Here is a 57,051-nt window from a genome sequence, read left to right as displayed (position 1 = left end):
TGCGGGTCGAATATTGGGACGGCAAGGGTTTTGTGACCAATACGGATGACAGCTTATCGACATTTGACGGAGATAATTACTGTAAGCAGATCATTGCCCAATCTGATTCCACGGTGACAGACAGTACGTCCCGGACGTCAGGGCAAGGAACCGTTACTGCCGGAGAGATAAGCTCCGGTGAGTTTGTGGCACAGCCGCACACTAAAACGAATTACCGAGAGCAAGTTGAGCTCTGGCAGCGGCTGACATCGACCATACCCGCCAAACTCAAGGCGGATGATTGTTCCGGCAACCACTCTAATCAGCCCTGGTTGCAGTACAACTGGCGTCAATTTGGTGATGAAAGCCCATCCGCCGTTGTGACCTTTGGTGTTTACCGAGGCAACGATCGCATCATTTATCGTGGAGAAAAGGGGATGAATCAGCTGCTCAACTAAATAAAATGCGGATCTGTGGCAGGTTTGACAAAGCTTACCTTGTCTCGATCCGTGCCCCTTGATACATTTAGCGCAATTTAACGAATTTTGTAAGCTTGCAGGAATTAGCCGAAGACTATGTTTAAAAAACTTCGTGGCATGTTTTCTAATGACCTGTCTATTGACCTGGGTACTGCCAACACCCTTATTTATGTCAAAGGACAGGGCATCGTACTCGATGAACCATCAGTAGTAGCTATTCGTCAGGACCGCGCTGGCGCAACCAAAAGTGTTGCAGCCGTAGGTCACGACGCCAAACAAATGCTTGGTCGTACACCAGGCAATATCGCTGCTATCCGTCCAATGAAAGACGGCGTAATTGCCGATTTTTACGTGACCGAGAAAATGCTTCAGCATTTTATCAAGCAGGTCCACGACAACAGCATTCTACGCCCTAGCCCACGCGTACTGGTTGCTGTTCCTTGTGGTTCTACTCAGGTGGAGCGTCGAGCTATCCGTGAATCTGCACAAGGTGCGGGTGCCCGCGAAGTGTACCTGATTGACGAGCCGATGGCGGCAGCAATCGGTGCCGGTATGCCGGTATCGGAAGCGACCGGTTCGATGGTGATCGATATCGGTGGTGGTACTACCGAAGTTGCCGTTATCTCTCTAAACGGCGTGGTTTACTCCTCGTCGGTACGTATCGGCGGTGACCGCTTTGATGAGGCGGTAATCAACTACGTTCGTCGTAACTACGGCAGCCTGATTGGTGAAGCGACGGCCGAGCGTATCAAGCATGAAATCGGTTCGGCATACCCGGGCGATGAAGTACGCGAAATTGAAGTGCGTGGTCGTAACCTGGCTGAAGGTGTACCTCGCAGCTTTACTCTTAACTCCAACGAAATTCTAGAAGCCCTGCAGGAGCCTCTGACAGGTATCGTGTCGGCAGTGATGGTAGCGCTTGAACAGTGTCCGCCAGAGCTGGCATCAGATATCTCAGAGCGCGGCATGGTGCTAACCGGTGGCGGTGCGCTATTGCGCGATCTTGATCGCCTGCTGACCGAAGAAACCGGGATCCCAGTTGTTGTTGCCGAAGATCCGCTAACTTGTGTTGCACGTGGCGGTGGTAAGGCACTGGAAATGATCGACATGCACGGCGGCGATCTCTTCAGCGAAGAATAATGCCATCTTCGGCAATAGACAGAACAGGTTATAGCGTTAGATGAAACCTATATTTGGCAGAGGGCCTTCTCTGCAGTTACGCCTGTTTCTTGCCATATTACTGTCGGTTGGCCTGATGCTGGCCGACAGCCGCCTAGATGCCTTCGCCAATGTACGTTATTTGCTGAACTCAGTGATTTCACCACTCCAGTATGCAGCTAACTTACCTCGTGATTTGTTAGATGGTATGTCAGGTCAGTTGAGCTCCCATCAGCGTTTGTTGGCAGAGAATAAAGCACTTAAGCGTGATTTACTGGTTAAGCAGAGTGATGTGCTGCTGCTGGACCAGTTAAAGCAGGAAAACCAGCGTTTACGCGAGCTGTTGGGCTCACCTTTCGTCCGCGACGAGAAGAAACTGATCGCGGAGGTGATGGCGGTGGATTCCGATCCCTACAGTCACCAGGTGATGATTGACAAGGGGCGGGTTGACGGTGTCTATGAAGGCCAGCCGGTGATCAATGAAAAAGGGATCGTCGGCCAGGTGTCCTATGTCGGAGCCCACAACAGCCGGGTGCTGTTGTTGATCGATCCGACGCATGCGATCCCGATCCAGGTTGTGCGTAACGACATCCGGGTAATTGCCTCGGGCAGCGGCCAGATCGACCAAGTCCAGCTTGAGCATGTACCGAGCAGTACCGATATCGAAGTTGGGGACTTGCTGGTGACATCCGGCCTGGGCGGTCGGTACCCGGAAGGTTATCCGGTTGGACATGTCACCGAGTTTTCGTTTGATAACAAGCGCCCGTTTGCCCAGATAAAGGCAAAACCGACGGTACAGTTCGATCGCCTGCGTTATTTGTTGCTGGTATGGCCGACACCGCGGGAAACGCTGATGGTAGGAGATCTCAATAGTGGCGAATAGTCGACCAAGTGGGCGCTTGCTGATTTGGCTATCTTTTATCGTGGCACTGATCCTACAGGCCGCGCCATGGCCCGGCGAGCTGGAGCTGTTCAGGCCTTCATGGGTGCTGCTGGTGGCCTTTTACTGGGTACTGGCACTGCCGCACCGGGTCAATGTCGGTACGGCATTGCTGTTGGGGCTGCTGTGGGACTTGATGCTGGGCTCGACGCTCGGAGTACGGGGCCTGATGATGTCGGTGCTGTGCTATGTCGTTGCCCTGAATTTCCAGGTACTGCGCAACCTGTCGCTGTGGCAGCAGGCTATTCTGGTTGCCTTGCTGACACTGGCCGGCAAACTGGTCGAGTTCTGGGCGGAATATCTGGTCTCGGTGATCACCTTCGAGCCGGAACGGCTCTGGGCCGTGCTGCTGAACTTCCTGCTATGGCCATGGCTGTTTTTGCTGCTACGGCGGATGCGTCGTAAGTTCTCAATTCGTTAAATTACTTTCCCAACTAGGTCTGTTCGGTGTTAGGTTGTAAAGCATGACATCGAATGGATCTTTTTGATATTTATATAAATGGTATCGTCATGTCTGCATTGCAACTGTATCTGGCTTCGGGATCTCCCCGGCGAAAAGAACTACTGGCTCAGCTGGGTTATACCTTTGAACGGGTTGTCGTAGACGTTGAGGAATGTCACCAGCCGGGCGAGGCACCGGCTGATTATGTCCAGCGCCTATCGCTGGAGAAGGCACAGGCCGGGGTGATAGAAACCGATGGCCAGACGCCGGTGCTGGGTTCAGATACTATTGTTGTAGTAGATGATGCAATTCTGGAAAAGCCGAAAGACTTTGCCGATGCCAGGCGCATGCTGACCCTGCTGTCCGGCAGGCAGCACCAGGTGATGACGGCCGTTACCCTGGCCACGGCAGCGCGTAGCAAAACCTGCCTTGTAACCACGAACGTTTGGTTCAAGACTTTGTCAGAAAAAGAAATAGAAGCATATTGGCAAAGCGGCGAGCCGCAAGATAAAGCAGGTAGCTATGGCATTCAGGGGATCGGCGGCAAGTTTATTGAGCGTATCGATGGTAGTTATTATGCTGTGGTGGGGTTACCGTTAATGGAAACCGACATCATGGTTCAGGACTTTTTAAGTTTATCAATTTAGAGGCAACCATGAGCACAGAGCTGCTGATTAATGTGACGCCAAGTGAGACGCGCGTTGCAATGATTGAAGGAGGGACCCTTCAGGAAGTACATATAGAACGAGAGTCAAAACGCGGAATTGTCGGCAACATTTACAAAGGTCGCGTAAGCCGGGTATTACCGGGTATGCAGGCGGCATTTGTTGATATCGGACTGGAGAAAGCGGCATTCCTGCATGCCTCAGATATTGTGCCTCATACTGAATGTGTGGCCGAGAACGAAAAGCAGCAGTTTCAGGTTCGGGATATCTCCGAGCTGGTCCGTCAGGGACAGGACCTGGTGGTTCAGGTGGTCAAGGATCCCCTGGGAACCAAGGGGGCTCGTCTCACAACAGACGTGACGCTGCCTTCGCGTTATCTGGTATTCATGCCAGGCGCTGGCCATGTCGGTGTCTCTCAGCGTATCGAAAGCGAAAGTGAGCGAGAGCGCCTGAAGAAGGTCGTCAACAAGCACTGTGACGAGCTGGGTGGCTTTATTATTCGTACCGCTGCCGAAGGGGCAACGGCGGAAGAGCTTGCCCAGGATGCCGCCTTCCTGAAACATTTGTGGCGTAAAGTACTGGAGCGCCGGGCCAAGCACAAGCCCAAGTCGATGCTGTATGGCGAACTCGGCTTGGCACAGCGGATCCTTCGTGACTTCGTCGGCACCGAGCTGGATTGCATCAAGGTTGACTCACGCCTCGGTTATGAAAAGCTGAAAGAATTTACCGATGAATTCGTGCCGGAGCTGAGCGATAAGCTTGAATATTACGCTGGCGAGCAGCCTATATTTGATCTATATGATACGGAAAGTGAAATTCAGCGCTCGTTGGATCGCAAGGTTGAGCTGAAGTCGGGCGGCTACCTGATTATTGATCAGACTGAAGCGATGACGACGGTCGATATCAACACCGGGGCCTTTGTCGGTCGCCGTAACTTGGAAGAAACCATCTTCAATACCAATATTGAGGCCACCAAGGCGATCGCCCGTCAGCTTAGGTTACGCAACCTGGGCGGGATCATTATTATCGATTTCATTGATATGGCACTGGAAGATCACCAGCGTCGTGTCTTGCTGGCACTGGAGCAGGCGCTTTCTTACGATCGGGTAAAAACCAATATCAACGGCTTTACCCAGCTGGGTCTGGTCGAGATGACCCGTAAGCGGACTCGCGAAAGTATCGAGCATGTGCTGTGCGGCACCTGCCCGACCTGTGAAGGCCGAGGCACGGTCAAAACTGTTGAAAGTGTCTGCTACGAGATCCTGCGTGAAATTACCCGGGTCAACCGAGCTTATGACGCCGACCGTTTTGTGGTTTATGTCGCGCCTGCGGTTGCCGAAGTCTTGGCGGGAGATGAATACCATGCTCTGGCTGAGCTGGAAGTGTTTATTGGCAAGCAGGTGAAAATCAAAGCTGAGCCATTATATATCCAGGAACAATTTGACGTTGTAATGATGTAATTACGAATGCGAGGCTATTGAGTGACAACAGTTCCAGTTCGTCTGGCACGTGGATTAATGTGGCTGGTACTGACAGTGTTGGTACTGGCCGCTATTGCGATTAGTGGTCTGCGTTTTTTTCTTCCCCAGCTAAACGAATATCGCGAACCTATCCGCCAGTGGGCATCTGAACAGGCGGAAATGCGCCTGGAGGTGGCCCATGTAGAAGGGCGGTGGCAAAACCTTGGCCCTTCTCTGGTGTTGAAGGGGGTGAGTGTTGACGCAAGTGATGACCCGGGCTCCATTGTTCGGGTCGGTGATGTTGAAATGGAGTTTGATATGCTCCGTTCGGCGTTCGAGATGCGGCCTGTGTTTAAAAATGTGCGTATTGATCAGCTCAGCCTGGATCTGACACGCTTTTCCAGTTCTATGTTTGGCCGGGATACCTCGTCACAGCCAGCCGCCGACACGACCAGTCAAGCCGCAACGATCAAACAGCTAGAAGAGCTGTTTTTTGTCCAGCTGGGCAAGTTTTCGCTGCGCAATGCCGATATCACTTTGCTCTCTCCTGCCGGGGATACAAAGCGTATTGATATCAGCGAGCTGAAGTGGGACGGTACTGGCGGCCAGCACCTGGCTGAAGGGGTGATCAGTATTGCCGATACCCACTTTAGCCAGATGCGAGTGATTGCTAACTTATCTGCCAGGCGCTCCCTGCCTGAGCTGTCGGGCAGTATTTATATCCAGTCCCAGAACCTGTCGATCACGCCGTGGCTTAACAAGCGTATGTTGGGTGGCATTGATATTACCGGCAGTAATATCAATGCCGAGTTGTGGCTGAATTTGCAAGACGGCAAGGTATTGAACAGCCTGGCAAGGCTGGATAACAGCTACCTGCGCTGGCGTGAGGGCGATGAAAAACATGAGTTCAGGATTTCTAAGGGCCGGGTAGGATTATCCCCGGTTGCTCTGGCCGAGGGAAAAACCGGCTGGCGTATTGACAGCGATCAGATGCTTCTGCAAACCGACAATCGGCTGTGGCCAGCCTTTGATATCGCGGCGCAGTGGGAGCCTGAGCGCTGGCAAGTTGCATTGACCAGTCTGCCTCTTGACCAGCTGCTGCCGTTTGTCAGCTTCCTGCCGGAAGACAATACAGCTGGTGAGATACTCGCCAAGCTAAAGCCGTCCGGTCAGTTGGATGATATCCGAATCGCTGCTGACGGCGATCAGCCACCGCGCTTTTCGGCCGATCTTAAAGCGTTTGGTATGAAGCAGTGGGAACTGCTGCCTGGCATGAACAAGCTTGATGCCAGGCTATCAGGCAGCCTGGCCAGCGGAAAAGCCGTGCTGGCGCTCAATGATGATGTGCTGCCTTATGGAGAAGTGTTTCAGGCCCCGTTAAATATCACTACAAGTGAAGTGACCGCTTACTGGCAGGTCGGCGATGACGGCTGGCGCTTGTGGAGTGACGCCCTGTCTGTATCGACGCCGCATTTAACTGCCGATGGCCAGTTCCGCCTGGACTTTCCTGCTGAGGCACCTGCCTGGTTGTCATTTTACGGTGAAGCGACAGCCCATGATGCTGGTGAAACGTGGCGGTATTTGCCGACGCTGGCATTGGGGCGGGAACTGACAGATTACCTGTCGACGGCTATTCGTGGTGGTAAGGCAGAGCGAGCCCAGCTGCTATGGTACGGTGAGCTCAATGACTTCCCCTACAGCAAAGGCGAGGGGGTTTTTCAGGCCAAGGTAGCTTTGCGTAAGGGCCGCTTTAGTTTTGATACGGCATGGCCTGAGCTGACTGAACTGAAGCTGGATCTGCTGTTTGAAAATGATTTTATGTACCTCGATGCCAGCCATGCGAAAACCATGGGAGCGACGGCATCCAAGGTCACCGGTGAAGCCGAGCTTAGCGAAGATGGCCATCTCAAGTTGGCTATTGGTGTGGATGCCGATGGTCAGCAGGTGCGTGATTATATGCTGGCGACACCGCTGGTTGACTCGGTCGGGGCGGCGTTGACGACGGTCCAGGTCAGTGGTCCGGTAAGCTCGCAGTTTAAACTGGATATTCCTTTTGACGGCAGTGATGTACGAGCATGGGGCTCGGCGAGCCTGAAAGATAACCAGGTTGCCATGGACGCCCCGCCACTTCAGTTGGATAAGGTCAGTGGCAGCCTGAGTTTTGATAATGATGTCATCAAGGCCGATGATATCCAGGGCATGTTACTCGCCCAGCCTGTTGTTTTCGGTTTTGATGGCAAGAGCGTGGACACGGGGTATCAGGTGGGTGTTAAGCTGGATGGGGACTGGGATGTCGCTACCCTGCAACAACAGGTTGATGATCCTCTGCTGGCCCGCGTGAGCGGCCATAGCCGTTGGAACGCCAAGGTAGGCGTTAATTTGCACGATACTGGGTTTGACTACAATGTTGACTTGCTGGCCGGGCTGGCTGGCGTTAACAGCAAGCTGCCGTATCCGCTGCAGGTGTCGCCGGGGACTAAGCAGCAGGCAACACTGGCTGTATACGGTAATGCAGAATCGTTGACTGGTAATATCGTTGTGCCTGATGCCACTTACCAGGCGACAATCAATTTAGTGCCTGAGCGCTTGAAGATAGAGGCCAGCGAGCTGTTGGTCGGGAAAGGAAAATTACGCTCTCTCGCGCGGGGGAGCCACTCGCTTCGGATTCGCAGTGACTACCTGGACGGTGACCGTTGGGTCGATCTTATTGGAGAGGTTGATGATAAGACGGCACAAATGGCCCAGGCCGGACAGCCGACAGTCATGCCGGAGATCCCCAACCCAACCCGGGTAAATGCGCGCGTTAAGAAGCTGAAATTGGCGACGTTAAACTGGAATGAGGTTGACCTTGCGATGCGCAGGCAGCCTGCACAGTGGCATATTATTCTGGGTAGCCGGGAAATGACCGGCGAGGCGTTCTGGCCTGATGGTGCACCGTTGAGGGTGACGCTGGAGAAAATGCACTTGAACCTGCCAGGGTTGGATGATGTTGAGGAGCTCCCGCGTAGCAAGTACAAGCCGCAGCAGGATATCCCGCCGGCGACCGATTTTGACCGCTCTATGATGGCGAACATGCCGGAGATTGATCTTACGCTTCAGGATGCCTGGCTACAGGGATACCGGCTTGGCAAGGTCACCGGGAAGTTGCGCCGGGAAGGCACTATGCTGGAGCTACAGAACCTGCTGATTGATTCAGGCACGACCTCGCTGAGTCTGGACGGGCACTGGATGCTGGACCATGATCAGAACGAAACCCATATTGCTTTCGACATTGAAGGTGACAATAGCTCAGACTTGATGGGGCGGTTTGGTGTTTCCGGCGGGATCCAGGGGGCGAAGTTCAGTAGCTATGCCTCTATTCAGTGGCAGGGCGCACCATGGGCGATGCACCGTGAAACCTTGACCGGAGAAATGAAATCAGAAACCGGCAAGGGAGTGATCAGTGATGTCGGCGGTGCCGGGCGCTTGCTTGGCCTGTTCAGCTTAGATTCGATCGTGAGAAAAATGCAGCTCGATTTCTCGGGGGTGTTTGACGACGGGTTGGCCTTCAACTACATCAGGGGCTCTGGCAGGATTGAAAATGGTCAGTTCGAGAGTGATGATATAAAAATGCAGGCACTGGCGGGTGATATGTATATTACCGGAAGTGCTAACCTTGTTAATGAAACGGTCGATGCGAAAGTGAAGTTCCTTCCTGACTTTACGTCTGGAATACCGGTGCTGACGGCTTTTGCGGTGGCGCCGCAAACTGCTATTTTTGTGTTTGCCATTTCAACGGCGTTATCGCCGGTGCTGGATGTCTTCACCCAGATTAACTATGCGGTCACAGGGCCGATTGATTCACCGACGGTCACCGAGAAGTCTCGTTTTACCGGGGAATACACCGTGCCGGAAAAGCTGAAGGAACAACAGAATCAGTCAAAATAACAATGGAATAGTGGTCTTTGTCGGAAAAGGAAGCAAATGATGGCAAAAGTGGGCGTTGTACAAATGAATTCAGGCGCGGATCCTGAAGCCAATTTGCGGCAGCTGAAGAAAAAGCTTAAAGGGTTGCAGCTACAAGGGGCAAAGTTGGTCGTAACCCCGGAGAACTGTCTGGTCTTTGGTTCCCGTGAGGACTATCAACGCCATGCCGAACTTCTGGGCGAGGGGCCTTTGCAGGAAGCCCTGTCGGCGATGACCCGGCAGCTCGGGATCTGGTTGCTGATAGGCTCAATGCCGATCCGGCAAACTGACGGGGCCATCACCACCACCGCGTTGCTGTTTGATGACGAGGGGCAGTGTCAGGCATCTTATGATAAGTTGCACATGTTTGATGTCGAGGTTGAAGATCAACATCATAGCTACCGCGAGTCTGATACGTTCCAGCCGGGACGAGAAATCAAAGTTGTGCCGACGCCTTTTGGAAATATTGGATTATCAATCTGTTATGATATTCGCTTTCCGCAGCTATATACCGCTTTGAGAGAGCAGGGGGCCGATATCATTGTGGTCCCTGCCGCGTTTACCAAGGTGACCGGCAAGGCGCATTGGGATGTACTATTACGTGCTCGAGCTGTGGAGACGCAGTGCTGGATTGTCGCAGCAGCCCAGTGGGGCGAGCACAATGAAGGCCGGGAAACCTGGGGTCATTCGATGATTATTGATCCGTGGGGGCAGGTAGTCGCCTGTCAACAACAGGGAACCGGTGTATTGACAGCCGATCTGGATTTAAATTTAAGCCAGACCATCAGAACAAATATGCCAGTGCTGAAGCATGCTCGCCTGGGCGTGCATCAGCGATAGGTATCTTAGAAGAGCAAAGTAAATGACTCTGGAAACAGTAGAAAATACCATGCTGACTCAGTCAGGCCTGGGACGTGATGAATTAAGCCAAACGCTGGGGCTGATTGCAGCTCGGGACGTAGACTATGCTGACATTTACTTTCAGTCCTGTTGGCATGAATCGCTTGTGCTGGAAGACAGCATCATCAAAGATGGTTCATTCAACATTGACCGTGGCGTAGGGGTTCGAGCCGTTGCTGGCGAGAAGACCGGCTTTGCCTATTCTGATCAGATCAACCAGCTGGCACTGAACCAGAGTGCCAAAGCTGCCCGGGGCATTGTCCGCGCGGGCGGGAATGGCAAAACTCAGGCCTTTAGCCCTGTTAGCGCCTCCGGAATATATGCGCCGGTTAATCCGTTGGGTAGTTTTGACAAGCACCAGAAGATAGCCTTGCTTGAAGAGATTGACCGTTATATTCGAACCAAAGAGCCTCTGGTCAAGGAAGTGTCCGTCAGTATCAATGGCGTCTATGAGCAGGTCTTGGTCGCTGCATTGGACGGTACCTATGCGGCGGATATTCGCCCGCTGGTTCGTTTATCCATTAGCATCCTGATTGAGAAGGGTGACAAGCGTGAGCACGGCAGTGCCGGGGGCGGTGGCCGCTATGGTTATGAATACTTCCTCAGTGAAGAAAATGGTAAATCCATTGCACTGAACTATGCCGATGAGGCGATTCGTCAGGCGCTGGTCAACATCGATGCTGACGCCGCACCTGCAGGCACCATGCCGGTAGTACTTGGTGCAGGCTGGCCTGGCGTACTGTTGCATGAAGCGGTGGGTCATGGCCTGGAAGGTGACTTTAACCGTAAAGGCTCGTCCATGTTTGCCGGCCATATGGGCGAGCAGGTGACCTCGCCGCTGTGCACCATCGTCGATGACGGCACGCTGGTGGATCGCCGGGGTTCGATTAACATCGATGATGAAGGCACACCGGGCCAGTACAATGTACTGGTAGAAAACGGCAAGCTGAAAGGCTATATGCAGGATAAGCTCAATGCGCGTCTGATGGGCGTTGCGCCGACGGGGAACGGCCGTCGTGAGTCCTATGCCCATCTGCCGATGCCCCGTATGACCAATACCTATATGCTGCCGGGTCAGCATACGCCGGAAGAGATCATTGCCAGCGTCAAGCAGGGGATCTATGCCCCTAACTTCGGCGGCGGCCAGGTAGATATTACCTCGGGCAAGTTTGTCTTCTCGGCCTCGGAAGCCTACCTGATAGAGAACGGTAAGGTGACACGCCCAATCAAGGGAGCGACCCTGATTGGCAGTGGTATTGAAGCCATGCAGCAGGTCTCTATGGTCGGTAATGATTTGGATATCGACCGCGGTGTCGGCGTTTGCGGCAAAGCGGGCCAGAGTGTGCCGGTCGGTGTCGGTCAGCCGACGCTGAAGGTGGACTCCATGACTGTTGGTGGTACGCAGTAACGCTGCAGCGGGAAAGGAAATATAAAAATGCCAGCACGGAAGTGCTGGCATTTTTCATGGTACCGGTTTGAACTGTGGTGTTGCTAGTCTTCCAGGTACAGCGTTTTGAGGTACTGGAAGATTTCACGGTATGCCTTGGCCGGCTTGTTTTGCGCTTTCTCTTTGTTCGCCTGACGAACAAGTTGGCGCAGGCGCTGGCGATCGGCATCAGGATGGTCAACCATGATGGCATTGATCATGCTGTCGCCGTTCTCGATCAGCTTGTCGCGTTTTTGCTCCAGCTTTTTCAGGGCAACCGTTGCCTGCGAGTGCTTGTTGCGCAGCATGTCCAATGCTGCCTGGATAGGCTCGACATCGACCTGACGCATCAGCTTGCCAATTCGCTGTAACTGACGGCGGCGGGCTTCGTTTTTGAAGCGCTGCGCATCTTTGACAGCTTCCAGGAGATCTTCGTCCAGCGGAATTTTCGCCAGTGCATTGGGTTTAAGCTCGACAAGCTCCTCCCCGACTTTTTGCAGGGCTTCCATGTCGCGTTTCATCTCGGACTTGCTTACCCAGATGATTTCTTCTTCCTCTTCCCAAGGGGCTTTTTGGTTTTTACGGCTCATAATAGGCTCACTAAAGAAGGTAATGGCTCTATTTTATCAGTTTAAACATGATTTGGGGCGCAAATTCCTTACAGGCGGTGTTATCCTATATGTAATACTAAATAGGGCACTTATCAGCGTTTGCTGTTGTGCTGCTGATTATTTTCATGATCTTCATTTCATTAAGCCACATAAGCGTGCTTAAAGTAACGCCATGAAATGGTTGTCATTCTCTGAGTAAGTAAAGATATGGACGTAAGAGAACAGGTTGCGCAGCAGCGTGTAGAACTTGAAGCGGCGGTTGCCAAAGCGTTGGAGTTGGCAGGCAAACAAGCTGATGCTGCCGAGGTTGCTATTAACAAAACGACGGGTATCAGTGTGTCGACACGCATGTGTGACGTCGAAAATGTGGAGTTTAATAGTGACGGGGCATTGGGGATCACCGTCTATCGCGGTCAGCGTAAAGGCAGTGCCTCAACCTCGGATCTCAGCGAGAGTGCGATAGCCCAAACTGTTGCAGCAGCGCTTGATATCGCTCGTTACACGTCTGAAGACCCGTTTGCGGGACCGGGCCCGAAAGAGCTGATGGCCAAGGACATTCCCGATCTTGACCTGTTCCATCCTGACGAGCCGGAGCCCGATCATGCTGCGGCTATTGCGATTCAGGCCGAGCAGGCGGCGCTTGATTATGATCCCCGTATCAAACAGAGTGACGGTGCAAGCTATGACAGCCATTACGGTGTTCGTGTCTATGGCAATAGCCACGGCATGCTGGCCAGCTATGCCTCAAGCCGTCACAGCACCAGTTGCTGCGTGATTGCCGAAGGCAAGAATGGCGAGATGGAGCGAGATTACAGTTATACCACGGCCCGTCGTGCCTCTGACCTGTGGCTGCCTGAGCGGGTTGGTCAACATGCCGCAGAACGTACGGTAGGACGGATAGACCCGCAGAAGCTGTCGACGCGCGAGGCGCCGGTGATGTTCGCGGCCGATATCGCGACCGGTCTATTTGGCCATCTGGTAATGGCGATCAGCGGTTCGAACCTGTATCGCAAGTCTTCTTTCCTGTTGGATAAGCTGGGTGAGCAGATCTTCCCTGAGTGGATGAACATCAGCGAGCGGCCACATATCCTGAGAGGAATGGCAAGTACGCCTTTCGACAGCGAAGGTCTGGCGACACATGATCGCGAAATCATTCAGGACGGGATCTTACAAACTTACCTGATGACCAGTTATGCCGCGCGCAAACTAGGCCGACAACCAACCGGGCACGCCGGTGGTATCCATAACTGGCAGGTTAAGTCCACGGGTGAAGACTATAGCCAGATGCTGAAGAAAATGGATCGTGGCCTGTTGGTGACAGAACTGATGGGTCAGGGCGTTAATATAGTCACCGGTGACTATTCGCGCGGTGCGGCTGGTTTTTGGGTGGAGAACGGTGAGATTCAGTTCCCGGTCAGTGAAGTGACGATTGCCGGTAACCTGAAGGATATGATGCAGAATATCGTCGCCATTGGTACGGATACCGAAACCCGAAGCCAGATCCAGACCGGCTCGATGCTGCTGGATACGATGAAAATCGCAGGCGAATAGTCGCTTTTTTTGAACACCCTTCCAGCCTCCCCCTTTAATAAGGGGGAGGAGCGGTTTATCTCGTCACTCGTGACTCAATACCTTTAGACAAGGAATACTGTCGCCAGCCCCAAAAAGACCGACAGGCCGATAATATCGGTGATAGTGGTCAGGGCCATCCCGCCAGCCAGTGCCGGGTCGATATTGAGTTTTTTCAGCAAAATAGGTACACACACACCGGCAATGCCCGCAACCAGCAGGTTGGTCATCATCGCGCCGGCAATGATGAGCCCGAGTATCAGGTTCCCTTTCCACAAGACCACCACACCGCCAATGATGGCAGCCCAGAGCACACCGTTAATCAGGCCGACGCGGGCTTCCTTGCTGAGCAGCCAGCGGGTGTTGGTTTCACCGATATGGCCGACGGCCAGGCCCCGGATCACCAGGGCGACGGTTTGGTTACCGGCAACCCCCCCCATTGACGGGACGATGGTCATCAGGATCGCGATGGCTGCCATTTTATCCAGCGTGTCTTCGAACATATTGGACACGGAAGCCGCGGCCAGTGCTGCCAGTACGTTAACGCCCAGCCAGATACTACGGCGTCGGGCGGATTTCATAACGGGAGCAAAGGTGTCTTCGTCATCTTCCATACCTGCCATACTCATCATGGTGTGCTCGGCATCTTCACGGATGATATCGACGACATCATCAATGGTGATACGACCGACGAGGTGGTTGTCTGTATCGATGACCGGGGCTGACAGCCAGTTACGACGTTCAAAGAGGTTGGCTACTTCGCTGTCATCCATCTCGACCGAGATTGCCTCGTCGGCATCATCCATGACTTCTTGAATTTCAATATCCGACTGGGTCGTGATCAGCGTTGATAGTGACAGGCTACCGATGAGTTGTTCATTTTGATCAACAACATACAGGGCATCGGTGGCTTCAGGGAGTTCTCCCTTCATACGCAGGTAACGCAAGACAACATCGGCGGTAACATCGCCGCGGATGGTGATAAAGTCGGTGCTCATCATACCGCCGGCCGTTTCTTCCGGGTAGGCTAGCGCCTTTTCTACCCGGTGCCGGTCGGTGGCATCCATTTGCGCCAATACTTCCTGATACTTGTCATCAGGCAGGCTACGCAGGACATAGGCAACGTCATCGGTTTCCATCCCCTCGGTGACGGCCGCCAGTTTTTCCGGCTCCATCTGTGCGACGATGCCGTCTTTTACATCTTCCGACAGTTCATCGAGAATTTCGCCCTGCTCTTCGGGATCGGTTAGCTGCCATAAGACCTGGCGTTCTTTAGGCGGAGAGGCTTCCAGCAGGTGAGCGATATCCTCCGGCTCCATATCCTGGAGCATTCGGCGGACATGGACAAACATGCCGTTTTCAAGCGCTTGATTAACTTCTTGCAGCGTCTGATGCGTCTGATCTTGTTCTAATACATCCGCCATTGGTCGTGGTACCCCAAATTACTCTGATGCCGGCCGCCATACTCTGAACTGGTGATTGAGGTGAACAGAGAATGCCAAGAAGGCATTGCTGACTGTTTAGCTTGGTCTGCTTAGTTTAGTCTGACGGCGCAATAAGCTGAATTTTAACGTAATAGTGCAGTGGTTGTCTCACCAGATCTGAGAGGAAATAAAGATTTAATCTGCAAGAGGAATAGCAGGGGGGGCAGGGAAAGAATGATTATGGTTTAGTTCGGATTAAATACGTTCACAATCATTCGTGTTCACAGCCCAATTGGCGAAGTTAACTTCACTGTGGCAACTAGCTTTCTTCGTCAAAGCCTGCTTCTATCAGCTCGGACACGGCTGATAATGCGGCTTCGGCATCATTGCCATCGGCGCTGACGCAGATCTGCTGGCCCTGGGCCGATTCGAGCATCAACAGCCCCATTACACTGTCGGCGGTCGCACTTTTTTCGTCATTGCTGATAGTGACAGTGGACTCGAAGCTTTGTGCCAGCTCAACCAGTTTGATAGCGGCCCGGGCATGCAGGCCCAGACGGTTTTTGATAAATAACTGCCGGGTGAGGACGGTCATGATTTTGCTTCCAGCGTGCGGTGGCGAACCTGGATCTGGTGGCCTTCATAGCGAAAATGCTCTGCCAACTGCTGGGCGATATAAACAGAACGGTGCTGGCCGCCGGTACAACCAATGGCAACCGTCAGGTAGCTACGGTTGTTCTTTTCCAGCATTGGTAGCCAGGTTTCAATAAAGTTACGGATCTGGTAAGTCAGCTGAGTCACTTCCGGGTGCCCGGAGAGATACTCTTTTACGCCCTGATCCAGGCCAGTCAAAGGTTTGAGCTCGGGAACCCAGTGGGGATTGGGCAAAAAGCGCACATCAAAGACGTAGTCGGCATCTGTGGGTATACCGTGCTTGAAGCCGAACGACTCAAACACCATGATCAGCTCACGCGCATCGCGGCCCAGAACTCGGGAGCGAACGGTTTCACTGAGATCGTGAATGGACTGGTTGGTAGTATCTATGACCAGGTCGGCATGAGCCTTGAGCTCTGCCAGACGCTCACTCTCCGATTGAATGGCCTGCTCCAGGCTCATGTTGTCCCGAGACAACGGGTGCAGGCGGCGGGTTTCGCTGTAGCGCTTAACCAGCTCTTTGTCATCGGCATCAAGGTAGATCACATTGACGTCCAGCTCGTCACTGAGAGAATCCAGTGTTTTACGGATCTCTTCAGGCTCGTCGGGCATATTGCGAACATCGATGCTCACTGCGATATCCTGCTGGTCGCTATTCACCGTGCTGACAAGCTGGGGCAGCAGGTTGACCGGTAGGTTATCAACACAGTAATAGCCCAGATCTTCCAATACCCGCAGGGCAATTGATTTTCCTGAGCCGGAACGTCCGCTTACGACCATTAACTTCATGGCTGGTATACCTTAAATAACGGGAGTGAAGTGGTGATCATTATGAATCACAGGTGAGGATTTGATAAAGCTCTTCATCGCTTTTTGCGGTGCGTAGCTGTTTACAGACTTGTTTATTACTTAGCTTTTCAGCCATGCTAGACAGGGTTTTCAGGTGCTCTTTGCATTGAGCATCCGGAACGAGAAGGGCAAAGAGCAAATCGACCGGCTGGTTGTCTATGGCATCGAACTGGATGGGATCCTGACATTGGATCAGGACGGCAATGGCCTGATCACTGTTGTTGATCCGTCCATGGGGAATCGCAATACCGTTGCCGATGCCCGTACTCCCCATCTTTTCGCGGTTGAGCATACACTCGAACAGCGGCTGGGGATTTTGGTCTAGATGCTCGGCGGCGATTTCGCTGATGATTTCCAGAGCGCGTTTTTTGCTGGAGCAGTGAACTGCACTCTTGGTGCAGTCCAGGCTCAATACAGTACTCAGTTGCATGATCAGTGGCTATTGAGTTTATCTTTGTGTTTGTTTAATTGACGGACCAGTTTATCAGTTAATGCGTCAATAGCTGCATACATATTTTCTGAATCCGCTTTCGCGTGGATTTCCCCTGCGTTAATGTGCAAGGTCGCTTCTGCGACCTGCTGCAATTTTTCAACATTCAGAATCACATGGACATTATTAATCTTATCAAAAAAGCGTTCCAGCTTATCGAACTTGGTATTTACGTAATCACGTAAAGACGGGGTAATTTCGACATGGTGCCCTGTGAGATTAATTTGCATAGACATCTTCCTTCTGTTGGCGTCTGACTAGAGCAGACGTTTTCGCTGATTAGACGGCGGAATACCTAGCGATTCACGGTATTTGGCGATCGTTCGCCGCGCTACCATGATGCCCTGATCCGCCAGCAATGTCGCAATTTTACTGTCACTTAGTGGCTTCGCCTGATTTTCAGCGGCAACCAGTTTCTTCACCAGTGCCCGAATAGCGGTCGAAGAGCACTCTCCGCCATTATCCGTACTAACGTGACTTGAGAAGAAATACTTCAATTCAAAGATCCCGCGTGGGGTGTGCATATATTTTTGCGTCGTTACACGGGAGATCGTCGATTCATGCATGTCCACTGCCAGTGCAATATCATTGAGCACCATCGGCTTCATGGCTTCCTCGCCATATTCAAAGAAGTCCTGCTGGTGTTCAACAATGCAGCGGGCGACTTTTAGCAGCGTCTCATTGCGGCTTTCAAGACTTTTGATCAGCCATTTGGCATCCTGCAGATGCGTGCGGATGAACTGGCTGTCAGCACTGTTGCGGGTGTTTTTGCTCAAGGCCGCATACTGTTGGTTAACACGGATACGCGGGACGCTATCGGGGTTGATGCTCACGACCCATTTGCCATGATCCTTGAAGACGGAAACGTCCGGCACCACATATTCGGTTTCGGAGGCCACAACCCGGTTGCCCGGACGAGGGTCCAGATCATGGATCAACTGCATTACCGCTTTCAGCTCGGCTTCTTTGAGCTTGGTCTCGCGCATCAGCTGGCGATAGTCTCGGTTTGCAAGCAAATCTATATGCTGGTTGAGAAGGGTTTTGGCCTCATTCAACCAGGGAGTATCTTCCGGGAAGGTGGCGAGCTGCAGCAACAGGCACTCCTGCAGGTTGCGCGAGGCAACCCCGAGCGGGTCAAACTGCTGTACCCGTTTCAGGACGGCTTCGACCTCGTCAAGCTCAACCTCTTCATTGCCCAGACTTTCGAGGATCTCGTCGGCGGAGCAGGTGAGGTAGCCCTTGTCATCAACCGCGTCAATAATTGCGGTGGCGATAGTCAAGTCGGTCTCGGTGAAAGGTGTCAGCTGTACCTGCCACATCAGGTAGTCTTGCAAGCTCTCGGTGGTTTCACCCTGGTAGACGGGCATATCATCATCGATGGCGATGCCAGTACTGCCGGTGCCGGCACTATACACATCATCCCACGTGGTATCGACAGGGAGATCCTCCGGCATTTCGCGTTGCTCAATGACTTCCGAGGTATCAAAAGGCTCCGGATCACTGCCTGATTCCCCTTCCTGAGTTGAAATTTCACCGCTGTCCTGTCCGTCCGCCTTGTTTTCTTCGGTGGTTGGCGTGGCTTCATTGCTATTCTCATCCAGCTCCAACAGCGGGTTTGCGTCCAGTGCTTCCTGAATCTCCTGCTGGAGATCCAAGGTGGATAATTGCAACAGGCGAATGGCTTGTTGCAACTGTGGCGTCATTGCCAGTTGTTGACCTAGTTTGAGCTGGAGCGAGGTTTTCATATATGCGTATGTACCTTGTTGTTATCTTTTGTTGTGGTGCCAACTACGGCTTTAACATCAGCAGTCATCAAGCCTTTACCCATTGGCCCCTGGTACGTCCTTATAAATAACTATAGACGGAACTGGTCGCCCAGATAGACTCGTTTTACGTGCTCATCATTAAGAACATCACTCGGCGAACCGTGGGCGATAAGCTGCCCCTGGCTAACGATGTAGGCATGTTCACAGACATCGAGGGTCTCTCTAACATTATGATCGGTGATCAGTACACCTAGCCCACGATCACGCAAATGTTCGATGATCTTTTTGATGTCGATCACAGATATCGGATCGACCCCGGCAAAAGGTTCATCAAGCAAAATGAACTTCGGGTTGGCGGCCAGCGCGCGGGCGATTTCAACCCGGCGACGCTCACCCCCCGATAATGCCATGCCTAGGCTATTACGAATGTGCTGGATGTGGAATTCATCCAACAATTCTTCTAATTTATCTTGGCGCTGGCTCTTACTGAGCTCCTTGCGTGTCTGCAGGACCGCCATCAGGTTGTCGTGAACCGTCAGCTTGCGGAAAATGGAGGCCTCCTGCGGCAGGTAGCCTATTCCCATTCTCGAGCGGTTGTGCATCGGCTGCAGGCTGATATCCTTCCCGTCAATGGTAATAGTGCCCTCGTCCCGTGCAACCAGGCCGACAATCATATAAAAAGACGTGGTTTTACCTGCACCGTTCGGGCCCAGCAAGCCGACGATCTTGCCTGAATGCACTTCCAGGCTGACGTCTGAAACGACTTTACGGCCGTTATAGCTTTTAGCTAAGTGTTCTGCTTTTAACGTTGCCATAATTGTCGCTTATTTCTTATTACTGTTCAGCTGGTTAGGCTGCAAAATGGTGGTAACGCGCTTCTTCTTGCCACTTTCTGCAACGAGCTTCTGTTCGTCAATCTTGTAGCTGATGACCTTGCCCTGAATTTCGCTGCCTTCCTGGATCAGGATAGCCTCGTCAGTCATTTTGAGGAATTCGGTCGCCGTTTCATAGCGCATTTTACGGGCGGCACCGTCAATCGGTTTGCCGTCATCCATAACCTGGTGGAAGGTCGCAGGGTTGCCATAGGCATCGATGGTCTCTTTGCCTTCGGTGCCTGCCGGACGTGTTACTACGACCTTGTCGGCTCGGATATCAATACTGCCCTGACGTAACACCACATTGCCGGTGAAGGTAACGATATTTTTCTGAATATCGAGCTGTTGGTTGTCCGAGTTAATATAAATCGGCTGCTCTGTATCGTTACTTAATGCCCAGCTTGATGCACTGATACAAAGGCAGAGCAGGGTACTAATTTTGTAAAGCTTCATATCTACCTTTTACATTTTTTAATAAGGTCGCCACACTGCGCTCAATGTTTCCCTTCATACCCGTGCCTTGGTTCTGGAAGGCCGTACCGGTAATGAGTACTGGGTCGGGAGTGTCGAAATCTTTGCTGATCAGGTCAAGCCGCAGGCTTTCCGTCTGAATTATCTTGACGGCAGATTCTGGCAACAGGTTAAAAATACGGACATTGCCCGTCATTTGCAGTACCTGATTCTTGTCCAGCCTGGCGGTGTTTGAGCTGATACGCCATTCGGTTTCGGTACCATCGCGATACACCCACAGCACGGGTTCGACAAAGTCGGTATCGCCACTTTTGCTAAAATGTTCCAAATACTCAGAATCTATCTGATAGCTGCGCAGACCAGATTCGTTAAACGAGGTGTTGACGACGGCATTGCCAGTGAACAGCGGCTTTTCTGCGTCGGGCTCCACCTGAACATCACCCCGCCATTGCTTTTCCAGCAGGTAGTAGCCAGTCCATGCACATGAAAGCAATAGCAATGCATAGAATAGCCTTTTCAAGGTCATATACTTAAGCCTTTATGTTTATCTAATTCGCCTTTTGCTTCAAGGATCAAGTCACAGACCTCGCGCACGGCGCCAAATCCGCCCTGGATCCGGGTGACAAAGTCAGCCCGGCGAGCGAGCAGCGGATGTCCGTCTGCTACGCATACAGACAACCCGACTTTTTCCATGACCGGCCAGTCTATCAGATCATCGCCGATATAGGCGGTATGGGCCGGATCGATACCCAGGTTTTTCTCGATATCGGTATAGGCGGCAAGCTTGTTGTCCTGCCCCTGGTATACGTGCTTGATTCCCAGTGCTGACATACGGTTTTCGACAATGGCTGACTTGCGGCCGGTAATAATGGCAATCTCGACCCCGGCGGCCATTAGTGACTTGATACCGTATCCGTCACGGGTATGGAACGTTTTCAACTCTTCGCCGTCATTGCCCATGTAAATCCGGCCATCGGAAAAGACACCGTCAACATCGCAGATCAGTAACTGGATATTTTTTGCCTGCTGATAGACGGTTTGACAGACCTGACCATAAATAGTTTCGATTTGCATCACATGACTCCGGCTTTTAGCAGATCGTGCATATTAAAGGCGCCAACAAGGCGCTCGTTTTCAGTGACCAGCAAACCGCTGATTTTACGGTCTTCCATGAGCTTCAATCCTTCCGCGGCCAGAACTTGGGGCGAGATTGTTGCCGGGTTGCGGGTCATGACCTCGCCGATGGTGGTATTGTGGATGTCGATTCGGTTATCCAGCAGGCGACGTAAATCTCCGTCGGTAAATACGCCGCTGAGCTTGTGCTCGCGGTCGATAATCGCCGTCATTCCCAGCCCCTTGCGGGAGACTTCCAGCAAGGCGTCTTTAATCGTAGCCTGCTCGGTGACAATCGGCAGCATCTCACCGGTATGCATCACATCGGCAATCCGCAGCAGCAATTTACGGCCAAGTGCACCGCCCGGATGGGACAGCGCGAAGTCATCGGCGGTAAAGCCACGGGCTTCCATCAGGGCAATTGCCAAGGCATCCCCCATGGCCAGTGTCGCGGTTGTACTGGATGTTGGTGCCAGGTTCAGCGGACAGGCTTCCTGCTCAACGGTGATTTGCAGGTGGGTTTGCGCCAGTTTGGCCATGCTGGACTCAGGTTTGCCCGTCATACTGATTAACGGGATCCCCAAACGTTTGATGACTGGCAGCAGGGTCAGGATTTCTGATGCTTCGCCTGAGTTGGAAATCGCGAGCACGACATCGCCTTTTTTGATCATCCCCAGATCGCCATGACTGGCCTCACCCGGGTGAACAAAGAATGACGGGGTGCCGGTACTGGCCAGCGTTGCGGCAATTTTGTTGCCGATGTGGCCAGACTTGCCCATTCCCATCACGATGACCTTTCCGGCACAACTGGCAATGAGGTGGCATGCTTCACTAAAGCTGCCGTTGATATACTGGGCTAGGTTCTGTAAGGCTTTGGTTTCGATGTCGATAACTTTGCGGCCAAAATCGCAATAATCAAATGTATCAGGCATAGCTCGGGTCTCCGTTAAGCCGCTAAATTGTAAAACAGATAGACTTGATAGGCGACAAAGCAGCAAACCAGCACAGCGCCTTCCACTCGGTTGATTCTGCGACGTTTTCCTAGCGCCATCAATACCAGAAGTACCGATACGCCAAGCATGACGTAAAAATCGCGCCCCATCGCCAGCGGGCTGAGCACCGAAGGGTTGAGAAGGCCTGGGATCCCCATCACGGCAAGAATATTGAATACGTTGGAGCCGATGATATTACCGACGGCCATATCGTCCTCGCCTTTATAGATGCTGGCGATAGAAGCGGCCAGTTCTGGCAGGCTGGTGCCGATTGCAATGATGGTCAGACCGATGACCAAATCGCTCATGCCAAAGAACTTGGCAATCGTGACGGCAGAGTCGACCAGCATGCTTGCCGCGTAAGGAAGCAGTACCAGGCCGATCACAACCCAAACCAAGGCGGCTTTGTTGCTCACGCCTTCCGGGATTTCCGACTCTTGCTCATCGGCAAGCGGATCGCCGGCGTCCTTGGCGTTTCGGCTGATTTTTAGCATTACCAGCAGAAAGATGACGAACAGCACTACGAGCAGTACACCTTCGATGAAGCCGAGGTGGCTATCCCAGAGTAAAGCGCCAGCGAGAAGAGTGACTACCATCATCAGGGGAAGCTCGCGGCGGATGATACCGGAACTGATCGCCAGTGGTTTAATCAGGGCTGTCAGGCCAAGGATAAGCGCGATATTGGCAATGTTAGAGCCCAGGACATTACCCACGGCGGTGTCGGTTTTACCCTCAAGCGCCGCTGTTGCCGAAACCATCATTTCAGGTGCCGAAGAGCCCATGGCAAGAATGGTCATTCCTATGACTAATGGTGCTACACCGAGATTCTTTGCCAACGCAGCGGCGCCAAAAACGAGTCGGTCTGCACTCCATACCAGTAGAGTCAAACCGATACAGAGCAACACAATGGCTTCGAGCATTCTTATCCCTTTTTCGTCAATCTTTATTTTATATAGAACTTAGGGGGGCAATTTTGACGGTTCGTTGACTAAAAAGAAAGGAAAAGCCGCGACAAATTGAGCAGAGCAAGAAGTTCTTGTCGTACTTTGAACCATTCTTTACCCAAAATGTCCGAGGTAACTGAATGTCGCGTTGCGTCTTATCGTGTTGCCAGCAATGACAAAAAACAATATGTTGGGCGCCACATTATGAACTGATGGCGAGACAATGAAATTGCACAGATCTTACAGTTCGCGTCTTGAGTTGGTTGCGTAATGTACCTATGATCGATGCCTGGCGTATAAATCATTAATTATATTAACCATATCGCCCCAAAATTAGAGGGCGCGGAATGCGAACTAAAGGCCTAATAGGCCGACAGGATGGCTATGGAACCGACTGAAGCACTAGTTTCGATCAAAAATATGACGTTTTCGCGTGGTGAACGCAAAATTTTTGATGATGTGTCTCTGGATGTGCCCAAGGGAAAAGTTACGGCCATTATGGGGCCGTCCGGAATAGGAAAAACCACCTTGCTGCGGCTCATCGGCGGACAGATCCAGCCAGATAGCGGCGAGGTGTGGTTTGAGAAGTGGAATATACCGACGCTGAACCGCAGCGAGCTGTATCAGGCGCGTAATAAGATGAGCATGTTATTTCAGTCCGGGGCGCTGTTCACGGATATGACTGTCTTTGACAATGTTGCTTTTCCGCTAAGGGAGCATACCGATCTGCCAGAAGATTTATTGCGCACACTGGTATTGCTAAAGCTCGAGTCTGTCGGCCTGCGGGGCGCGGCACAGCTGATGCCGAATGAGCTGTCGGGCGGGATGGCCCGCCGGGCCGCACTGGCTCGGGCGATAGCCCTGGATCCCGACTTAATCATGTACGATGAGCCGTTTGTCGGCCAGGATCCGATCACCATGGGAGTGCTGGTTACTCTGATCCGCAGTATGAACCAGGCGCTGGGGATCACCTCGGTCATTGTGTCCCATGATGTTCCGGAAGTCATGAGCATTGCCGATCATGTCTATCTGCTATCGGGAGGCAAAGTTATCGGTCAGGGCACCCCTGACGAATTGCGGGCAAACCCTGATCCGCGGATCCGACAGTTTCTGGATGGCTATGCCGACGGGCCGGTGCCATTCAACTACCCGGCTCAGGCGCTGAGCGCTGACCTGTTTGGCATGGCGGAATAATTGCGTGATGTGCAAGGGCACGTCAGGAATAACATAACGAATAAGGTAATTATCAAGAATGATAGCGGATTTTGTTGCACGGCAAGGACGGCGGGGCATCGATAAATGCCAGGCTGTCGGGCGTGCGAGTTTGTTGCTGTACGGGGCCTTGGTCAGCAAACCACAACCGAGGAAAATGCTGCCGCTGCTGATTAAGCAGCTGTATTCGGTCGGGGTACTGTCGGTTGCCATTATTTTGGTGTCCGGCCTGTTTATCGGCATGGTGCTGAGCCTCCAGGGCTACATTGTGCTGATTGACTTCGGTGCCGAAACGAGCCTGGGGCAAATGGTCGCCCTGTCGCTATTGCGCGAGCTGGGGCCGGTGGTAACGGCACTGTTGTTCGCCGGTCGGGCCGGTTCGGCACTGACGGCTGAAATTGGTTTGATGAAGGCAACCGAGCAGCTATCAAGCATGGAAATGATGGCAGTGGATCCGTTGCGCCGGGTGATTGCCCCTCGCTTCTGGGCCGGTGCGATTTCGATGCCGTTGCTGTCGCTGCTATTTTGTGCCGTGGGTATCTGGGGCGGGCAGCTGGTTGGTGTTGACTGGAAAGGTATCGACTATGGCAGCTTCTGGTCGGTGATGCAGTCGTCGGTCGAGCTGGGCTATGACATTGGCAACAGTATCATCAAGTCAGTCGTGTTTGCGATCACCGTGACCTGGATTGCGGTGTTCAATGGTTATGATGCGGTACCGACATCGGAAGGGATCAGCCGGGCGACTACACGCACGGTAGTGAACTCGTCACTGGCGGTATTGGGATTGGATTTTGTGCTGACAGCATTGATGTTTGGCAATTAAGCAAGCGATCAGCGGAACGTTGGGAATAAACGGATGCAACAGATAAAAAAATTAGAATTGTGGGTTGGTAGCTTTGTACTGGCCGGATTTGCAGCCTTGTTGGTATTGGTATTCAAAGTAGCGGATGTGCAGAACATCGGTGGCAATGAGTCTTATACCCTGCAAGCGCATTTCCATAATATCGGCGGCCTGAAAGTTCGCTCGCCGATTAAAGTCGGTGGCGTGACCGTCGGCAAGATCAGCGATATTACGCTAGATACGGAAAGCTATGTTCCGGTCGTCACGCTGTCTATCGAGAAAAAGTATGGTTACTTTCCAGAAACCAGTTCGGCTGCCATCCTTACATCAGGGCTGCTGGGCGAGCAATATCTGGGTATCGAGCCTGGGTTTATTGACGAAGATATCGACATGCTCGGCGACGGTGACTTGATCGAGGACACCAAGTCGGCACTGGTTCTGGAAGACATGATTGGCCAGGTGCTGTACAGCATCGGCGGTGACAGTAAGTAATAGGGGATATGATGAAACTCTTTCGATATATATTGGTGATGCTGCTATCGCTTCCACTGGTTGCCCAGGCTGATACGGTAAATCGAACGGATCCTTATCTGATGATGCAGACGGTCTCCCAGAATACGTTTGATCGTCTGAAAGCGGAAAAGAATCAGATCCAGCGCAACCCGGAATTGCTGCGCAGCATTGTCCGGCAGGAGCTGCTGCCGTATATCAATACCCGCTATGCGGCTTATAAAGTGCTGGGGCCACAGCTGAAAAAGACGACAGCAGAGCAAAGAAACAACTTTGTCAGCGCCTTTACCCATTATCTGGTTGCGTCCTACGCCCAGGTGCTGACTCAGTATACCGATCAGGATATCAAGATAGAGTCACCGAAGTCAGTGCCGGCCAGTCGCAAAATTGTGTCGGTTCGGGTCGACATTCTTGATACCAAGCGCCCGCCGATCCGCCTGGACTTCAAGCTGCGCAAGAACAAGAAGACCAACGAGTGGCAGGGCTACGATATGGTGGCCGAAGGCGTCAGCATGATCTCGACCAAACAGAGTGAATGGAGCGGTCAGCTACGCACCGAAGGGATTGATGCAGTAACAGCGAACTTGAAAGAACTTGCGGCGAAACCAATACGCCGTGAGGACAAAAACAATGAGTAAGCCTAAGATTGAGTGGCGAGCTCAGGAAAATGGGTATTATTGCTTGTCAGGGGCACTGGAACGTGACACAGTTCCAGCCTTTTGGCAGCAAAGACATGAATGGATGCCACAGGATGCCAGGGTAAAGCTCGATCTTGCTGCTTTATCGCGGGTAGACTCGGCGGGCATGGTGATGTTGCTTCATATATACCAACAGCTCAGCAGTAATGGCAGTGAACTGACGTTATTAAACGTGCCGGAACAGCTGGTTACCTTGCTTCGCCTGAGCCATGTCGAATCAATGTTAGCTGCTTGTATTGACTAAGTGGCAGAGAGGATAGCTTGTGGAAATTTCCGAAATTAAACAAATTCTTGAAAATGCCTTAGAACTTGATGAAATCATTGTTAAAGGCGAGGGCAGCCACTACGAAGTGATTGCCATTGGTGCCATGTTTGAAGGCATGAACCGCGTTAAGAAGCAGCAGGCTATCTATGGTCCGCTGATGGGACAGATTGCGGCGAATGATATTCACGCCCTGAGCATCAAGACATTCACGCCGGAAGAGTGGGCGCGTGATAAAAAGCTGATGTCGCTGTCCTAAGAGGTTAATGATGCAAAAGTTTCGAATCCAGGGCGGTGGCCCATTAAGTGGCGAAGTCTCCATTTCTGGTGCTAAGAATGCAGCATTACCGATTTTGTTTGCTTCTTTGCTGGCTGAAGAGCCTGTTGAAGTCGCCAATGTACCCAAGCTCCGTGATATCGATACCACGATGGAGCTGCTCAGTCGTCTGGGCGCCAAGGTAAGCCGAAACGGTTCGGTGCATGTTGATGCCAGTGGTGTGAATGAGTTTTGTGCCCCGTACGAGCTGGTTAAAACCATGCGTGCGTCTATCTGGGCACTGGGGCCATTGGTGGCGCGTTTTGGTGAGGGGCAGGTTTCTCTGCCTGGTGGTTGTGCGATTGGTGCCCGTCCGGTTGACCTGCATATTCACGGCCTTGAGCAACTGGGTGCCCAGATTGCACTGGAAGAAGGCTATGTCAAAGCATCGGTAGACGGTCGCCTGAAAGGCGCGCATATCGTGATGGACAAGGTCAGTGTCGGCGCGACGGTGACCATTATGTCTGCCGCAACGCTGGCGGACGGTAAAACCGTCATTGAAAATGCTGCCCGCGAGCCTGAGATTGTTGATACCGCCGATTTCTTGAATACGCTAGGTGCCAAGATCACCGGTGCCGGCACCGATACAATTACGATTGAAGGTGTCGAGCGACTGGGTGGCGGTTACCACGAAGTGGTTGCCGATCGCATTGAAACCGGCACATTCCTGGTGGCCGCGGCTGTCTCCGGCGGCAAGATCATGTGTCGTCATACCAGGCCGTCTCTGTTGGAAGCGGCGCTGGCCAAGCTGGAAGAGGCGGGTGCGCTTGTCGAAACCGGCGAAGACTGGATCAGCCTGGATATGACAGACCGAGAGCTGAAAGCGGTAAACATCCGCACGGCTCCGCACCCGGGGTTCCCGACAGATATGCAGGCGCAGTTTTCGTTGCTGAACCTTATTGCCAAGGGCACGGGCATTATCACCGAGACGATTTTTGAAAACCGCTTTATGCATATCCCTGAGCTGATCCGGATGGGCGCTCATGCCGAAATCGAAGGCAATACGGTTATTTGCGGTGATACCGATGGCCTTAGCGGTGCCCAGGTAATGGCAACCGACTTGCGTGCCTCTGCCAGCCTGGTGATTGCCGGCAGCATTGCCGAAGGCGAAACGATTGTTGACCGAATTTATCACATTGATCGCGGCTACGAGCACATTGAAGACAAGTTCAGTGCGCTGGGTATGAAGATTGAGCGTTTCAGCGAATAGAGTTTACTAGCGTTTAATTGCTGGAAAAAAGCCTCGCATGCGAGGCTTTTTTTTTGCTGTCCGTAACTCGTTGTGAGAAAAACTAGTACCGGTTGGGCTCATCGGCAATCACGACAGACAGCGTTATCGGCGCGCCGTTACGCAGTACTTTCATCTCGACGGCATTGCCGGGGCGAAGCTCGGTCACAATATCCAGAACATTGCGCCGGTCAGTCACCTTCTTTCCGTCAATCTCGATCAAAATATCCTGCATTTTAAACCCGGCCTTGGCTGCCGGACCGTTCGGATCCATGCCCATTACAATGATCCCGCTGATCTGATCGGCATCGTACAGGCGAGCCATCACCGGGTTGATATCCCTGGCTTCAATGCCGATATAGCCGCGGATCACCCGGCCGTCGGCGATCAGCTTGTTCATGATCTTCTGGGTCAGCTCGTAAGGGATCGCAAAGGAGATGCCGTAGGTTTCGATATCCGTTGCCTGCTGGAAAGAGGCGGTATTGATGCCGACTAGCTCGCCACGGGTGTTGACCAGTGCTCCGCCGGAGTTGCCCTCATTGATCGCAGCATCGGTCTGGAGAAAATCCTGGCGGCCGTAGAAACTCATGCCGGAGCGTCCGGTAGCTGAAATGATGCCGTAGGTCGTCGTCTGGCCCAGGTTATACGGGTTACCGATGGCCAGCACGACATCCCCGACCGCAGGCTTGTAATCCGGGCTCAGCGGAATAACCGGCAGGTTTTCGGCCTGGATTTTCAGAACCGCCAGATCGGTTCGCTGATCTTTACCGATGAGCTGGGCGGTAAAAATACGGCCGTCCTGTAAGGCGGCAATAACCTGATCGGCTTCGGCCACGACATGGTAGTTGGTTACTATGTACCCCTTGTCGCTCATGATCACGCCTGATCCCAGCCCCTGGGTACTTAGCTTGAGTCGGTCTTCGGCATTGTAGCGGCGGTTATAGATATTGACGACGGCAGGGGAGGCCCGGCGAACCGCAAAGTTATAGGATAGCTGGAGTTGATCGGTCGGGGCGGGAGCCAGTGAAACAGGCGGTTGGATCATTTGGGTGCGAAGTTCTGGAAAAACAACGAGCAAGGCAATAGCTGTCACGACGCCAAGTAAAATGGACCGACGAATAAAAGCCAGCATGCTTGCTCCCTTGAAATGAAAATAGTGCCTGTGCACGAAGCGTGCATTCTATGAATTATTCGCACGAGGATATCACTACAACGACTAGATACCAAACCCTACCAGGCACTTAGACGGCGGTACTGGCGATGTTGTACTGTGATGGTATTTCTTTTCAAGGGGAAGTGGCGTGGTGAATAGATGTTTCTTACAGACGATATATTGTAATGCGGCAGGGTGGAAAATCGGGCCATTGCTGGCCCGATATGCGGTGTTAGCGGATGATCAGGTACAGGATGTTATTGTCACGCTTCACCTCGAGCGCCAAGACATTCGGTTCCTGTTCAAGTGCCTTGCGCAGCTCGCCAAGATTGCGGATTGGCTGGCGGTTGAGACCAAGGATGATGTCATCTTTTTGTAGACCGTAACGTGCTGCCAGGGATTTCTCGTCAATGCCGGTGACTTTCACCCCTTTGACACCGTCATTGGCGGTCGTATTGGCAAACTCGGCGCCGGCTAGGCCGGAGTGGAGGTTTTCTGCTTTGACCTTGCTCTGGCTGGCTTCCTGCAGAACCACCGAGACGGTTTGTTCCTTGCCGTCACGTACGATACCCAAGGTTGTTTTCTTGCCTGCGCCCAGTGTGGCGATTTTTGCTCTAAGCTCACCGAAGGTACGGATTTGCTTGCCGTTAACCGAGACGATGATATCACCGGCTTTCAGTCCGGCCTTTTCTGCGGCAGAGTCAGGCATAACCTGATTAATAAAGGCGCCGTGGTTGGTTTCATAACCAAACGCTTCTGCCAGCTCGGATGTCAGCTCGCCGCCCTGAACACCCAGAATGCCGCGTTTGACCTCACCGAACTCGATGATTTGCTCGGTCAGGTTTTTCACCATATTGACCGGAATAGCAAAACCGATGCCGACATTACCACCGTTAGGACCCAGAATGGCGGTATTGATACCGACGAGTTCACCGTTGAGGTTAACCAGTGCGCCACCCGAGTTGCCGCTGTTGATTGCCGCATCGGTCTGAATAAAGTTCTCAAAGTTTTCGATATTGAGTCCGCTACGGCCAAGGGCGGAAATAATGCCCGAAGTGACGGTTTGGCCCAGCCCGAACGGGTTGCCGATGGCAACGGCAAAATCACCCACACGCAGGCTGTCGGAATCAGCCAGGTTAATGGCGGTCAGGTTCTTGGTCTTGTCGAGTTTTAGCAGCGCGATATCTGACATCTCGTCGCTGCCGATCAGCTCGGCAGACAGTTCTCTGCCGTCATGGAGCTGAACCATTATCTTGTCGGCACCGTTGATGACATGGTGGTTGGTAACAATGTAGCCCTTGTCCGCATCGACGATCACACCGGAACCCAGTCCGCGGAACGGGCGTTCGCGTAATTGCTCTTCGGGGAATTCAGGGCCAAAGAAGAAACGGAAAGTTTCTGGAAGACGTTGCCTGGACACTTGCTTGCCCTCGACGGCAATGCTGACAACTGCCGGTGTGACTTGTTCCAGCATCGGCGCGAGGCTAGGTAGTTGTTGGCTATTGGTTGAAAGAGGTAATGCAGCAGTTGCCGTGATAGGGGTAATAACAGAACTGATGCCGAGTGCCAGTGCACTGAATACAAGCAAAGGTTTTTTCATTATTACTAAACTCCGGTTTACAAGTAGTAGTACCATTCCATTGCAGTTATAAACATCTAAGAATCAATAACCAATGTTGGAAAGCGGTACTAGCTCTGACTTGAAAACCGGCGTTTAGTTCCAGAAAAAAGAATTAGCTCGCTTTGGGTTCTTCGATTTTCTCTGGTTCGTCTTTCAGCAATCCTGTTGCGCCGTTGGCGTAATCGCGTGGCTGATCCTGGATGTCGCCAGTATCTGCGACGGCTTCCAGCGTACTGATCCTACGCGCAAACGGGTTGTCCTGATCCGGAAGATTAGGCATTAGCTCGCTGGATGTTTTTGCCATGTGCTCATAGAGCTTGCTGTAATCTTTGGCAATGTTATCCAATAGCTCCGAGCTGCAGGCAAAATGATCAACGAGTTCCTGACGGTACTGTTCCAGCTCGTATTTTGACTTATCCAGGTCTTTCTTTAGCTCTTTTTGTTGTTTGAGGCTCTTATTACCCAGGCGGGCGGCAAAAGCCCCGACAATTGCACCTGCGGCAAAAATGAGTAGCGCATAAATCCAAGCCATGAAAAACTCCTTGTGACTTTATGAATACCAAGTTGTTTATGTCGGTCAAAGACAATGTGGCGGCACGCCAGTTTGCTGGGCATGCCTGGTCCTACGGGTCTGTCCTTTGTATACCAGATTGTTTAATTGGCGCTGAATGCCAGCCAACTAATTTGTTTCGTATAGTTACTATACATGCACAAACGTTGCCATGGTACTATCTGATGCCAAAGATGGGATGAATTGGGTAACAGTAAAGGATGACTCCACAACAACAATATCAACGCGATCTCCAGCAGCCTGACTTTATTGCCGACCCGGCGCAGGCCATGGCGGTCTCATACCTCGAAGCACTCTATCACCGCATGCTGGCTCCCAGAGTGCAGGCTAAGCCCTCCCTGGTGCAACGGCTATTCAAGCGGGACAAAGAAACCAGTGTTACACCGGTGAAGGGGATCTACTTCTGGGGAGGAGTCGGGCGGGGCAAGACCTATTTAGTTGATACCTTTTATGAGTGTTTGCCGACTGATCGCAAAATGCGGGTCCATTTCCATCGTTTTATGCATCGGGTACACCAGGAGATGCAGCAACTGTCGGCACAGTCAGATCCGCTGGAAACCGTGGCTGATCGCTTCAAGGCCGAGACCGATATTATTTGCTTCGATGAGTTTTTTGTTTCAGACATTACTGATGCCATGATTCTGGGCACCCTGTTCGAGGCATTGTTCCGTCGCGGCATCACGCTGGTGGCGACGTCGAATATCCCGCCGGATCAGCTCTATCGCAATGGTCTGCAGCGGGCGCGTTTTTTGCCGGCGATAGCATTAATCGAGCAACATTGCGATATCGTCAATGTCGACTCCGGCGTGGATTACCGCCTGAGAACGCTTGAGCAGGCCGAAATCTACCATTATCCGCTCGATGCCCAGGCGGAAAAGAACATCGCGCAGTATTTCACCCAGTTGAGTGTCGAACCAAGAAGCCAGGGGAAAGAGATAGAGATCAACAACCGGATGCTGCCGACCCGCCACGAGGCTGACGGGGTTGTGCACTTTACCTTCCGGACCTTGTGCCAGACAGCCAGAAGTCAGAATGACTACATGGAAATCGCCCAAATTTATCACACTGTACTGGTCTCGGAAGTGATCCGGATGGGGGAGAAGGAAGATGATGCCGCCCGGCGCTTTATCGCTATGGTCGATGAGTTTTACGAGCGAAATGTAAAGCTTATTATGTCGGCAGAGGTGGATTTGATGCAGCTTTACCAGAATGGCCGCCTGGAGTTCGAGTTTAAGCGCTGCTGCTCCCGCCTGATAGAAATGCAGAGCCATGAGTACCTGGCCAAACCGCACCTGGCCTAGCGCCAGCCCTGTATGGGCAGAGCTTGAGCCGCGATAGACGAAACCTGCCGGGCTTGCTATTGCTATGAGGCTTAGGTGAGTTTGCTGGATGAAATCTGGTGAAAAGTCGGTAGTTTAAGCGCTAAAAACTGACCGTTAGCTGATGAGAATAGCCGCGGGAGAAAAAAACGCATTTTTTTTTGAAAAAAAGGTGATTTTTTCTCCACCCTTCCCTATAATCTTGCGACCCACCGTACCTGTGATGGCGAAAGCCAGGAGCACCAACCGCTCGAAGGGGTGATGACTGGGCTCTTAACAGACGGAACGCAAGTTCCATAAGTGAATCAATTTTTAATTTTGGGTAAGAATTAGCATGAAAACTTTCGTTGCTAAACCAGAAACTGTAAAACGTGACTGGTACGTTGTTGACGCTGAAGGTAAAACTCTTGGCCGTCTAGCAACTGAAATCGCATCTCGTCTACGTGGTAAGCACAAGCCGGAGTACACTCCGCACGTTGACACTGGTGACTACATCGTAGTTATCAACGCAGAAAAAGTTGCTGTAACTGGCGCTAAGAAGACTGACAAAATGTACCACCACCACACTGGTTACATCGGTGGTCTGAAGTCAATCAGCTTCGAGAAGCTTATCGATAAGAAGCCAGAAATGGTTATCGAAACTGCTGTTAAAGGCATGCTTCCTAAAGGTCCTCTAGGCCGTGCTATGTACCGTAAACTAAAAGTTTATGCAGGTACAGAGCACAACCACGCTGCACAGCAGCCTAAAGTACTAGACATCTAATTGGGGAAGATGACAATGGCAGAGAATCAATACTACGGCACTGGTCGCCGCAAAAGCTCAGCTGCTCGCGTTTTCATTAAACCGGGTTCTGGCAACATCGTAATCAACAAGCGTAGCCTTGATGAGTACTTCGGTCGTGAAACTGCTCGCATGGTTGTTCGTCAGCCACTTGAGCTAGTTGAAATGACTGAAAAACTTGACCTATACATCACTGTTAAAGGTGGTGGTATCACTGGTCAGTCAGGTGCTATCCGTCACGGTATCACTCGTGCTCTTATGGAGTACGATGAGACTCTACGTCCTACTCTACGCGCAGCGGGTTACGTTACTCGTGACGCACGTAAAGTTGAGCGTAAGAAAGTTGGTCTACGTAAAGCACGTCGTCGTCCACAGTTCTCTAAGCGTTAATATTACGCTTCAGAATTTATATTCTGTTTACTGTGTACGAAAAGCTCAACCTTCGGGTTGGGCTTTTTTTTGTTTGTAAAAAACCACCATTTTCCCCGCCTGAACCCTTGAATTCCCTCGTGTCTACGTAAATTTGAAACAAAAAGAACATACCTCTCACATTTGTTGCGAAAAGGTAGCTTTATCTTGTCAAAAAGTGGGGTTTTCTTTATCATTTGGCGCGATAAACAACAGCTTGATAATGTAACAAACTATCTGTTGTTTCATTCCGTTGAAAGTTAGCCGTAAGCTCCAGGGACGCCAAAGGACATAATAATAATCCAGAGCGGGAGCACATGGGAGAATGTTGGATGAGCAATGCGCCAGTAAGTAACGGCCGCCGCCGCTTCCTGACTGCGACAACTTCGGTTGTTGGAGGCTTAGGTGCAGTCGCTGTAGCTGTGCCTTTTATCAAATCTTGGAACCCGAGCGCGAAAGCTAAAGCCGCCGGTGCGCCAGTTGAAGTTGATATCAGTAAGTTGGAAGATGGCCAAATGGTACGCGTCGAGTGGCGCGGTAAACCGGTTTGGGTCGTGCGTCGTAGTGATGCAATTTTAGAAGAGTTGGGTGGCCATGATAGTGATCTTCGTGATCCGTCATCAGATGAGCCGCAGCAACCTGAGTATGCCCAGAATAAATTTCGTTCAGTTAAACCTGAAATCTTTTTAGCCGTAGGTATCTGTACGCACCTCGGCTGTTCCCCTACCTATCTGCCTGATAGCTTTAGCGAGCAGGTGAGTGGTGTCACAGCAGGCTTTTTCTGCCCGTGTCATGGCTCTAAGTTTGATATGGCCGGCAGGGTATTTGCGGGGGTACCAGCACCGCTCAACTTGGTGGTACCGCCTCATACATTCCTGGATGACAATACCATTCTGGTCGGTGTAGACGAGGAGACAGCCTAATGGAAGCACTACTCGGTTGGATTGAAAAACGCTTACCCATGATGGATGCGTACAAAAAGCATCTGTCTGAATACCCGATGCCGAAGAACTTTAATTTCTGGTATCTGTTCGGTTCGCTGGCCATGCTGGTACTGGTTAACCAGATTATTACCGGTATCTGGCTGACAATGAACTATGTTCCTTCTGGTGAGGGAGCATTTGCCTCCGTCGAGTACATCATGCGTGATGTCGAATACGGCTGGCTACTTCGTTATATGCACTCGACAGGCGCCTCGGCGTTTTTCGTCGTTATCTACCTGCACATGTTCCGCGGCTTGATCTATGGTTCCTACCAGAAGCCTCGTGAGCTGCTGTGGCTGTTCGGTATGCTGATCTTCCTGGTACTGATGGCAGAAGCCTTTATGGGCTATCTGTTGCCTTGGGGACAGATGTCATACTGGGGGGCGCAGGTAATCATTTCACTGTTTGGTGCTATTCCTGTTATCGGTGACGACCTGACGCTTTGGATCCGTGGTGACTACGTGATCTCGGGTGCGACACTGAACCGCTTCTTCGCACTGCATGTTATTGCCTTGCCTATCGTTCTTCTGCTGCTGGTTGTGTTGCACATTCTGGCTCTGCACGAAGTGGGCTCGAACAACCCTGATGGTATCGATACTAAGCTACCGAAAGGCAGCAAAGGGGAAGGCTATAAAACTCAGTTCCCGTTCCACAAGCAGTACAGCGGCAAGTACGACATTATCGATTCGATTCCGTTCCACCCGTACGGTACGGTTAAGGACATGGTCGGTATCGCGGTATTCCTGTTCTTCTTCTGCTACGTGTTGTTCTTCAATCCGGAGATGGGCGGTTACTTCCTTGAGCCACCTAACTTTGAGGCGGCCAACCCGCTGAAGACACCTGAGCACATTGCACCTGTATGGTACTTCACTCCGTTCTACGCCATCCTGCGTGCGGTACCGGACAAGCTACTGGGTGTTGTTGCGATGGGTGCGTCGATTGTGGTGCTGTTCCTGTTGCCATGGCTGGATCGCTGCAAGGTTCGTTCTTACCGTTACCGCAGCAAGTTCCACCTGATCAATATTGCGCAGTTTACCGTGAGCTTCGTTGCGCTGGGTATTCTGGGTGCACTGCCGGCGACGCCAACGTATACCCTGCTGGCGCAGATTTTCAGCCTGGGTTACTTCATGTTCTTCGTGTTGCTGTATTTCTACAGTAAAAACGAAGCGACCAAACCGCTACCAGAGAGGGTGACATTCAAATGAAGAAGTTGATTGTAATGCTGCTAGCTCTGCTGCCTGCAATGGTGATGGCGGCTGGCGGTAACGTGCATTTAGATGATGCGAACAATGATCTGTCGGACAAGGCTTCGCTTCAGCGCGGTGCCAAGACCTTCATGAACTACTGCTTTGGCTGTCATGCCACGCAGTACCAGCGCTATGAGCGTGTGGCGACGGATATCGGTATCCCGCTTGATCTGATGAAAGAGCATATGGTCTTCGACAAGGACGCCAAAATTGGTGACCTGATGACCAATGCGATTCCTGAGGAATATGCCGCCGCTTCGTTTGGTGCGCCAGCACCGGACCTGACGCTGGTTGCCCGCGTTCGTGGTACCGACTGGCTCTACACCTATCTGCGTTCTTTCTATGCTGACCCAAGCCGTCCGTTTGGCGTCAACAATGTGGTCTTCCCGAGTGTGGGTATGCCGCATGTGCTGGAAGAGCTGCAGGGTGTACCGACTAAAGTGTATGAAACTCGCCTGGTTGACGGTGAGGAAGTACAGGAGTATATCGGTATCGAGTCTGACGGAACCGGTGAGCTGAACGCCGAAGAGTATGACGAGGCGGTTCGTGATCTGGTTAACTTCCTGGAGTATTCTGCGGAACCTGTAAAACTGGAACGACAAAATCTGGGCTTATGGGTAATGGGCTTTTTGGTCATATTCTTTGTACTAACATTACTGTTGAAGAAAGAATATTGGCGTGATGTCCACTGATCAGGTAATCTAGTGGGTTAAGAATCTCGCAATGGGGGCTCGGGCCCCCGTTGCTTTTTGTGTATATAAGTATACTGGAGGGGTTAATGGCTGTTGCTGCCAATAAACGCTCTGTGATGACTCTGTATTCTGATGCTTCGGATATCTACAGCCATCAGGTGCGTATCGTACTAGCAGAAAAGGGTGTTAGTGTTGAAATTGAGCTGGTTGATCCAAACAACCTGCCTGAAGATCTACTGGACCTAAACCCGTACAACTCTGTTCCAACCCTGGTTGACCGCGAGCTTGCTCTTTACCAGGCCGGCATCATTATGGAGTACCTGGATGAGCGTTTCCCTCACCCACCTCTGATGCCTGTTTATCCTGTTGCTCGTGGTAACAGTCGTCTGATGATGTACCGTGTTGAGCGTAACTGGTACACGTTGGCAGAGAAGATAAACAAAGGTAATGCTGATGAAGCAGACAAAGCACGCAAGCAATTGCGTGAAGAGCTGCTGGCACTGGCACCTGTATTCGCTGAATTCCCATACTTCATGAGTGAAGAGTTTAGCTTGGTTGACTGCTATCTGGCACCGCTACTATGGCGCTTACCTGAAATGGGTATCGAGCTGACAGGTGCCGGGTCGAAAGAAGTGAAAGCATACATGACCCGCGTCTTCGAGCGTGATTCATTCCTTGCTTCTCTGACTGAAGCTGAGCGCGAAATGCGTCTGGCCGGCCAATAATGGATATGGAAAAAATGACGCCGCGCCGCCCTTATTTGCTGCGCGCGTTTTACGACTGGTTAGTTGACAATGATCTGACACCTCATCTGGTGGTGGACGCGACCTTGCAAGGTGTCAAGGTGCCGACGGAATTTGTCAGCGACGGTCAAATTGTACTGAATATCGCACCGCGTGCTGTCGGTAACCTAGAGCTGGGTAATGAGGCAATCAGCTTCAATGCCCGCTTTAGCGGTCGACCGCATTCTGTGATTGTGCCTATGTATGCAGCATTGGCTATCTATGCCCGTGAAAATGGTGCAGGAACCATGTTTGAGCCGGAACCGGCTTATGCTTCAGATATCGCAGATATTGAGCTGGCAGATGAAGCGCAGCAGTATGATGAGATTGTTGAGGAGGAAGAGACGCGTTCTCCTCTGGCTGAGGTAACGGAAGCCAGTGAGGACAGCGGCCCAGATGATGAGCCGCCTCGTCCGCGAGGCCGACCAAGCCTCCGCGTCGTGAAATAAAAAACGCAGCCGACTGGCTGCGTTTTTCTTTTGTGCTGTTTTCTGTAACAAGATACCGGGTAGTCGTTACTACGCAGCTCTGAAATTAGTTTTGGTATTCAAACACTTTGACGACTTTCTTTACCCCGGAGACGTTACGCGCAATCTCTGCGGCAATATTTCCCTGTTCACGGTTCACATAGCCGAGCAGGTAGACGGCCTGGCCTTCGGTGACGACCTTGATCGAGACATCGTTGAGTTTCTTGCTGCCGATGATCTGCGATTTGACCTTGGTTGTCAGCCAGCTGTCCTTGCTGACTTCACCCAGCTCTGGCAGCGGGCGGATCTGGATCTGGTTATAGACCGTATTTACATTGCTTAGCGAGCGGACCTGCTCCTCCAACTTTTGCTTGGTGGGCTGGTCGACCGACTGGCCGACGAGCAGTACCTTGCCGTCAATAGCGATCGCATTGATCCGGGCATGCTGGCGATACGGCGGCTTGTTGGCCAGGCCGCCGACTTCCATCTCGATCTGTTGATCAAACCACTGCTGCTTGGTAGTACGAGGATCGGACGCGGACAGTGCCGAGCAGCCCTGAAGAACAAATAGCGCGGCAATTAGCAGGGCTTGGTATATCTTCATTGCTTATCCTTCGTGATGCGGAAACAAAACCTTGTCGATGAGATCACACAGGCAATGGACCGTCAGCAGGTGGCCTTCCTGGATACGGGCGGTACGCTGCGACGGAATACGGATCTCGACATCCTGAACACCGAGCAGTCCGGCCATTTCCCCGCCGTCTTTGCCGGTAAGGGCAATGATGGTCATATCGCGGGTCAGCGCGGCTTCCATGGCCTTGATGATATTCTTGCTGTTGCCGCTGGTCGACAGGACAAACAGGATATCTCCGGCCTGGCCGAGGGCGCGAACCTGCTTGGAGAAGACCTCGTCATGATGGTAGTCATTGGCGACAGCCGTCAGCGTCGTGGTATCTGCGGTCAGTGCCAGGGCCGGCAGGCTTGGGCGCTCAGTTTCAAAACGGTTGATCAGACAGGAGGCAAAGTGCTGGGAGTTTGCCGCCGAGCCGCCGTTGCCGCAACATAGGATCTTGTTGCCGTTAAGCAGGCTTTGCACCATCACTTGTGCTGCCTGGGAAATGGCATCTGGCAGGGCTTCTGCAGCCGCTATTTGGGTCTGGATACTTTCTGTAAAACTTTCTTTAATGCTCTCTAGCATGATTAACCTTCAACTAGGGTGTTGGTAAACCACTCAATCTGGTGCTCGGGTCCCTGTATCGCCACGACATCAAACCTAAATTCAGTGTGTTCGACCGAAAAGCCGTTTTTCTGAAGCCAAAACAAAGCCGCGCGTTTTAGCTTCTGCTGTTTGCGCCAGTTTACCGCTTCTGCGGCGCTGCCGTAATCTGAATTTTGGCGGAATTTGACCTCGATAAAAACCCAGCAGGCCTTATCGCGCATGATGACATCAATTTCGCCGCTGCGGCATTGGAAATTGCGACAAACCGGCTTGAGCCCATGGCGGAGCAAAAATTGCTCCGCCATGGCTTCGTAGGCTTGCCCCTGCCGGCGTTTATTGAACGGGGTCAATGCCGTTACCGGAGAAGATAGCCCAGCTGATCTGGCGCTGGATCACGCACTGATCATCAAGGCTGAGCTGGCCTGTCTTGCCTTGAGTGGTGTAATTGTCGACCGCGCGCATCTGCGGCAGCTCGGCAATCATCTTATAGGCGTCCATCCCGAAGGCGTGCAGGCGGATATCGGTGTTTTTGGCATTAGGCCACAGTTCGTTGTAGCGCGCCATAAAGTTATGGTTGGCATCGACCAGCAGTGGAATATCACTAAATTCAATGCCTCTTAGCTCGCTGTTGTCGCCCTTGCTGTCCGGGTAGCTGCGAGAGCTGGCGTACAGCTTGGGTGGCTCGATGTCCGGGTTAATCGCAACTTCGATAAACGGTTTGAGCAGGGTCAGCTCATTCTTGTTGGCAACCAGGTAGACCGCATCGGTATCGCGGCGGCTGCGTGGCTGGGCTTCTAGCTCCAGGCCCAGTACCTGCTGCATTTGGTTGATGCGCGCCTGGCTTTCAGTCAGGCCGAAGACTGTCGCAATCTGCTGCTGGATTTGCTTGCGCGAGCTGAAGGAGCTGATTGCCGGTGACTTGCCGGTTAGCTGTTGCCATTGCTCGATAAAGGCGTTGCTGACACGCTCGCCAAAGCTGTTACTCGGCGCCAGTACCATCGGGTACTCGTGGCCTTTGGCAAACAGGTGTCGGGCGGCCTGCTCGGCTTCCTGCTCAGGTGATAGCGAGAAGTAACAGGCATTGGACTGGGTCATGCTGAGCTGCTCGGGCTCATTCAGGGCCAGCATGGTAATGTTGGTATCATTGTTGCGCTGGAAGTCGGTAATCTTCTCCTTGCGCAGTGGGCCGATGACCAGCTCAATACCGTCCTGTTCCAGTTTGCCAACAATCGAGCTGACAGGCTCGGCTTCGGTATCATAAATCGCCAGCTCGGTCTCGGCATCACGGCCGGTATCGTCGAGCATCGCGTTGATAAAGCCGTCCCTGACCGCCTTGCCGGAGTTCTCGTAGCGGCCTGACAGCGGCAGCAGCAGGGCGACATTGTTCAGCTGGGCAATTTCAAGCTCCATAATCGCCTGCAGCTCAGCGGGCAGATATTGGTTGGCCGGGTGATAGGGGTTTTTGGCCAGCCATTCTTCAACCGTGCTCTTGAGCTTGGCCGGGCGCTGCGAATAGGTGTTTTTGAGAATACTGAGCTGGACCCAGCCGCGCAGGACGGTTTCATCCTCGCTCAGCTTGGTTGCCTGTAACTGGTTATTGTTGTAGTGGGAAAGGTCTCGCCACAGGTTTTGCCAGTTGGCGCCTTTCTGCTCAGCCTTGAGGTACTGATCCAGCGCGGTCCGCTCGCGGGCAGCCTTGAATGACTGGTTGGTCTGGCCAAGCAGCTCGGCACGGAGCATGTGAAAGCGCAGGTACTGGCTGTCTGCCAGTGTCCACCATGGCTGGAAGTTCAGGGTATCGAGCGCAGACTGAGGCTGGCCCTGCTGATAACGCAGGGTCGCGCGTGCCAGTTGCCATTCGGCCATCTGGAGTGGGCTCATCGACAGCCGTCCCAGGTGGTTGGCCTGCTGTTCGGCCTGCGACCAGTTGCCTTCCTTAATCAGGGCCTTGAGGGCCAGAATGTGCCAGTCGATGCTTTCTGTTCCTTCGCTCGACTCGGCTTTGATCAGATAATTGGCTGACGTATCGGTCACGGCAGCGGTAATATCGGCGGTCACGGCCTGCTGTTGAGTTGGCGTCGAGCAGCCGGCCAAGATCACGGCGAGGGCTACAGGCGCTAATAGTCGTGATACACTTTTACGCTTATGGGTAAAATTGAGCATTGAATTCATTCAACTGTGACAAATTACTCTCTATATTAATTGCAGATGAGATCTTAGACAAATGAGTGAGACCAATTCATGCACGGTAGATGTCGCAACTTTGTACATCGTACCTACACCAATCGGTAATTTAGCGGACATCACGCAGCGTGCATTGGATGTATTAACAAATGTGGATTTAATTGCCGCAGAAGATACACGCCATACATCGCGCTTGTTGACACATTTCTCTATCTCAACCCGCACCTTTGCACTTCATGACCACAATGAGCAGCAAAAAGCTGATTATCTGATCGAGAAGCTACAGGCAGGCACGAGCATCGCCCTGGTCTCGGATGCCGGTACTCCCCTGATTAGCGATCCAGGATACCACCTGGTCAATCGTTGTCGTCAGGCGGGTGTCAAAGTTGTTCCTCTACCGGGCCCGTGCGCCGTGGTAACGGCATTGAGCGGGGCGGGTCTGCCGTCAGACCGCTTTAGCTTCGAAGGCTTTTTGCCGCCGAAAAGCAAAGGGCGCCGGGATCGCTTCCAGGAGCTGGCTGATGACGAGCGGACGATGATTTTTTACGAATCACCGCACCGAATCATGGACTCGCTGGCGGATATGCTGGCCGTGTTGGGGCCTGAGCGCCAGGTGGTGCTGGCCCGCGAGCTGACCAAAACCTATGAAACCATCCATGGTGCACCGCTGGGTGAGCTGGTGGAGTGGCTGGGCGAGGACAGCAACCGTACCCGCGGCGAGATGGTTCTGCTGGTGGCGGGCCACCGGGCGCAGAAAGACGACCTGCCGGCAGATGCATTGCGTACAGTGACCCTGCTGACCAAAGAACTGCCGTTGAAGAAGGCGTCGGCGCTGGCTGCTGAGATCCATGGTGTGAAGAAGAACGCGCTGTATAAGTGGGGACTGGAGAACCTCGATTAATTTATCGGGACCCGGGTCGGTACCTTTTTCGACCGTTTCGGCTTGTTGTGGGATATTTCACTGGTAACTGTGACCCGAGTCCTATACAATCCGTCGCCGGAGTTGGCTAAGGTAACCGCTGCCTCGTTGATGTCCTTTGGGAGACTGACGGGGGGGAGGAAAGTCCGGGCTCCATAGGGCAGGGTGCCAGATAACGTCTGGGGGGCGTGAGCCCACGACCAGTGCAGCAGAGAGTAAACCGCCGATGGCTCGCTTGCGAGTACAGGTAAGGGTGAAAGGGTGCGGTAAGAGCGCACCGCGCGGCTAGTAATAGTTCGTGGCACGGTAAACTCCACCCGGAGCAAGACCAAATAGGTCCCTAATGGCGTGGCCCGCGTTGGGGACGGGTAGGTTGCTTGAGCCTGTGAGCGATTGCAGGCCTAGATGAATGGTTACCACCGCGTAAGCGGGACAGAACCCGGCTCATCAGCCAACTCCCCTCTTTTTGCATAGAAGGTGGTGCCATGCTTTGGAAACAAAGCGGGCATCACCTTTTATCGTTTTAGGGCTCAATTTCACAAAATTGAATTAATTAGCCCGTATCTGCCTAGTATCAATGTAAAACCTCCATATAGCATTATTATTTGTTTGTCAGAAATCGGGGCTCTCGCTTGACAACTTTTTTGTCTCATACGTACACTTTGCGGTGGGATTTTGCGGGAAAAGCCGTTTTTAACGATAAATAAATGTGCTTAATTACCTAATGCTATGAATTGGCAGGGTTATTTTCCTTCTGAATATACACTTTCAGGCTGAGGTTGTCGCAGCATACCTGGACATCCTTGGTTGGCTTTCACTACAGCTGAACTTATTTTTATGTCTGAACAATTTGAGCACGTTTCCGTTTTACTCCATGAGTCTGTAGACGGCCTGGCTATTAAACCTGATGGAATTTATGTCGACGGGACTTTTGGCCGTGGTGGACACAGCCGATTGATTTTATCTCAGCTCGGTGAAAATGGTCGTCTATACAGTATTGACCGCGACCCGCAGGCGATTGCCGAAGCACAGAAAATTGATGATCCGCGCTTTACGATTATCCATGGCCCGTTTTCAGGTCTGGCTAAATATATGGAAGAGCGTGATTTGATCGGCCGGGTAGACGGTGTGCTATTGGATCTTGGCGTGTCATCGCCGCAGCTGGACGATGCCGAGCGAGGCTTTAGCTTTATGCGTGACGGCCCGTTGGACATGCGAATGGATCCGACCTCCGGTGTTTCTGCGGCCGATTGGCTGGCAGAGGCGGACGCCGACGATATTGCCTGGGTATTGAAAGAGTTTGGTGAGGAGCGGTTTGCCAAGCGCATTGCCCGTGGCATTGTCGCGCACCGCGAGAACCCGGAAAAAGAGCCGCTGACACGTACCACACAGCTGGCCAGCCTGATTGCCGAGGTCTCCCCTTTCAGGGATAAGCATAAACACCCGGCAACCCGTAGCTTCCAGGCTATCCGTATTTACATCAACAGTGAGCTGGAAGAGATTGATACGGCATTGCACGGCGCAGTTAAAGTATTGGCTCCGGGCGGCCGATTGTCTGTGATCAGTTTCCACTCGCTGGAAGACCGGATGGTAAAACGCTTCATTCGCAAGCAGAGCAAAGGGCCGGAAGTGCCGGCAGGCCTGCCGTTGACCGAAGATCAGATCAAGGCGCTGGGTACGGCTGACTTGAAGACGGTCGGCAAGGCTATCAAGCCGTCGAAGTCAGAAATTAGTGATAATACGCGCTCGCGCAGTTCAGTGTTGCGACTGGCTGAGCGCGTATGAGTTCGGCACCGGAACCCACAGAGAGCCTGGCTCGCCTGATCGCACGGGATCTCGTGTCGGTAGGGCGGGTACCGTCGGTGCTGCTGGTTCTGGTGCTTGTTTCTGCCCTGGGGGTGGTATTGATCACCCATCATTCACGCCAGCTGATCGCCCAGCAGGAGCAACTGTTGATTGAGCGGGATCAGCTGGATATCGAATGGCGAAATCAGATCCTTGAGGAAAACTCCCTGGCGGAACACAGTCGGATCGAGCGACTGGCCGAGAAGGCGCTCGAGATGAATCGCCCTTCCAGAGACAGTGAAGTCGTCGTACAGTAATAGGTTTGATGAATATATTTAAGCGCCAGCAATCAAAGAATCAGCGTCGCCAAAAAGCGCCACCGGTTTTTATCCCGTGGCGCTTTGGTGTTATATGCGGTTGCGTTGTATTGGCTTTGGTGGCCCTGGTTGGCCGGGCGGCCTACATTCAGGTGCTGGAGCCGGGCAAGCTGATACAGGAAGGCGATATGCGCTCGCTGAGGGTCAAGGCCATGCCTTCGGCCCGCGGGATCATTTCCGATCGCAACGATGAACATCTTGCTGTCAGTGTGCCTGTTCAGGCCGTCTGGGCCGATCCGGTGCAAATCTATAAAAACGGGGGGATCCAGGTACCGGAACGCTGGTTCGCGCTGGCGGATGTCCTTGGGCTGGATCGCCAGAAGCTGCTTGCCCGCCTTGAAAAAAACAAAAAGCGCCGTTTTATCTACCTCCAGCGTCAGGTCAGCCCGGCGATGGCGTCCTATGTCAACAAGCTTAAGCTGCCCGGCGTCGGCCTGAAGGATGAATCTCGCCGCTTTTATCCCGCCGGCGAAGTCAGTGCTCACCTGATAGGGGTTACGGGGATCGACAGTCATGGCCTTGAAGGTGTCGAAAGTACTTATGATGGCTGGCTGACTGGTGAACCGGGCCGCAGGACGGTACGCAAAGACCGTTATGGCCGGGTGGTTGAAAATATTTCCCTCAAGAAGCGCGAGCCGGGTCAGCCGCTGACCCTCAGTATCGACCAACGTTTACAGGCCGTTGCCTATCGGGCGGTCAAACAGGCGGTTGCCGACTATCAGGCTACCTCTGCGACGGTGGTGATGGTCGATGTACGTACCGGTGAGGTACTGGCGATGGTCAATGCCCCTTCCTATAACCCGAACAACCGTAACCAGCTACAGAGCTTCAGGATGCGTAATCGCTCCATTACCGATGCCATGGAGCCGGGGTCGACAATCAAACCGTTTGTGGTCTTGGCCGCCATGGAAAATGGTGTGGCTGACGAAGATACCATTATCGATACCGGTAACGGCCTGATGCAGGTCGGTGGTAGCCGGGTCAGGGATGTGTCCCGGGTCGGCAAGGCCAACCTGGCCAAAATTCTCCAGAAATCCAGTAATATCGGGGTCAGCAAGCTGTCCCTGGCGATGCCGATCGATGCTGTGCTGGGCATGTACAGCAGCGTTGGCCTAGGGGATGCTTCGGGGATCAACCTGATTGGCGAAGCACAGGGCTTTTTCCCGGATCGCCGTCGCTGGTCGGATTTTGAAAGGGCAACACTGGCCTTCGGGTACGGGATCTCCGTGACGCCGATTCAGCTGGTACGCGCCTATGCCACGCTTGGGGCGATGGGCGTGAACCGCCCGCTGTCGATCCTGAAAACGGAAGATGTTGTCCCGGGACGTCAGGTTGCCTCGGTAGAAAATACACGCAAACTACTGAATATGCTGGAGATGGTAACCGGCGAAGAGGGCAGCGCCAAACGTGCTGCTGTACCGGGCTATCGCGTCGGGGCGAAAACCGGTACCGCCAAGAAAGCGGCGGCGGGTGGATATAGCGATGAATACATTGCAATGACCGCCGGGCTGGCACCGATCAGCAATCCTCGCCTGGCGATGGTGGTTGTAGTGAATGAGCCACAGGGTGACAAATATTATGGTGGCGCCATTGCGGCACCCATTTTTTCGGAAGTGATGGAAAGTGCACTTCAGATTTTGAATGTTCCGCCGGATGCCGGAACAGGTGAACAGTTGAATATCGTCAATAACAGAGGCAATGCGCATGCCGGTACTTAATCAGAATAATAAAGTGGGAGCGTTGCTGTCTCCATGGGTGGCAGCACTGCCTGCCGAGCTTGCCGATCTCGAGTTAACCGGGATGACACTGGACAGCCGTCAGGTACGTACCGGTGAGATGTTTGTGGCGGTTAACGGCCATGCGGTGGATGGACGGCGGTTTATCCCTGCTGCAATCGAGGCGGGCGCGGCTGTGATCTTGGCGGAGGCTGACGAGAGTAATGATAACGGGACGGTGATAAACCGGGGCGGGATCGCGATTGTATATCTCTATCAGCTTGGACAGCAGTTGTCAGCGATAGCCCGCCGCTTCTATAGTCAGCCTGATGAGCAGTTGAAGCTTGTCGCTGTCACAGGAACCAACGGTAAAACCACTATCAGCCAGTTGCTGGCACAGTGGGCCGAGCAGCTTGGCTATTGTGCCGGGGTGATGGGCACAACCGGTAACGGTTTGCTGCAGCAGTTGAAGCCGGCCGTTAATACCACCGGCAGTGCGATTGAAATTCAGCAGGTACTGGCCGGCCTAGTCGCTGACGGCGCCAGTTTTGCGGCGATGGAGGTCTCCTCCCATGGTTTGGTGCAGGGACGAGTCAGGGCCTTGGATTTTGCCGCCAGGATCTTCACCAACCTGAGCCGGGACCATCTTGATTATCATGGTGATATGGCCTCTTATGCTGCCGCCAAGAAAATGTTGTTTACCAACCATAGCTCAGGCGTCGCCGTTATCAATGCCGATGACGAGGTTGGCCGCGAGTGGTTGCTCACTTTACCGGAAGCGGTCGCGGTTGCCAGTGATAAATCCCGTTTGAGTGAGCATGCTGGCCATGCCTTGTGGCTTGAACAGGTGGAATACAGTACCCGTGGCGTGACCGTCTGTTTTGACTCCTCATGGGGTGGCGGGCAGTTTACCGCCCCGTTAGTCGGCTCGTTTAACGTGATGAACCTGATGCTGGCGCTGGCGACGCTGCTGGCTACCGGACATGCCTTACCACGTCTGCTGGAGACCGCACCAAAGTTGCAGGCAGTGATTGGACGAATGGAAGTTTTTCAAAAGTCTGACAAACCTATGATGGTTGTTGATTATGCTCATACCCCAGATGCACTGGAAAAAGCCTTGCAGGCTCTTCGGGTGCATTGTCGCGGTAGGCTGTGGTGTATTTTCGGTTGCGGCGGTGATCGTGATAACGGTAAGCGCCCGATGATGGCGGACATTGCTGAGCGTCTGGCTGACCAAATCATTCTGACCGATGACAACCCGCGCAGCGAAGACCCTGCCACTATAGTGGCAGATATGCAGGCCGGACTGAAACAGCCGGAGCTGGCCACTGTGATCCATGATCGCCATGCAGCCTGTAAGTGGGCACTGACCCATGCCGGGGCAGACGATATTGTGCTGGTTGCCGGTAAGGGCCATGAAGATTATCAGATCCTTGCTGACCGGACTATTCACTACTCCGACCGTGAAACTGTCGAGGAACTACTGGAGAATAATGCATGATTGAAGTTCAGCTTTCACTGTTGGCTGAAGTACTTGAGGCTGAACTGATAGGCGGTGACGCAGGTATTGCCGAGGTGTCGACGGATACCCGTAACATTGCGGATCAGACCCTGTTTATCGCGCTCAAGGGCGAACGTTTCGATGCCCATGATTTTTGCCAAAATGCCAAGGATAATGGGGCTTGCGCATTGTTGGTGAGCAAACACTTACCTGTCGAGCTGCCACAGCTGGTGGTTAAAGATACCCGCCTGGCACTGGGACAGCTCGGCGCCTGGCTTAAGGCGAGAATGCAACAGCAGTATGGCCTGAAGACGCTGGCACTGACAGGCAGCTGCGGCAAGACCACGGTCAAGGAAATGGTTGCCGCGATCCTGAGCCAGAAAGGCAAGGTGCTGGCGACCGGCGGGAACTTCAATAATGACATTGGTGTTCCCCTGACGCTGTTGCGGCTGGAGCCTGAACATGAATTTGCGGTGATTGAACTGGGAGCCAACCACCAGAAGGAAATCTCCTATACCACAGCACTGGTGAAACCCCAGGTTGCGCTGATCAACAACCTGGCCGCCGCGCACCTTGAAGGATTCGGCTCGCTGCAAGGGGTTGCCAAGGCTAAAGGCGAGATTTTTGAAGGCCTTGCGCCTGGCCGGGAAGACAGCGCGGTGGCGACGACGGCCATTATCAATCTTGATTCGAATGAACTGGCCATGTGGCAGCCTGCACTGGCCGGTCATCGGGTGGTGACTTTCTCTACCACCCAGTCCGATGCTGATTTCTCGGTAAGTGACATATTTATTAACAGTCTGGGGCGAGCTTGTTTTACAATGCGCACCCCTGACGGTGATGTGCCTGTCGAGCTGACCTTGCCGGGTGCCCACAATATTGCCAATGCGCTGGCTGCCGCTGCGCTCAGTATGGCAATGGGAGCGACACTGGAGCAGATCAGGCAAGGGTTGGCAGAGGTGAAAAACGTCAAGGGGCGAGTCGATATTACCTCGCCGCGTTCGGGGCTTCGCCTCATCGACGATACCTATAATGCCAGCGTGGCTTCGGTGAAGGCTGCGATTGATCTGCTTGCCACTTTTTCGGGCCAGCGCTGGTTTGTGCTTGGTGATATGGCAGAGTTGGGTGATGACAGTGCAGCCCTGCATCGAGAAGTCGCTGAGTATGCCCTGGCAAAACAGCTGGATCAGGTGCTGACATTTGGCCAGGCCAGTGCCGTGGTCAGTGAAATGAATCACGGACAACATTTTGATGATAAATCAGCTCTGATCAGCTTGCTGAAGGAACAGCTACATCATCAACAACTTAATTCACAACATACAGAAATTACAGTGTTGGCAAAGGGAGCACGTAGTTCCCGAATGGAAGACGTTATTGCTGCACTGCAGGAAAATGCATAATGATATACTGGTTAGCTGACTTATTAGAGTCCACGTTCCCTTTTTTCCGTCTGTTTGAGTATCTGACGTTCCGTGCGATTGTCAGTGTGCTGACGGCATTGCTGCTCTCGCTGTGGATCGGTCCGCGTTTGATTGCCCGTCTGCAGCTGCTGCAAATCGGACAGGTTGTACGCCATGACGGCCCTGAGTCGCACTTTAGCAAGCGTGGAACACCGACGATGGGGGGCATCATGATCCTGGCGGCGATAGCCATCACCGTATTGCTGTGGGCTGATCTGTCTAACCCTTATGTCTGGGCGGTGCTGACCGTCATGCTGGGCTACGGTGCTGTCGGTTTTGTCGATGATTATCGCAAAGTGGTCCGTAAAAACACCGATGGTCTGATTGCGCGCTGGAAGTACTTCTGGCAGTCGGTGATTGCCTTTGGTGTCGCCTTTGCCCTGTATGTGCATGGTCAGGACACAGTGGCAACGCAATTGGTAGTGCCTTTCTTCAAAGATGTGATGCCACAGCTTGGTCTGTTTTATATTGTCTTCACCTATTTTGTCATTGTCGGTACCAGTAACGCAGTAAACCTGACCGATGGTCTCGACGGTCTGGCAATCATGCCGACGGTTATGGTGGCGGCCGGTATGGCATTCATTGCCTGGGCAACCGGCAACGTGAACTTTGCCAGCTACCTGCATATTCCTTATCTGAAAGATGCCAGTGAACTGGTCGTTGTCTGTACGGCAATTGTTGGTGCAGGTCTGGGGTTCCTTTGGTTCAACACCTATCCGGCACAAGTCTTTATGGGCGATGTGGGCTCGCTGGCTCTGGGCGGGGCGCTGGGGACGATTGCCGTGCTGGTACGTCAGGAGCTACTCCTGGTGATCATGGGCGGTGTATTCGTGATGGAAACCGTATCGGTGATCCTGCAGGTCGGTTCGTACAAGCTGCGTGGTCAGCGTATTTTCCGTATGGCGCCGATCCATCACCACTATGAACTCAAGGGTTGGCCGGAGCCGCGGGTTATTGTCCGTTTCTGGATCATTACCCTGATGCTGGTTCTGATTGCATTGGCAACTCTGAAGGTACGTTAAATGAATGGCTTAGACGGTGCAAAAAAGGTTGTGGTTATCGGCCTGGGAATGACCGGGCTGTCGGTGGTCAACCACCTGCTGCGTCAACCTGGCGAGATGGATATTAAAGTGATCGATACCCGTCCGACACCGCCTGGGCAAGATAAGCTGCCGCCGCAGGTTTCACTATGCAGCGGGAGCTGGAATATGGACTGGTTGCTGGCCGCAGATATGATTGTGGCCAGCCCCGGTATCGCCCTGGCAACCCCTGAGCTGGTGACAGCTGCAAAGGCCGGCATTGAGATAGTTGGCGATATCGAGCTGTTTGCCCGGGCGGTTAACAAGCCGGTTGTGGCAATCACCGGTTCGAACGGAAAAAGTACCGTTACCAGCCTGGTCGGTGAAATGGCCAGGGAAGCCGGGATCAATGTGGGGGTCGGCGGCAATATCGGTTTTGCAGCCCTGGATATGCTGGCGCAGGACCATGATCTCTACGTCCTCGAATTATCCAGCTTTCAGCTCGAAACAACTTCTTCACTGCAGTTAAAGGCGGCGGTGTACCTCAACCTTTCCGAAGATCATATGGATCGTTATGACGGTCTGGCAGACTACAGCCGGGCCAAAATGCGGATCTTTGACCATGCCGAGCTGGCGGTGTTTAACCGTGATGATCTGGCTACCCGCCCTGCGGCTTTTGCCGGTGAGATAACCAGTTTTGGCTTTGATTCCGAAGCCTATGGCCTGATTAGCATTGATGGCGAGGAATACCTTGCTGCGTCGCAGCAGCCGGTGATGGCAACCCGGGAGATAGCCCTGGTTGGCCGTCACAACGTTGCCAACAGCCTGGCGGCACTGGCGCTGGCCGATGCGGTAGATATTGAGCACTCGGCGGCATGCCGGGCATTAAAGCGATATAACGGCCTGGCCCACCGGTGCCAGCTGGTGGCCAGCTACCATGACGTACAGTGGGTGAACGACTCCAAGGCAACCAATTTGGCCAGTACGCTGGCTGCACTAAAAGGACTGAGCCTATCCGGCAAGCTGCACCTGCTGGTTGGGGGCGATGGCAAAGGGGCGGATTTTTCTGAACTTAAGCCTGTATTAGCTGACTTAGATGTACAGCTATACTGTTATGGGCGGGACGGCTATCAGTTTGCCCCGCTTGTTGAAAAACCGTTATCGGTCGAGACCATGGAGCAGGCAATGATTATAGCGGCAGAAACAGCTCAGGCTGGTGATATGGTGTTGTTATCGCCGGCATGTGCCAGCTTTGACCAGTTTCCGAACTTTATGGCCCGGGGCGATGCCTTTGTCTCACTGGCGACCGAGTTGCAATTCAAAGTAGCCGGAGTGAGTTGATGCTGGGGGCGTTCAGAGAGAGTTGCGCATCTGTCGCTGAATGGCTGACAAGACCGGCAGCACCCAGCATGTATGACCGTCAGCTGGTGTGGATTGCACTGGCATTGATGGTGACCGGGCTGGTGATGGTGACGTCTGCCTCCGTGCCTGTTGCAACTCGACTGACCGACATGCCTTTCTATTTTGCATTGCGTCACGGCTTTTTTCTGGCTTGCTCGTTGGTCATTGCCGGCTTTATGGTGCAAATCCCGCTTGAACGCTGGCGACAGTTTAGTGTGCCCATGTTGCTGGTCTCGATTTTATTGCTGATAGCCGTGCTGGTCGTCGGACGGTCGGTCAATGGTGCCGCTCGCTGGATCCCGTTGGGAGTATTTAACCTCCAGCCGGCCGAGGTGGCAAAGCTGTCGCTGTTTATCTTTTTGGCCGGTTATCTGGTCCGCCAGTACCATCAGGTTCGCGATAGCTTCTTTGGGTTTATCAAGCCGCTGGTCGTGCTGGCTGTGCTGGCCGGCTTATTGCTGCAGCAGCCGGATCTGGGCTCATTCGTCGTGATGTTCGTTACCACCGTCGGTATGTTATTCATTGCCGGCGCCAAACTATGGCAGTTCCTGGCGATGCTGGCAGCTGCGATGATGGGAATAGCCCTACTGATTGTTTTTGAGCCGTATCGTCTGCGTCGGGTTACTTCGTTTATGGACCCGTGGGAGGATCCTTTTGGTAGCGGTTACCAGCTCACCCAGTCGCTGATGGCTTTTGGCCGCGGGGACTGGCTGGGGCAGGGGCTGGGCAACTCGATTCAGAAACTGGAGTATTTACCTGAGGCACATACGGATTTCGTGTTTGCCGTCCTGGCTGAAGAAGTCGGCCTGATCGGGGTGACGGTTGTACTGTTGTTGATTTTTTCCCTGGTTTTTAAAGCGCTATTTATCGGCCGAAAATGCTTGCAGTCAGGACAGCTGTTTGGCGGTTTTCTGGCATTTGGCTTTGGCTTCTGGTTTGCCTTCCAGACTCTGGTCAATGTAGGAGCGGCCGCAGGGCTGGTCCCGACCAAGGGGCTGACACTGCCGCTGATCAGTTACGGTGGCTCCAGTTTATTTATCATGGCAACGGCAGTCGCCATATTGATACGCATTGATCATGAGCAGCGTCTCGCTGCCAAGTATGGTCCTGCAGAAGAATTAGATGATGACGACAATGAACAAGAATAAACGCCTGCTGGTGATGGCCGGTGGCACCGGTGGCCATGTTTTTCCCGGACTTGCCGTGGCCAAGAAACTGCAGCAAGAGGGATGGGATATTCGCTGGCTGGGGACTGCCGACCGGATGGAGGCAGATTTGGTGCCTAAACATGGTATCGAGATTGACTTTATCAAGGTGAAGGGGCTGCGGGGGCAGGGTATTGCCCGCTTGCTGACGGCACCGTTTAAGATCCTGGGGGCGATTTTACAGGCGCGTCAATATATCAAAGCCTGGCAGCCCGATGCGGTATTGGGCATGGGCGGCTATGTCAGTGGTCCGGGTGGCGTTGCGGCTTGGCTTTCTGGTGTACCGGTTGTCCTGCATGAACAGAATGCTGTGGCAGGGCTGACAAATCAATGGCTTTCCCGTATTGCCTCAAAGGTATTACAGGCATTTCCGGGAGCTTTTGCCGATACCGAGGTTGTCGGTAACCCGGTGCGCAAGGATGTGACCTTGCTGCCGGCGCCGAGCGAGCGTTTTGCCGGGCGTCAGGGGCCAGTCCGTATTTTGGTAATGGGCGGCAGCCAGGGCGCGCGTATATTGAATCAGACGATGCCGGAAGTGGCTGGCATCCTAGGCGATAAGGTGACCATCTGGCACCAGGCGGGCAAAGGCAGCCTCGATACCACCGAACAGGCTTACAGAGACAAAACAGAAACGGCGCACAAGGTAACCGAGTTTATTGATGATGTTGCGACAGCCTATGCATGGGCGGACATTGTCGTCTGCCGCTCCGGCGCTCTGACGGTATCTGAACTATCGGCTGCCGGCGTCGGCGCCATCTTTATCCCGTTTATGCACAAAGACCGCCAGCAGGCATTGAATGCCGATCACCTGGTGCAGTGCGGGGCGGCGAAAATGATTGAGCAAATGGATCTGACCGCACAGGGCCTGGCAGAAGAATTAAACCAATTAGACCGTGGCTCGCTTGTCAAGATGGCAAGTGCTGCGCGTGATGCAGCGATCCTTGACGCCGACGTGCGCGTTGCCGATGTGATCAAGTCGCTGGCAAATAAATAAGAGACAGAGTGATGAGTAAACTGGATAACCCGCAATTAGCAAAAATCAGAACCATGGTGCCAGAAATGCGCCGCGTTGAGCGTATTCACTTTGTTGGAATTGGCGGGGCCGGCATGAGCGGTATCGCCGAAGTATTGATTAATGAAGGCTATTGCGTGAGCGGGTCGGATATTGCCCCGAACGCTGTTACCGAGCGGCTGACAGAAAAAGGCGCCAAGCTTTTCTTTGGTCATGCCGCCAGTAACGTTGAAGGGGCGAGTGTGGTCGTGGCCTCTACGGCAATATCTGCCGATAACCCTGAACTGGCCACTGCACGTGAGCTGAGGATCCCGGTTGTGCGCCGGGCAGAGATGCTGGCCGAACTGATGCGCTATCGCCACGGTATTGCGATTGCCGGTACCCATGGCAAAACGACCACAACGGCACTGACCACCCAGATCTATTCGGAAGCCGGCCTCGATCCGACATTCGTCAACGGTGGCCTGGTGAAAAGTGCCGGTACCAATGCTCGCCTGGGCTCCAGCCGCTATCTGATTGCCGAGGCCGACGAGAGTGATGCCTCATTCCTGCACCTGCAGCCGATGGTGTGTGTGGTGACGAATATTGAAGCCGATCATATGGAAACCTATGGCGGCGACTTTGAGGTGCTGAAGCAGACCTTTGTCGACTTCCTTCATAATCTGCCTTTCTACGGCCTGGCCGTGATGTGTATTGATGATCCGGTTGTGCGTGAGTTGCTGCCGAGAATTGGCCGGCAGGTGATCACCTATGGTTTCTCTGAAGATGCCGATGTCCGCCTGGTCAACTATCGCCAGAAAGGCCAGCAGGGGCACTTTACCATTTTACGTTCGGGCAAGCCTGCGCTTGATATCGAGTTAAATATTCCGGGTCAGCATAATGCGCTGAATGCCACGGCTGCCGTTGCGGTGGCAACCGAGGAAGGGGTTGAAGACGACGCAATTATTCGCGCGCTGGCAGAATTCCAGGGGACGGGCCGTCGCTTTGATCACCTGGGTGAGTTCGAGTCCGGCAACGGCAAAGTAATGCTGGTGGATGATTATGGCCACCATCCGAGTGAAGTGGACGTGACAATCAAAGCGGCAAGGGCAGGATGGCAGGAAAAGCGCCTGGTAATGGTGTTCCAGCCTCATCGTTACAGCCGTACCCGTGATCTGTACGATGATTTTGCCAATGTGCTGGAGCAGGTTGATGTGCTGGTGATGCTGGATGTATATGCTGCCGGAGAGGCACCGATTGCCGGGGCCGATGGCCGCGCACTTTGCCGCACTATTCGCGGACGCGGCAAGATCGATCCGATTTTTGTCCCTAACAGCGAGGCATTGCCGTCTGCGTTGGCCAATATCATTCAGAATGATGATTTGGTATTAACTCAAGGCGCCGGTGATGTTGGCAAAATAGCCCGTCAACTGGCTGAAATGGAGCTTGATATTTCAGAAATGCGCCGGGATTGATTGTTTGTCAAAAGTTGAAAGCAAAATGGTACATTTATTGCATTGTTTTTAAGCGGCAAAGTGCCCGTGATATAACCATTTATTAGGTTTTGATCTCAGGATATGAAAGGAAACCTTCAACAATAGTTGGAGAGCAACGGGTTGGTCGGTATAATCGATCAACTTTGTGCATTCCTACCTGACTTTTCCAAGCGTCAGTTATCCCTCCCGGTGATGTTGGAGGGGTAATGATGATTGAGGTAAGGGCAAACAAACGTTATATGGCTGATGCAGTCTTAAAAAGAGTATCCCAGCCCCCTTTGGGTAAGGCGGCACATTGGGGAGGCGTGGCGTTTTTTCTCTTTGTTATCGGTTTTATCGCCTGGCTGGTTAGCGCAGGGTTAAACTGGATGACAGACGCCAACCGGTTGCCGTTATCGCAACTGGTGATTCAGGGAAAGCTTGAGTACCTGAGTGCCGACGATGTTCGCCAGGGAATATTGCAGCTGGATCACCTGGGCAGCTTTATGACCCAGGATGTCGATGAAATCCAGCTGGCTCTGGAAGCGTTGCCTTGGATTTCGAGAGCATCGGTACGAAAACAATGGCCTGATTCAATCAAGGTTTTTGTGGTTGAGCACCAGCCGGCGGCAATCTGGAACCAGCAATACCTGGTGAATACTGACGGTGCGGTGTTCGAGGCACCGGCAGAGCAGGTAACTGAGAAACATCTGGCCGGATTAAGCGGACCGGATGGCAGCAGCCACGAAGTGCTGGCCGCGTTGCATGAAATGCAACCAAGATTACAGCTTGCCGGGTTCGACATTGCCAGGTTGGCATTGAATGAACGCCGAGCCTGGCGAGTATGGCTAAAGAATGGAATTCGACTCGAGTTGGGTCGAGAAGCCCGAATGGAGCGCCTTGAGCGTTTTATCGGTATATATCCTGAATTAGAGCAGCAGGGAAAAGCCATTGAGTACGTAGACTTGCGCTACGATACCGGGGCTGCTGTGGGTTGGAAAGTGGTTCCAGAATAATACAACCAGAACAAGCCTCTGAATAACTAGGGCAGTTCGGTGAGTATAACTATAAGAGCGTGCGCTAATGACGAAGGCGGCAGATAAAAAACTCATAGTGGGCCTGGATATCGGCACATCCAAAGTGAGTGCTTTGGTTGGGGAAGTCTTGCCTGATGGCAATGTAAATGTCATTGGTGTCGGCAGCAGCCCGTCACGGGGAATGGACAAAGGCGGGGTCAATGACCTTGAGTCCGTCGTCAAATCTGTCCAGCGTGCAGTCGATCAGGCTGAGCTGATGGCAGATTGCCAGATTTCCTCTGTGTTTTTGTCGTTATCCGGCAAACATATACGTTGCCAGACAGAAAAAGGCATGGTGCCTATTTCTGACAAAGAGGTAACGCAGGATGACGTTGATAATGTTATTCATACAGCGAAATCAGTAAAAATTAGCGATGAACACCGAACTTTGCATGTAATTCCTCAGGAATTTGCTATTGATTATCAAGAGGGAATAAAAAACCCTGTTGGATTATCAGGCGTTCGGATGGAAGCCAGTGTG

58 protein-coding genes and 1 other RNA gene (2 of these 59 running past the window's edge) are annotated in these 57,051 nt (G+C 52.8%); 39 read left to right on the top strand and 20 right to left on the bottom strand.

Annotation, left to right across the window (positions count from 1 at the left end; genetic code table 11):
- The 9 genes from BIT28_RS04330 to tldD form a co-directional block, all read left to right on the top strand.
- A protein-coding gene (locus BIT28_RS04330; protein ID WP_139310435.1) for a DUF6701 domain-containing protein crosses the window boundary here: on the top strand, positions 1–437 show its end. It extends 4,120 nt beyond the left edge of the window; the window shows 437 of its 4,557 coding nt (coding positions 4,121–4,557); its start codon lies off the left edge, out of view; its stop codon occupies positions 435–437.
- A 117-nt stretch (positions 438–554) separates the two neighbouring features.
- Positions 555–1,598, top strand: a complete 1,044-nt coding sequence (mreB, locus tag BIT28_RS04325) for a rod shape-determining protein MreB (RefSeq protein WP_075762409.1) — start codon at positions 555–557, stop codon at positions 1,596–1,598.
- A gap of 40 nt (positions 1,599–1,638) precedes the next feature.
- On the top strand, positions 1,639–2,499 hold the full coding sequence (mreC, locus tag BIT28_RS04320; RefSeq protein WP_075762408.1) for a rod shape-determining protein MreC: 861 nt from the start codon (positions 1,639–1,641) through the stop codon (positions 2,497–2,499).
- A complete protein-coding gene (gene mreD / locus BIT28_RS04315; RefSeq protein ID WP_075762407.1) occupies positions 2,489–2,977 on the top strand; it encodes a rod shape-determining protein MreD in 489 nt (162 codons plus the stop codon). Before mreC ends, mreD begins: the two co-directional genes overlap by 11 nt.
- 89 nt (positions 2,978–3,066) lie before the next feature.
- Positions 3,067–3,645 carry a Maf family protein gene (locus BIT28_RS04310; protein WP_075762443.1) on the top strand — a complete coding sequence of 193 codons (579 nt, stop codon included), beginning with the start codon at positions 3,067–3,069 and terminating at the stop codon, positions 3,643–3,645.
- A gap of 8 nt (positions 3,646–3,653) precedes the next feature.
- The gene (gene rng / locus BIT28_RS04305) at positions 3,654–5,123 is read left to right on the top strand and encodes a ribonuclease G (protein ID WP_075762406.1); all 1,470 of its coding nucleotides are present in this window, start codon (positions 3,654–3,656) and stop codon (positions 5,121–5,123) included.
- A gap of 21 nt (positions 5,124–5,144) precedes the next feature.
- The gene (locus BIT28_RS04300; protein ID WP_075762405.1) at positions 5,145–9,050 is read left to right on the top strand and encodes a YhdP family protein; all 3,906 of its coding nucleotides are present in this window, start codon (positions 5,145–5,147) and stop codon (positions 9,048–9,050) included.
- 39 nt (positions 9,051–9,089) lie between these two features.
- Positions 9,090–9,908, top strand: a complete 819-nt coding sequence (locus BIT28_RS04295; protein ID WP_075762404.1) for a carbon-nitrogen hydrolase family protein — start codon at positions 9,090–9,092, stop codon at positions 9,906–9,908.
- A 22-nt stretch (positions 9,909–9,930) separates the two neighbouring features.
- Positions 9,931–11,376: a metalloprotease TldD gene (gene tldD, locus BIT28_RS04290; protein WP_075762403.1), complete on the top strand. Its 1,446-nt coding sequence runs from the start codon at positions 9,931–9,933 to the stop codon at positions 11,374–11,376.
- An 83-nt stretch (positions 11,377–11,459) separates the two neighbouring features.
- On the opposite strand, the gene yjgA is transcribed toward tldD, so the two are convergent.
- Positions 11,460–11,984 carry a ribosome biogenesis factor YjgA gene (gene yjgA / locus BIT28_RS04285; RefSeq protein WP_075762402.1) on the bottom strand — a complete coding sequence of 175 codons (525 nt, stop codon included), beginning with the start codon at positions 11,982–11,984 and terminating at the stop codon, positions 11,460–11,462.
- Between the two features lie 228 nt (positions 11,985–12,212).
- On the opposite strand from yjgA, the gene pmbA reads away from it, so the two are divergent.
- A complete protein-coding gene (pmbA, locus tag BIT28_RS04280; RefSeq protein WP_075762401.1) occupies positions 12,213–13,556 on the top strand; it encodes a metalloprotease PmbA in 1,344 nt (447 codons plus the stop codon).
- Between the two features lie 83 nt (positions 13,557–13,639).
- Here the strand turns inward: pmbA and mgtE are convergent, their stop codons facing one another.
- The 12 genes from mgtE to BIT28_RS04220 form a co-directional block, all read right to left on the bottom strand.
- Complete coding sequence (gene mgtE / locus BIT28_RS04275) at positions 13,640–14,998, bottom strand: magnesium transporter (protein ID WP_075762400.1); 1,359 nt, start codon at positions 14,996–14,998, stop codon at positions 13,640–13,642.
- A gap of 319 nt (positions 14,999–15,317) precedes the next feature.
- On the bottom strand, positions 15,318–15,593 hold the full coding sequence (locus tag BIT28_RS04270) for an HPr family phosphocarrier protein (protein ID WP_075762399.1): 276 nt from the start codon (positions 15,591–15,593) through the stop codon (positions 15,318–15,320).
- Positions 15,590–16,441, bottom strand: a complete 852-nt coding sequence (gene rapZ / locus BIT28_RS04265; protein ID WP_075762398.1) for an RNase adapter RapZ — start codon at positions 16,439–16,441, stop codon at positions 15,590–15,592. Before rapZ ends, BIT28_RS04270 begins: the two co-directional genes overlap by 4 nt.
- A gap of 40 nt (positions 16,442–16,481) precedes the next feature.
- Complete coding sequence (gene ptsN, locus BIT28_RS04260) at positions 16,482–16,931, bottom strand: PTS IIA-like nitrogen regulatory protein PtsN (RefSeq protein ID WP_075762397.1); 450 nt, start codon at positions 16,929–16,931, stop codon at positions 16,482–16,484.
- Between the two features lie 2 nt (positions 16,932–16,933).
- Positions 16,934–17,221, bottom strand: coding sequence for a ribosome hibernation promoting factor (gene hpf, locus BIT28_RS04255; RefSeq protein WP_075762396.1), 288 nt, complete (start codon positions 17,219–17,221; stop codon positions 16,934–16,936).
- Between the two features lie 27 nt (positions 17,222–17,248).
- Positions 17,249–18,736, bottom strand: a complete 1,488-nt coding sequence (locus BIT28_RS04250; protein ID WP_075762395.1) for an RNA polymerase factor sigma-54 — start codon at positions 18,734–18,736, stop codon at positions 17,249–17,251.
- 110 nt (positions 18,737–18,846) lie between these two features.
- The gene (gene lptB, locus BIT28_RS04245) at positions 18,847–19,572 is read right to left on the bottom strand and encodes an LPS export ABC transporter ATP-binding protein (protein ID WP_075762394.1); all 726 of its coding nucleotides are present in this window, start codon (positions 19,570–19,572) and stop codon (positions 18,847–18,849) included.
- Between the two features lie 9 nt (positions 19,573–19,581).
- Positions 19,582–20,085 carry a lipopolysaccharide transport periplasmic protein LptA gene (lptA, locus tag BIT28_RS04240; protein ID WP_075762393.1) on the bottom strand — a complete coding sequence of 168 codons (504 nt, stop codon included), beginning with the start codon at positions 20,083–20,085 and terminating at the stop codon, positions 19,582–19,584.
- Entirely contained in the window at positions 20,066–20,629 is a 564-nt protein-coding gene (gene lptC / locus BIT28_RS04235; RefSeq protein ID WP_075762392.1) for an LPS export ABC transporter periplasmic protein LptC, read from the bottom strand. The genes lptA and lptC overlap by 20 nt, the downstream gene beginning before the upstream one ends.
- Positions 20,626–21,177 carry a 3-deoxy-manno-octulosonate-8-phosphatase KdsC gene (gene kdsC / locus BIT28_RS04230; RefSeq protein ID WP_075762391.1) on the bottom strand — a complete coding sequence of 184 codons (552 nt, stop codon included), beginning with the start codon at positions 21,175–21,177 and terminating at the stop codon, positions 20,626–20,628. The genes lptC and kdsC overlap by 4 nt, the downstream gene beginning before the upstream one ends.
- A complete protein-coding gene (locus BIT28_RS04225; protein WP_075762390.1) occupies positions 21,177–22,148 on the bottom strand; it encodes a KpsF/GutQ family sugar-phosphate isomerase in 972 nt (323 codons plus the stop codon). The genes kdsC and BIT28_RS04225 overlap by 1 nt, the downstream gene beginning before the upstream one ends.
- A gap of 14 nt (positions 22,149–22,162) precedes the next feature.
- A complete protein-coding gene (locus BIT28_RS04220) occupies positions 22,163–23,128 on the bottom strand; it encodes a calcium/sodium antiporter (RefSeq protein WP_075762389.1) in 966 nt (321 codons plus the stop codon).
- Positions 23,129–23,536: 408 nt separating this feature from the next.
- Between BIT28_RS04220 and mlaF the strand changes: the two genes are divergently transcribed.
- From mlaF to murA, 7 genes are read left to right on the top strand one after another with little or no spacing between them, the layout of a single operon-like run.
- Positions 23,537–24,346 carry a phospholipid ABC transporter ATP-binding protein MlaF gene (gene mlaF / locus BIT28_RS04215; RefSeq protein ID WP_075762388.1) on the top strand — a complete coding sequence of 270 codons (810 nt, stop codon included), beginning with the start codon at positions 23,537–23,539 and terminating at the stop codon, positions 24,344–24,346.
- A 58-nt stretch (positions 24,347–24,404) separates the two neighbouring features.
- The gene (gene mlaE, locus BIT28_RS04210; protein WP_075762387.1) at positions 24,405–25,187 is read left to right on the top strand and encodes a lipid asymmetry maintenance ABC transporter permease subunit MlaE; all 783 of its coding nucleotides are present in this window, start codon (positions 24,405–24,407) and stop codon (positions 25,185–25,187) included.
- Positions 25,188–25,220: 33 nt separating this feature from the next.
- Entirely contained in the window at positions 25,221–25,697 is a 477-nt protein-coding gene (mlaD, locus tag BIT28_RS04205; protein ID WP_075762386.1) for an outer membrane lipid asymmetry maintenance protein MlaD, read from the top strand.
- Positions 25,698–25,708: 11 nt separating this feature from the next.
- Positions 25,709–26,353: a phospholipid-binding protein MlaC gene (gene mlaC / locus BIT28_RS04200; protein ID WP_075762385.1), complete on the top strand. Its 645-nt coding sequence runs from the start codon at positions 25,709–25,711 to the stop codon at positions 26,351–26,353.
- Complete coding sequence (locus BIT28_RS04195; protein ID WP_075762384.1) at positions 26,346–26,657, top strand: STAS domain-containing protein; 312 nt, start codon at positions 26,346–26,348, stop codon at positions 26,655–26,657. Before mlaC ends, BIT28_RS04195 begins: the two co-directional genes overlap by 8 nt.
- 19 nt (positions 26,658–26,676) lie before the next feature.
- Positions 26,677–26,934 (top strand): BolA family iron metabolism protein IbaG, encoded by a 258-nt coding sequence (gene ibaG / locus BIT28_RS04190; RefSeq protein WP_075762383.1) that lies wholly within the window; start codon positions 26,677–26,679, stop codon positions 26,932–26,934.
- A gap of 10 nt (positions 26,935–26,944) precedes the next feature.
- Positions 26,945–28,201: a UDP-N-acetylglucosamine 1-carboxyvinyltransferase gene (gene murA / locus BIT28_RS04185; protein ID WP_075762382.1), complete on the top strand. Its 1,257-nt coding sequence runs from the start codon at positions 26,945–26,947 to the stop codon at positions 28,199–28,201.
- Positions 28,202–28,283: 82 nt separating this feature from the next.
- On the opposite strand, the gene degS is transcribed toward murA, so the two are convergent.
- The 3 genes from degS to zapG form a co-directional block, all read right to left on the bottom strand.
- Positions 28,284–29,351 carry an outer membrane-stress sensor serine endopeptidase DegS gene (gene degS / locus BIT28_RS04180; RefSeq protein ID WP_075762381.1) on the bottom strand — a complete coding sequence of 356 codons (1,068 nt, stop codon included), beginning with the start codon at positions 29,349–29,351 and terminating at the stop codon, positions 28,284–28,286.
- Positions 29,352–29,604: 253 nt separating this feature from the next.
- Positions 29,605–30,972: a Do family serine endopeptidase gene (locus BIT28_RS04175; protein ID WP_075762380.1), complete on the bottom strand. Its 1,368-nt coding sequence runs from the start codon at positions 30,970–30,972 to the stop codon at positions 29,605–29,607.
- 133 nt (positions 30,973–31,105) lie between these two features.
- A complete protein-coding gene (zapG, locus tag BIT28_RS04170; protein ID WP_075762379.1) occupies positions 31,106–31,525 on the bottom strand; it encodes a Z-ring associated protein ZapG in 420 nt (139 codons plus the stop codon).
- Positions 31,526–31,764: 239 nt separating this feature from the next.
- On the opposite strand from zapG, the gene zapE reads away from it, so the two are divergent.
- The 8 genes from zapE to sspB all read left to right on the top strand — a co-directional run bounded on the left by zapE (position 31,765) and on the right by sspB (position 38,225).
- A complete protein-coding gene (gene zapE / locus BIT28_RS04165) occupies positions 31,765–32,865 on the top strand; it encodes a cell division protein ZapE (RefSeq protein ID WP_075762378.1) in 1,101 nt (366 codons plus the stop codon).
- Positions 32,866–33,217: 352 nt separating this feature from the next.
- Positions 33,218–33,646, top strand: a complete 429-nt coding sequence (rplM, locus tag BIT28_RS04160; RefSeq protein ID WP_075762377.1) for a 50S ribosomal protein L13 — start codon at positions 33,218–33,220, stop codon at positions 33,644–33,646.
- Between the two features lie 15 nt (positions 33,647–33,661).
- The gene (rpsI, locus tag BIT28_RS04155) at positions 33,662–34,054 is read left to right on the top strand and encodes a 30S ribosomal protein S9 (protein ID WP_075762376.1); all 393 of its coding nucleotides are present in this window, start codon (positions 33,662–33,664) and stop codon (positions 34,052–34,054) included.
- Positions 34,055–34,404: 350 nt separating this feature from the next.
- Positions 34,405–34,995, top strand: a complete 591-nt coding sequence (gene petA / locus BIT28_RS04145) for a ubiquinol-cytochrome c reductase iron-sulfur subunit (protein WP_075762374.1) — start codon at positions 34,405–34,407, stop codon at positions 34,993–34,995.
- A complete protein-coding gene (locus BIT28_RS04140) occupies positions 34,995–36,260 on the top strand; it encodes a cytochrome b (protein ID WP_075762373.1) in 1,266 nt (421 codons plus the stop codon). Before petA ends, BIT28_RS04140 begins: the two co-directional genes overlap by 1 nt.
- Entirely contained in the window at positions 36,257–36,994 is a 738-nt protein-coding gene (locus BIT28_RS04135) for a cytochrome c1 (protein WP_075762372.1), read from the top strand. Before BIT28_RS04140 ends, BIT28_RS04135 begins: the two co-directional genes overlap by 4 nt.
- A gap of 86 nt (positions 36,995–37,080) precedes the next feature.
- Positions 37,081–37,719, top strand: coding sequence for a stringent starvation protein SspA (gene sspA, locus BIT28_RS04130; protein ID WP_075762371.1), 639 nt, complete (start codon positions 37,081–37,083; stop codon positions 37,717–37,719).
- Positions 37,719–38,225 (top strand): ClpXP protease specificity-enhancing factor, encoded by a 507-nt coding sequence (gene sspB / locus BIT28_RS04125; protein ID WP_075762370.1) that lies wholly within the window; start codon positions 37,719–37,721, stop codon positions 38,223–38,225. Before sspA ends, sspB begins: the two co-directional genes overlap by 1 nt.
- Before the next feature lie 85 nt (positions 38,226–38,310).
- Here the strand turns inward: sspB and BIT28_RS04120 are convergent, their stop codons facing one another.
- The 4 genes from BIT28_RS04120 to BIT28_RS04105 are packed head-to-tail and all read right to left on the bottom strand — an operon-like array spanning position 38,311 to position 41,625.
- Positions 38,311–38,847 carry a BON domain-containing protein gene (locus BIT28_RS04120; RefSeq protein ID WP_075762369.1) on the bottom strand — a complete coding sequence of 179 codons (537 nt, stop codon included), beginning with the start codon at positions 38,845–38,847 and terminating at the stop codon, positions 38,311–38,313.
- A 3-nt stretch (positions 38,848–38,850) separates the two neighbouring features.
- Positions 38,851–39,441 (bottom strand): phosphoheptose isomerase, encoded by a 591-nt coding sequence (locus BIT28_RS04115; protein WP_075762368.1) that lies wholly within the window; start codon positions 39,439–39,441, stop codon positions 38,851–38,853.
- Between the two features lie 2 nt (positions 39,442–39,443).
- Positions 39,444–39,812 carry a YraN family protein gene (locus BIT28_RS04110; RefSeq protein ID WP_075762367.1) on the bottom strand — a complete coding sequence of 123 codons (369 nt, stop codon included), beginning with the start codon at positions 39,810–39,812 and terminating at the stop codon, positions 39,444–39,446.
- Complete coding sequence (locus BIT28_RS04105) at positions 39,796–41,625, bottom strand: penicillin-binding protein activator (protein WP_075762366.1); 1,830 nt, start codon at positions 41,623–41,625, stop codon at positions 39,796–39,798. The genes BIT28_RS04110 and BIT28_RS04105 overlap by 17 nt, the downstream gene beginning before the upstream one ends.
- A 61-nt stretch (positions 41,626–41,686) precedes the next feature.
- On the opposite strand from BIT28_RS04105, the gene rsmI reads away from it, so the two are divergent.
- From rsmI to ftsA, 14 genes are all read left to right on the top strand, one after another.
- A complete protein-coding gene (rsmI, locus tag BIT28_RS04100) occupies positions 41,687–42,547 on the top strand; it encodes a 16S rRNA (cytidine(1402)-2'-O)-methyltransferase (RefSeq protein ID WP_075762365.1) in 861 nt (286 codons plus the stop codon).
- 98 nt (positions 42,548–42,645) lie between these two features.
- An RNA gene (rnpB, locus tag BIT28_RS04095) (RNase P RNA component class A) lies at positions 42,646–43,028 on the top strand.
- A 374-nt stretch (positions 43,029–43,402) separates the two neighbouring features.
- A complete protein-coding gene (gene rsmH / locus BIT28_RS04090) occupies positions 43,403–44,350 on the top strand; it encodes a 16S rRNA (cytosine(1402)-N(4))-methyltransferase RsmH (protein ID WP_075762364.1) in 948 nt (315 codons plus the stop codon).
- The gene (gene ftsL, locus BIT28_RS04085; RefSeq protein WP_075762363.1) at positions 44,347–44,667 is read left to right on the top strand and encodes a cell division protein FtsL; all 321 of its coding nucleotides are present in this window, start codon (positions 44,347–44,349) and stop codon (positions 44,665–44,667) included. Before rsmH ends, ftsL begins: the two co-directional genes overlap by 4 nt.
- Positions 44,668–44,675: 8 nt before the next feature.
- On the top strand, positions 44,676–46,445 hold the full coding sequence (locus BIT28_RS04080) for a penicillin-binding transpeptidase domain-containing protein (RefSeq protein WP_075762362.1): 1,770 nt from the start codon (positions 44,676–44,678) through the stop codon (positions 46,443–46,445).
- A complete protein-coding gene (murE, locus tag BIT28_RS04075; protein WP_075762361.1) occupies positions 46,432–47,943 on the top strand; it encodes a UDP-N-acetylmuramoyl-L-alanyl-D-glutamate--2,6-diaminopimelate ligase in 1,512 nt (503 codons plus the stop codon). The genes BIT28_RS04080 and murE overlap by 14 nt, the downstream gene beginning before the upstream one ends.
- Positions 47,940–49,343: a UDP-N-acetylmuramoyl-tripeptide--D-alanyl-D-alanine ligase gene (murF, locus tag BIT28_RS04070; RefSeq protein ID WP_075762360.1), complete on the top strand. Its 1,404-nt coding sequence runs from the start codon at positions 47,940–47,942 to the stop codon at positions 49,341–49,343. Before murE ends, murF begins: the two co-directional genes overlap by 4 nt.
- Complete coding sequence (gene mraY, locus BIT28_RS04065; protein WP_075762359.1) at positions 49,343–50,425, top strand: phospho-N-acetylmuramoyl-pentapeptide-transferase; 1,083 nt, start codon at positions 49,343–49,345, stop codon at positions 50,423–50,425. Before murF ends, mraY begins: the two co-directional genes overlap by 1 nt.
- The gene (gene murD, locus BIT28_RS04060; RefSeq protein ID WP_075762358.1) at positions 50,426–51,763 is read left to right on the top strand and encodes a UDP-N-acetylmuramoyl-L-alanine--D-glutamate ligase; all 1,338 of its coding nucleotides are present in this window, start codon (positions 50,426–50,428) and stop codon (positions 51,761–51,763) included.
- On the top strand, positions 51,763–52,971 hold the full coding sequence (gene ftsW / locus BIT28_RS04055; protein ID WP_075762357.1) for a cell division protein FtsW: 1,209 nt from the start codon (positions 51,763–51,765) through the stop codon (positions 52,969–52,971). The genes murD and ftsW overlap by 1 nt, the downstream gene beginning before the upstream one ends.
- Positions 52,958–54,022, top strand: coding sequence for an undecaprenyldiphospho-muramoylpentapeptide beta-N-acetylglucosaminyltransferase (gene murG, locus BIT28_RS04050; protein WP_075762442.1), 1,065 nt, complete (start codon positions 52,958–52,960; stop codon positions 54,020–54,022). Before ftsW ends, murG begins: the two co-directional genes overlap by 14 nt.
- Positions 54,023–54,033: 11 nt before the next feature.
- Entirely contained in the window at positions 54,034–55,494 is a 1,461-nt protein-coding gene (gene murC, locus BIT28_RS04045) for a UDP-N-acetylmuramate--L-alanine ligase (RefSeq protein WP_075762356.1), read from the top strand.
- A 260-nt stretch (positions 55,495–55,754) separates the two neighbouring features.
- Positions 55,755–56,510 carry a cell division protein FtsQ/DivIB gene (locus BIT28_RS04040; RefSeq protein WP_075762441.1) on the top strand — a complete coding sequence of 252 codons (756 nt, stop codon included), beginning with the start codon at positions 55,755–55,757 and terminating at the stop codon, positions 56,508–56,510.
- Positions 56,511–56,577: 67 nt separating this feature from the next.
- Positions 56,578–57,051 carry the 5' end (the start) of a cell division protein FtsA gene (ftsA, locus tag BIT28_RS04035; RefSeq protein ID WP_075762355.1) on the top strand. Its footprint extends 783 nt past the window's final position, so the window shows 474 of its 1,257 coding nt (coding positions 1–474); its start codon is at positions 56,578–56,580; its stop codon lies beyond the right edge, outside the window.

The sequence above is a fragment of the Photobacterium proteolyticum genome (genome assembly GCF_001939735.1).
GTDB lineage: Bacteria > Pseudomonadota > Gammaproteobacteria > Enterobacterales > Vibrionaceae > Photobacterium > Photobacterium proteolyticum.
The sequence above is the reverse complement of the archived record's forward strand: the minus strand, read 5'-3'. Positions and strand labels throughout refer to the sequence as shown.

Coding starts and splice junctions, on each gene's coding strand:
- mreB (WP_075762409.1), top strand. CDS start 555: ATGTTTAAAAAACTTCGTGGCATGTTTTCTAATGACCTGTCTATTGAC.
- mreC (WP_075762408.1), top strand. CDS start 1,639: ATGAAACCTATATTTGGCAGAGGGCCTTCTCTGCAGTTACGCCTGTTT.
- BIT28_RS04310 (WP_075762443.1), top strand. CDS start 3,067: ATGTCTGCATTGCAACTGTATCTGGCTTCGGGATCTCCCCGGCGAAAA.
- rng (WP_075762406.1), top strand. CDS start 3,654: ATGAGCACAGAGCTGCTGATTAATGTGACGCCAAGTGAGACGCGCGTT.
- BIT28_RS04295 (WP_075762404.1), top strand. CDS start 9,090: ATGGCAAAAGTGGGCGTTGTACAAATGAATTCAGGCGCGGATCCTGAA.
- tldD (WP_075762403.1), top strand. CDS start 9,931: ATGACTCTGGAAACAGTAGAAAATACCATGCTGACTCAGTCAGGCCTG.
- yjgA (WP_075762402.1), bottom strand. CDS start 11,984: ATGAGCCGTAAAAACCAAAAAGCCCCTTGGGAAGAGGAAGAAGAAATC.
- pmbA (WP_075762401.1), top strand. CDS start 12,213: ATGGACGTAAGAGAACAGGTTGCGCAGCAGCGTGTAGAACTTGAAGCG.
- mgtE (WP_075762400.1), bottom strand. CDS start 14,998: ATGGCGGATGTATTAGAACAAGATCAGACGCATCAGACGCTGCAAGAA.
- BIT28_RS04270 (WP_075762399.1), bottom strand. CDS start 15,593: ATGACCGTCCTCACCCGGCAGTTATTTATCAAAAACCGTCTGGGCCTG.
- rapZ (WP_075762398.1), bottom strand. CDS start 16,441: ATGAAGTTAATGGTCGTAAGCGGACGTTCCGGCTCAGGAAAATCAATT.
- ptsN (WP_075762397.1), bottom strand. CDS start 16,931: ATGCAACTGAGTACTGTATTGAGCCTGGACTGCACCAAGAGTGCAGTT.
- hpf (WP_075762396.1), bottom strand. CDS start 17,221: ATGCAAATTAATCTCACAGGGCACCATGTCGAAATTACCCCGTCTTTA.
- BIT28_RS04250 (WP_075762395.1), bottom strand. CDS start 18,736: ATGAAAACCTCGCTCCAGCTCAAACTAGGTCAACAACTGGCAATGACG.
- lptB (WP_075762394.1), bottom strand. CDS start 19,572: ATGGCAACGTTAAAAGCAGAACACTTAGCTAAAAGCTATAACGGCCGT.
- lptA (WP_075762393.1), bottom strand. CDS start 20,085: ATGAAGCTTTACAAAATTAGTACCCTGCTCTGCCTTTGTATCAGTGCA.
- lptC (WP_075762392.1), bottom strand. CDS start 20,629: ATGACCTTGAAAAGGCTATTCTATGCATTGCTATTGCTTTCATGTGCA.
- kdsC (WP_075762391.1), bottom strand. CDS start 21,177: ATGCAAATCGAAACTATTTATGGTCAGGTCTGTCAAACCGTCTATCAG.
- BIT28_RS04225 (WP_075762390.1), bottom strand. CDS start 22,148: ATGCCTGATACATTTGATTATTGCGATTTTGGCCGCAAAGTTATCGAC.
- BIT28_RS04220 (WP_075762389.1), bottom strand. CDS start 23,128: ATGCTCGAAGCCATTGTGTTGCTCTGTATCGGTTTGACTCTACTGGTA.
- mlaF (WP_075762388.1), top strand. CDS start 23,537: ATGGAACCGACTGAAGCACTAGTTTCGATCAAAAATATGACGTTTTCG.
- mlaE (WP_075762387.1), top strand. CDS start 24,405: ATGATAGCGGATTTTGTTGCACGGCAAGGACGGCGGGGCATCGATAAA.
- mlaD (WP_075762386.1), top strand. CDS start 25,221: ATGCAACAGATAAAAAAATTAGAATTGTGGGTTGGTAGCTTTGTACTG.
- mlaC (WP_075762385.1), top strand. CDS start 25,709: ATGAAACTCTTTCGATATATATTGGTGATGCTGCTATCGCTTCCACTG.
- BIT28_RS04195 (WP_075762384.1), top strand. CDS start 26,346: ATGAGTAAGCCTAAGATTGAGTGGCGAGCTCAGGAAAATGGGTATTAT.
- murA (WP_075762382.1), top strand. CDS start 26,945: ATGCAAAAGTTTCGAATCCAGGGCGGTGGCCCATTAAGTGGCGAAGTC.
- degS (WP_075762381.1), bottom strand. CDS start 29,351: ATGCTGGCTTTTATTCGTCGGTCCATTTTACTTGGCGTCGTGACAGCT.
- BIT28_RS04175 (WP_075762380.1), bottom strand. CDS start 30,972: ATGAAAAAACCTTTGCTTGTATTCAGTGCACTGGCACTCGGCATCAGT.
- zapG (WP_075762379.1), bottom strand. CDS start 31,525: ATGGCTTGGATTTATGCGCTACTCATTTTTGCCGCAGGTGCAATTGTC.
- zapE (WP_075762378.1), top strand. CDS start 31,765: ATGACTCCACAACAACAATATCAACGCGATCTCCAGCAGCCTGACTTT.
- rplM (WP_075762377.1), top strand. CDS start 33,218: ATGAAAACTTTCGTTGCTAAACCAGAAACTGTAAAACGTGACTGGTAC.
- rpsI (WP_075762376.1), top strand. CDS start 33,662: ATGGCAGAGAATCAATACTACGGCACTGGTCGCCGCAAAAGCTCAGCT.
- petA (WP_075762374.1), top strand. CDS start 34,405: ATGAGCAATGCGCCAGTAAGTAACGGCCGCCGCCGCTTCCTGACTGCG.
- BIT28_RS04140 (WP_075762373.1), top strand. CDS start 34,995: ATGGAAGCACTACTCGGTTGGATTGAAAAACGCTTACCCATGATGGAT.
- BIT28_RS04135 (WP_075762372.1), top strand. CDS start 36,257: ATGAAGAAGTTGATTGTAATGCTGCTAGCTCTGCTGCCTGCAATGGTG.
- sspA (WP_075762371.1), top strand. CDS start 37,081: ATGGCTGTTGCTGCCAATAAACGCTCTGTGATGACTCTGTATTCTGAT.
- sspB (WP_075762370.1), top strand. CDS start 37,719: ATGGATATGGAAAAAATGACGCCGCGCCGCCCTTATTTGCTGCGCGCG.
- BIT28_RS04120 (WP_075762369.1), bottom strand. CDS start 38,847: ATGAAGATATACCAAGCCCTGCTAATTGCCGCGCTATTTGTTCTTCAG.
- BIT28_RS04115 (WP_075762368.1), bottom strand. CDS start 39,441: ATGCTAGAGAGCATTAAAGAAAGTTTTACAGAAAGTATCCAGACCCAA.
- BIT28_RS04105 (WP_075762366.1), bottom strand. CDS start 41,625: ATGCTCAATTTTACCCATAAGCGTAAAAGTGTATCACGACTATTAGCG.
- rsmI (WP_075762365.1), top strand. CDS start 41,687: ATGAGTGAGACCAATTCATGCACGGTAGATGTCGCAACTTTGTACATC.
- rsmH (WP_075762364.1), top strand. CDS start 43,403: ATGTCTGAACAATTTGAGCACGTTTCCGTTTTACTCCATGAGTCTGTA.
- ftsL (WP_075762363.1), top strand. CDS start 44,347: ATGAGTTCGGCACCGGAACCCACAGAGAGCCTGGCTCGCCTGATCGCA.
- BIT28_RS04080 (WP_075762362.1), top strand. CDS start 44,676: ATGAATATATTTAAGCGCCAGCAATCAAAGAATCAGCGTCGCCAAAAA.
- murE (WP_075762361.1), top strand. CDS start 46,432: ATGCCGGTACTTAATCAGAATAATAAAGTGGGAGCGTTGCTGTCTCCA.
- murF (WP_075762360.1), top strand. CDS start 47,940: ATGATTGAAGTTCAGCTTTCACTGTTGGCTGAAGTACTTGAGGCTGAA.
- mraY (WP_075762359.1), top strand. CDS start 49,343: ATGATATACTGGTTAGCTGACTTATTAGAGTCCACGTTCCCTTTTTTC.
- murD (WP_075762358.1), top strand. CDS start 50,426: ATGAATGGCTTAGACGGTGCAAAAAAGGTTGTGGTTATCGGCCTGGGA.
- ftsW (WP_075762357.1), top strand. CDS start 51,763: ATGCTGGGGGCGTTCAGAGAGAGTTGCGCATCTGTCGCTGAATGGCTG.
- murG (WP_075762442.1), top strand. CDS start 52,958: ATGAACAAGAATAAACGCCTGCTGGTGATGGCCGGTGGCACCGGTGGC.
- murC (WP_075762356.1), top strand. CDS start 54,034: ATGAGTAAACTGGATAACCCGCAATTAGCAAAAATCAGAACCATGGTG.
- BIT28_RS04040 (WP_075762441.1), top strand. CDS start 55,755: ATGGCTGATGCAGTCTTAAAAAGAGTATCCCAGCCCCCTTTGGGTAAG.